Annotated in this window: 57 protein-coding genes and 3 tRNA genes (2 of these 60 cut by a window edge); 31 read left to right on the top strand and 29 right to left on the bottom strand. The window is 35.0% G+C overall.

What is annotated here, in order from left to right; all coding sequences use genetic code 11:
* The 3 genes from lgt to tsaD form a co-directional block, all read right to left on the bottom strand.
* Positions 1–609 carry the 5' portion of a prolipoprotein diacylglyceryl transferase gene (gene lgt, locus AVL50_RS15605; RefSeq protein WP_062617402.1) on the bottom strand. Its footprint begins 255 nt before the window's first position, so the window shows 609 of its 864 coding nt (coding positions 1–609); its start codon is at positions 607–609; its stop codon lies off the left edge, out of view.
* A 126-nt stretch (positions 610–735) separates the two neighbouring features.
* The gene (locus tag AVL50_RS15600) at positions 736–1,092 is read right to left on the bottom strand and encodes a hypothetical protein (protein WP_062617401.1); all 357 of its coding nucleotides are present in this window, start codon (positions 1,090–1,092) and stop codon (positions 736–738) included.
* A gap of 6 nt (positions 1,093–1,098) precedes the next feature.
* A complete protein-coding gene (gene tsaD / locus AVL50_RS15595) occupies positions 1,099–2,115 on the bottom strand; it encodes a tRNA (adenosine(37)-N6)-threonylcarbamoyltransferase complex transferase subunit TsaD (RefSeq protein WP_062617400.1) in 1,017 nt (338 codons plus the stop codon).
* A gap of 104 nt (positions 2,116–2,219) precedes the next feature.
* Here tsaD and AVL50_RS15590 point away from each other — a divergent pair, with 104 nt between their 5' ends.
* A complete protein-coding gene (locus AVL50_RS15590) occupies positions 2,220–2,669 on the top strand; it encodes a hypothetical protein (RefSeq protein ID WP_063850720.1) in 450 nt (149 codons plus the stop codon).
* Between the two features lie 58 nt (positions 2,670–2,727).
* On the opposite strand, the gene AVL50_RS15585 is transcribed toward AVL50_RS15590, so the two are convergent.
* The 7 genes from AVL50_RS15585 to AVL50_RS15555 form a co-directional block, all read right to left on the bottom strand.
* Positions 2,728–4,908 (bottom strand): S46 family peptidase, encoded by a 2,181-nt coding sequence (locus AVL50_RS15585; RefSeq protein WP_062617398.1) that lies wholly within the window; start codon positions 4,906–4,908, stop codon positions 2,728–2,730.
* A gap of 268 nt (positions 4,909–5,176) precedes the next feature.
* Complete coding sequence (lepB, locus tag AVL50_RS15580; protein WP_062617397.1) at positions 5,177–6,280, bottom strand: signal peptidase I; 1,104 nt, start codon at positions 6,278–6,280, stop codon at positions 5,177–5,179.
* Positions 6,281–6,303: 23 nt separating this feature from the next.
* Positions 6,304–7,029, bottom strand: a complete 726-nt coding sequence (gene dapB / locus AVL50_RS15575) for a 4-hydroxy-tetrahydrodipicolinate reductase (RefSeq protein ID WP_062617396.1) — start codon at positions 7,027–7,029, stop codon at positions 6,304–6,306.
* 8 nt (positions 7,030–7,037) lie between these two features.
* Positions 7,038–7,751, bottom strand: a complete 714-nt coding sequence (locus AVL50_RS15570) for a DUF5683 domain-containing protein (RefSeq protein WP_062617395.1) — start codon at positions 7,749–7,751, stop codon at positions 7,038–7,040.
* Positions 7,751–8,701, bottom strand: coding sequence for a ParB/RepB/Spo0J family partition protein (locus tag AVL50_RS15565; RefSeq protein ID WP_062617394.1), 951 nt, complete (start codon positions 8,699–8,701; stop codon positions 7,751–7,753). Before AVL50_RS15565 ends, AVL50_RS15570 begins: the two co-directional genes overlap by 1 nt.
* 50 nt (positions 8,702–8,751) lie before the next feature.
* Positions 8,752–9,531, bottom strand: a complete 780-nt coding sequence (locus AVL50_RS15560; RefSeq protein ID WP_044201265.1) for a ParA family protein — start codon at positions 9,529–9,531, stop codon at positions 8,752–8,754.
* A gap of 78 nt (positions 9,532–9,609) precedes the next feature.
* The gene (locus tag AVL50_RS15555) at positions 9,610–10,251 is read right to left on the bottom strand and encodes a polysaccharide deacetylase family protein (protein WP_062617393.1); all 642 of its coding nucleotides are present in this window, start codon (positions 10,249–10,251) and stop codon (positions 9,610–9,612) included.
* A 441-nt stretch (positions 10,252–10,692) separates the two neighbouring features.
* On the opposite strand from AVL50_RS15555, the gene AVL50_RS15550 reads away from it, so the two are divergent.
* From AVL50_RS15550 to AVL50_RS15515, 8 genes are all read left to right on the top strand, one after another.
* Positions 10,693–11,589, top strand: coding sequence for a branched-chain amino acid transaminase (locus tag AVL50_RS15550; RefSeq protein WP_062617392.1), 897 nt, complete (start codon positions 10,693–10,695; stop codon positions 11,587–11,589).
* Between the two features lie 41 nt (positions 11,590–11,630).
* A complete protein-coding gene (gene ilvD / locus AVL50_RS15545) occupies positions 11,631–13,313 on the top strand; it encodes a dihydroxy-acid dehydratase (RefSeq protein ID WP_082795844.1) in 1,683 nt (560 codons plus the stop codon).
* Between the two features lie 33 nt (positions 13,314–13,346).
* Complete coding sequence (ilvB, locus tag AVL50_RS15540; protein ID WP_216639049.1) at positions 13,347–15,089, top strand: biosynthetic-type acetolactate synthase large subunit; 1,743 nt, start codon at positions 13,347–13,349, stop codon at positions 15,087–15,089.
* Between the two features lie 12 nt (positions 15,090–15,101).
* Complete coding sequence (gene ilvN, locus AVL50_RS15535) at positions 15,102–15,644, top strand: acetolactate synthase small subunit (protein ID WP_062617391.1); 543 nt, start codon at positions 15,102–15,104, stop codon at positions 15,642–15,644.
* A 271-nt stretch (positions 15,645–15,915) separates the two neighbouring features.
* Positions 15,916–17,184, top strand: a complete 1,269-nt coding sequence (gene ilvA / locus AVL50_RS15530; RefSeq protein WP_062617390.1) for a threonine ammonia-lyase — start codon at positions 15,916–15,918, stop codon at positions 17,182–17,184.
* Positions 17,185–17,335: 151 nt separating this feature from the next.
* Positions 17,336–17,412: transfer RNA gene (locus AVL50_RS15525), tRNA-Asp, on the top strand.
* Positions 17,413–17,447: 35 nt separating this feature from the next.
* Positions 17,448–17,524, top strand: a tRNA-Asp gene (locus tag AVL50_RS15520).
* Positions 17,525–17,559: 35 nt separating this feature from the next.
* Positions 17,560–17,636, top strand: a tRNA-Asp gene (locus tag AVL50_RS15515).
* Between the two features lie 49 nt (positions 17,637–17,685).
* Here AVL50_RS15515 and AVL50_RS15510 read toward each other — a convergent pair.
* Positions 17,686–18,633, bottom strand: coding sequence for an RluA family pseudouridine synthase (locus tag AVL50_RS15510; RefSeq protein ID WP_062617481.1), 948 nt, complete (start codon positions 18,631–18,633; stop codon positions 17,686–17,688).
* Between the two features lie 67 nt (positions 18,634–18,700).
* Between AVL50_RS15510 and AVL50_RS15505 the strand changes: the two genes are divergently transcribed.
* Entirely contained in the window at positions 18,701–19,891 is a 1,191-nt protein-coding gene (locus AVL50_RS15505; RefSeq protein WP_253764290.1) for a site-2 protease family protein, read from the top strand.
* Here AVL50_RS15505 and cas6 read toward each other — a convergent pair.
* From cas6 to AVL50_RS15485, 4 genes are all read right to left on the bottom strand, one after another.
* On the bottom strand, positions 19,878–20,597 hold the full coding sequence (cas6, locus tag AVL50_RS15500) for a CRISPR-associated endoribonuclease Cas6 (RefSeq protein WP_062617389.1): 720 nt from the start codon (positions 20,595–20,597) through the stop codon (positions 19,878–19,880). The genes AVL50_RS15505 and cas6 overlap by 14 nt on opposite strands.
* 241 nt (positions 20,598–20,838) lie before the next feature.
* Entirely contained in the window at positions 20,839–22,743 is a 1,905-nt protein-coding gene (gene asnB, locus AVL50_RS15495; protein WP_062617388.1) for an asparagine synthase (glutamine-hydrolyzing), read from the bottom strand.
* A gap of 150 nt (positions 22,744–22,893) precedes the next feature.
* Entirely contained in the window at positions 22,894–24,006 is a 1,113-nt protein-coding gene (gene chrA, locus AVL50_RS15490; protein WP_062617387.1) for a chromate efflux transporter, read from the bottom strand.
* A 332-nt stretch (positions 24,007–24,338) separates the two neighbouring features.
* A complete protein-coding gene (locus AVL50_RS15485; protein WP_062617386.1) occupies positions 24,339–24,842 on the bottom strand; it encodes a metallophosphoesterase in 504 nt (167 codons plus the stop codon).
* A gap of 142 nt (positions 24,843–24,984) precedes the next feature.
* Between AVL50_RS15485 and AVL50_RS15480 the strand changes: the two genes are divergently transcribed.
* Entirely contained in the window at positions 24,985–25,596 is a 612-nt protein-coding gene (locus AVL50_RS15480; RefSeq protein WP_062617385.1) for a DUF4251 domain-containing protein, read from the top strand.
* 279 nt (positions 25,597–25,875) lie between these two features.
* A complete protein-coding gene (locus tag AVL50_RS15475; protein WP_062617384.1) occupies positions 25,876–26,382 on the top strand; it encodes a ferritin-like domain-containing protein in 507 nt (168 codons plus the stop codon).
* An 11-nt stretch (positions 26,383–26,393) separates the two neighbouring features.
* Here the strand turns inward: AVL50_RS15475 and AVL50_RS15470 are convergent, their stop codons facing one another.
* On the bottom strand, positions 26,394–27,668 hold the full coding sequence (locus AVL50_RS15470; RefSeq protein ID WP_062617383.1) for an N-acetylmuramoyl-L-alanine amidase: 1,275 nt from the start codon (positions 27,666–27,668) through the stop codon (positions 26,394–26,396).
* 211 nt (positions 27,669–27,879) lie between these two features.
* Here AVL50_RS15470 and tatC point away from each other — a divergent pair, with 211 nt between their 5' ends.
* Positions 27,880–28,713 carry a twin-arginine translocase subunit TatC gene (tatC, locus tag AVL50_RS15465; protein ID WP_062617382.1) on the top strand — a complete coding sequence of 278 codons (834 nt, stop codon included), beginning with the start codon at positions 27,880–27,882 and terminating at the stop codon, positions 28,711–28,713.
* Positions 28,714–28,783: 70 nt separating this feature from the next.
* On the opposite strand, the gene recR is transcribed toward tatC, so the two are convergent.
* Positions 28,784–29,389 carry a recombination mediator RecR gene (gene recR / locus AVL50_RS15460; RefSeq protein ID WP_062617479.1) on the bottom strand — a complete coding sequence of 202 codons (606 nt, stop codon included), beginning with the start codon at positions 29,387–29,389 and terminating at the stop codon, positions 28,784–28,786.
* Positions 29,390–29,414: 25 nt separating this feature from the next.
* A complete protein-coding gene (locus AVL50_RS15455; protein WP_062617381.1) occupies positions 29,415–29,705 on the bottom strand; it encodes an ATP-dependent Clp protease adaptor ClpS in 291 nt (96 codons plus the stop codon).
* 132 nt (positions 29,706–29,837) lie between these two features.
* Here AVL50_RS15455 and AVL50_RS15450 point away from each other — a divergent pair, with 132 nt between their 5' ends.
* The 3 genes from AVL50_RS15450 to AVL50_RS15440 all read left to right on the top strand — a co-directional run bounded on the left by AVL50_RS15450 (position 29,838) and on the right by AVL50_RS15440 (position 32,583).
* Positions 29,838–30,740: an SDR family oxidoreductase gene (locus AVL50_RS15450; protein WP_062617380.1), complete on the top strand. Its 903-nt coding sequence runs from the start codon at positions 29,838–29,840 to the stop codon at positions 30,738–30,740.
* Between the two features lie 249 nt (positions 30,741–30,989).
* Positions 30,990–31,763 carry a DUF6089 family protein gene (locus tag AVL50_RS15445; protein ID WP_062617379.1) on the top strand — a complete coding sequence of 258 codons (774 nt, stop codon included), beginning with the start codon at positions 30,990–30,992 and terminating at the stop codon, positions 31,761–31,763.
* 100 nt (positions 31,764–31,863) lie between these two features.
* Positions 31,864–32,583: a DUF6089 family protein gene (locus AVL50_RS15440; RefSeq protein WP_062617378.1), complete on the top strand. Its 720-nt coding sequence runs from the start codon at positions 31,864–31,866 to the stop codon at positions 32,581–32,583.
* Positions 32,584–32,654: 71 nt separating this feature from the next.
* Here AVL50_RS15440 and AVL50_RS15435 read toward each other — a convergent pair whose 3' ends face one another.
* Entirely contained in the window at positions 32,655–33,236 is a 582-nt protein-coding gene (locus AVL50_RS15435) for an outer membrane beta-barrel protein (RefSeq protein WP_062617377.1), read from the bottom strand.
* A 172-nt stretch (positions 33,237–33,408) separates the two neighbouring features.
* Between AVL50_RS15435 and AVL50_RS15430 the strand changes: the two genes are divergently transcribed.
* The 3 genes from AVL50_RS15430 to AVL50_RS15420 all read left to right on the top strand — a co-directional run bounded on the left by AVL50_RS15430 (position 33,409) and on the right by AVL50_RS15420 (position 36,132).
* Entirely contained in the window at positions 33,409–34,197 is a 789-nt protein-coding gene (locus AVL50_RS15430) for a S1/P1 nuclease (protein WP_062617376.1), read from the top strand.
* A 73-nt stretch (positions 34,198–34,270) separates the two neighbouring features.
* Positions 34,271–35,452, top strand: a complete 1,182-nt coding sequence (locus tag AVL50_RS15425; RefSeq protein ID WP_062617375.1) for an MFS transporter — start codon at positions 34,271–34,273, stop codon at positions 35,450–35,452.
* A complete protein-coding gene (locus AVL50_RS15420; RefSeq protein ID WP_062617374.1) occupies positions 35,452–36,132 on the top strand; it encodes an HAD family phosphatase in 681 nt (226 codons plus the stop codon). Before AVL50_RS15425 ends, AVL50_RS15420 begins: the two co-directional genes overlap by 1 nt.
* A gap of 3 nt (positions 36,133–36,135) precedes the next feature.
* On the opposite strand, the gene AVL50_RS15415 is transcribed toward AVL50_RS15420, so the two are convergent.
* Complete coding sequence (locus tag AVL50_RS15415) at positions 36,136–36,777, bottom strand: histidine phosphatase family protein (protein WP_062617373.1); 642 nt, start codon at positions 36,775–36,777, stop codon at positions 36,136–36,138.
* 148 nt (positions 36,778–36,925) lie between these two features.
* Between AVL50_RS15415 and AVL50_RS15410 the strand changes: the two genes are divergently transcribed.
* From AVL50_RS15410 to AVL50_RS15390, 5 genes are all read left to right on the top strand, one after another.
* Positions 36,926–37,354, top strand: coding sequence for a hotdog fold thioesterase (locus tag AVL50_RS15410; RefSeq protein ID WP_062617372.1), 429 nt, complete (start codon positions 36,926–36,928; stop codon positions 37,352–37,354).
* Between the two features lie 129 nt (positions 37,355–37,483).
* Positions 37,484–37,996 carry a hypothetical protein gene (locus AVL50_RS15405; RefSeq protein ID WP_062617371.1) on the top strand — a complete coding sequence of 171 codons (513 nt, stop codon included), beginning with the start codon at positions 37,484–37,486 and terminating at the stop codon, positions 37,994–37,996.
* Between the two features lie 23 nt (positions 37,997–38,019).
* On the top strand, positions 38,020–39,210 hold the full coding sequence (locus AVL50_RS15400) for a PAS domain-containing sensor histidine kinase (protein ID WP_062617370.1): 1,191 nt from the start codon (positions 38,020–38,022) through the stop codon (positions 39,208–39,210).
* Positions 39,211–39,602: 392 nt separating this feature from the next.
* On the top strand, positions 39,603–40,460 hold the full coding sequence (gene nadC / locus AVL50_RS15395; RefSeq protein WP_062617369.1) for a carboxylating nicotinate-nucleotide diphosphorylase: 858 nt from the start codon (positions 39,603–39,605) through the stop codon (positions 40,458–40,460).
* Positions 40,461–40,468: 8 nt separating this feature from the next.
* On the top strand, positions 40,469–41,014 hold the full coding sequence (locus AVL50_RS15390) for a hypothetical protein (RefSeq protein ID WP_063850717.1): 546 nt from the start codon (positions 40,469–40,471) through the stop codon (positions 41,012–41,014).
* Between the two features lie 35 nt (positions 41,015–41,049).
* Here AVL50_RS15390 and AVL50_RS15385 read toward each other — a convergent pair whose 3' ends face one another.
* On the bottom strand, positions 41,050–41,853 hold the full coding sequence (locus tag AVL50_RS15385; RefSeq protein ID WP_062617367.1) for an alpha/beta fold hydrolase: 804 nt from the start codon (positions 41,851–41,853) through the stop codon (positions 41,050–41,052).
* Between the two features lie 52 nt (positions 41,854–41,905).
* On the opposite strand from AVL50_RS15385, the gene AVL50_RS15380 reads away from it, so the two are divergent.
* A complete protein-coding gene (locus AVL50_RS15380) occupies positions 41,906–42,820 on the top strand; it encodes a MerR family transcriptional regulator (RefSeq protein ID WP_062617366.1) in 915 nt (304 codons plus the stop codon).
* Here the strand turns inward: AVL50_RS15380 and folB are convergent.
* From folB to AVL50_RS15355, 5 genes are read right to left on the bottom strand one after another with little or no spacing between them, the layout of a single operon-like run.
* A complete protein-coding gene (gene folB, locus AVL50_RS15375; RefSeq protein ID WP_062617365.1) occupies positions 42,797–43,153 on the bottom strand; it encodes a dihydroneopterin aldolase in 357 nt (118 codons plus the stop codon). The genes AVL50_RS15380 and folB overlap by 24 nt on opposite strands.
* Positions 43,154–43,159: 6 nt before the next feature.
* Positions 43,160–43,804, bottom strand: a complete 645-nt coding sequence (locus tag AVL50_RS15370) for a DivIVA domain-containing protein (protein WP_062617364.1) — start codon at positions 43,802–43,804, stop codon at positions 43,160–43,162.
* A gap of 45 nt (positions 43,805–43,849) precedes the next feature.
* Complete coding sequence (locus AVL50_RS15365; protein ID WP_062617363.1) at positions 43,850–44,071, bottom strand: hypothetical protein; 222 nt, start codon at positions 44,069–44,071, stop codon at positions 43,850–43,852.
* 3 nt (positions 44,072–44,074) lie between these two features.
* Positions 44,075–44,575, bottom strand: coding sequence for a hypothetical protein (locus tag AVL50_RS15360; protein ID WP_062617362.1), 501 nt, complete (start codon positions 44,573–44,575; stop codon positions 44,075–44,077).
* Complete coding sequence (locus tag AVL50_RS15355) at positions 44,572–46,017, bottom strand: hypothetical protein (RefSeq protein ID WP_157491349.1); 1,446 nt, start codon at positions 46,015–46,017, stop codon at positions 44,572–44,574. Before AVL50_RS15355 ends, AVL50_RS15360 begins: the two co-directional genes overlap by 4 nt.
* 263 nt (positions 46,018–46,280) lie before the next feature.
* On the opposite strand from AVL50_RS15355, the gene AVL50_RS15350 reads away from it, so the two are divergent.
* Together AVL50_RS15350 and AVL50_RS15345 are read left to right on the top strand one after the other, a co-directional pair.
* Complete coding sequence (locus AVL50_RS15350; protein ID WP_157491348.1) at positions 46,281–47,126, top strand: hypothetical protein; 846 nt, start codon at positions 46,281–46,283, stop codon at positions 47,124–47,126.
* 3 nt (positions 47,127–47,129) lie between these two features.
* Positions 47,130–48,242, top strand: coding sequence for a S41 family peptidase (locus AVL50_RS15345; RefSeq protein WP_062617359.1), 1,113 nt, complete (start codon positions 47,130–47,132; stop codon positions 48,240–48,242).
* A gap of 315 nt (positions 48,243–48,557) precedes the next feature.
* Here AVL50_RS15345 and AVL50_RS15340 read toward each other — a convergent pair whose 3' ends face one another.
* Positions 48,558–50,222 (bottom strand): 2-oxo acid dehydrogenase subunit E2, encoded by a 1,665-nt coding sequence (locus AVL50_RS15340; protein WP_062617358.1) that lies wholly within the window; start codon positions 50,220–50,222, stop codon positions 48,558–48,560.
* 333 nt (positions 50,223–50,555) lie between these two features.
* Here AVL50_RS15340 and AVL50_RS15335 point away from each other — a divergent pair, with 333 nt between their 5' ends.
* The gene (locus tag AVL50_RS15335) at positions 50,556–54,134 is read left to right on the top strand and encodes a PD40 domain-containing protein (RefSeq protein WP_062617357.1); all 3,579 of its coding nucleotides are present in this window, start codon (positions 50,556–50,558) and stop codon (positions 54,132–54,134) included.
* Between the two features lie 18 nt (positions 54,135–54,152).
* Positions 54,153–54,581 (top strand): hypothetical protein, encoded by a 429-nt coding sequence (locus AVL50_RS15330; protein ID WP_062617356.1) that lies wholly within the window; start codon positions 54,153–54,155, stop codon positions 54,579–54,581.
* An 85-nt stretch (positions 54,582–54,666) separates the two neighbouring features.
* On the opposite strand, the gene AVL50_RS15325 is transcribed toward AVL50_RS15330, so the two are convergent.
* On the bottom strand, positions 54,667–55,740 hold the full coding sequence (locus AVL50_RS15325) for a M42 family metallopeptidase (protein WP_062617355.1): 1,074 nt from the start codon (positions 55,738–55,740) through the stop codon (positions 54,667–54,669).
* A 144-nt stretch (positions 55,741–55,884) separates the two neighbouring features.
* On the opposite strand from AVL50_RS15325, the gene pncA reads away from it, so the two are divergent.
* Positions 55,885–56,496, top strand: coding sequence for a bifunctional nicotinamidase/pyrazinamidase (gene pncA / locus AVL50_RS15320; protein WP_062617354.1), 612 nt, complete (start codon positions 55,885–55,887; stop codon positions 56,494–56,496).
* 74 nt (positions 56,497–56,570) lie between these two features.
* On the opposite strand, the gene AVL50_RS15315 is transcribed toward pncA, so the two are convergent.
* Positions 56,571–57,125, bottom strand: coding sequence for a ferritin (locus AVL50_RS15315; protein ID WP_062617353.1), 555 nt, complete (start codon positions 57,123–57,125; stop codon positions 56,571–56,573).
* A 285-nt stretch (positions 57,126–57,410) separates the two neighbouring features.
* Here AVL50_RS15315 and AVL50_RS15310 point away from each other — a divergent pair, with 285 nt between their 5' ends.
* A protein-coding gene (locus tag AVL50_RS15310; protein ID WP_062617352.1) for an electron transfer flavoprotein subunit beta/FixA family protein crosses the window boundary here: on the top strand, positions 57,411–57,671 show its start. Its footprint extends 471 nt past the window's final position; 261 of the gene's 732 nt are visible here — the first part of the coding sequence; it begins with the start codon at positions 57,411–57,413; its stop codon lies off the right edge, out of view.

The following is a 57,671-nucleotide window of genomic DNA, read 5'->3' as shown; positions in this document are numbered from 1 at the left end:
AAACTTCTCTCTTTTGTAAATTGCACCTAGAATGAAAAAGATAATCAGGTAAGTGATAGATTCATATAGCTGTGCTGGATGTCTTGGCGTTTCAGGATCAATAACATGAGCACGCTCGAAAATAAAGGCCCAAGGCAAATCAGAAGGTCTACCAATGATCTCTGAGTTCATTAAGTTACCTAAACGGATAAAACAGCCTGCCAAGGCAACTGGGATAACGACACGGTCCAAAATCCATAACCAAGGCTGATCTGGTCTTTTCTTACTATATAAGTAAAGTGCTATAATAATACCTATGGCACCACCATGACTTGCCAGTCCACCTTTCCAAATTTGAATGATTTCAACTGGGTTTCTTAAATAATAATCAGGTTGATAAAAAAAGACATGACCAAGACGGGCTCCAATAATTGTTGCAATCACTACATAAATAAGTAGTGCATCGGCATCGGATTCAGGTCTATTTTCAACCACAAAAATTTTAGCGATTAGCCATGTGCCTATAAAGAAACCAAGCGAGAATAAAAGTCCGTACCAACGTACGGGTAAAATGCCTGGTAAGATTTCTGGGTTAATGTCCCAGTGAATGAATGTTAGTATTGCTTCCATAGCACAAATATGTAAAATGAAGTCGTAACAAAAAAAAGCATCTAATAAATTTAGATGAATGTTTATGTAAACTTAAGGACTATGACAAAATTAGTTGACCACTAGTATGTCTTAAGTACTCAGAATTTATTTTTTAAGTCGATTTTGATGCTTATCAGAGATCAGTGAAGTGTCTGTTAATGTATATTTTTCAGCACCATTTTCATCCACACTGAGGTAGAGTAAACCTTGTTCCCTTAAAGCTTCCATCTTGTTTTTTACTTCCACTGCCGAAGCATTAGAAGCAAGACAAACTGCTGCTACACTGATACCATTTTTATGTTCAGATGCCAATGCAATAATAGCGGCATCATTTAAGGCTGTTGTATTTTTAGGAAACGAATCATTTTTAAGTTCCCCTTTTGCAGGAAACTTCTGATTGATGTATACCCCAAAACTTATTGCAGCAGTAAAAACAAGAACAGCTATTAAAATGATACTCATGCTTTATTATTTTGATCCAGTGAATTTCATTCTTGGATTTGGTGAAGTACTCAACGTTTCAAAATCACCTCCTTCAAACTGATAATGTGCTGCCATTGCAATCATTGCAGCATTGTCGGTACAGTGTTCAAATTCAGGAATAAATACATTCCATCCTAATTTTTTTCCTTCTTCCAAAAGCGTATTTCTCAAACCAGAATTAGCGGAAACACCACCTGCAATTCCAATCTCCTTAATATTCAGTTCTTTAGATGCTTTCTTTAGCTTTTTCATCAAAATATTGACGAGGGTAAACTGAATACTAGCACATAAATCAGCTTTATTTTTTTCGATAAAGTCAGGATCTTTTTGTGTTTCTTTTCTTAAGAAATTTAGAAATGCAGTCTTTATACCACTGAAAGAGAAATTGTAATCAGGGATATTGACATTTGGGAATTTGAATTTTGATGGATCACCATCTTTTGCAAATTTATCAATAAAAGGTCCACCAGGATAATCCAAACCCATGATTTTAGCTGTTTTATCAAAAGCTTCACCTACAGCGTCATCTATGGTTTCTCCAATCACTTCCATTTCTAATGGAGATTTCACAACCACCAATTGAGTGTGACCTCCACTAACCGTTAAGCATAAAAATGGAAAGTTGGGTTGAGGGTTATCGATGAAGTGAGCAAGGATGTGTGCTTGCATATGATTTACACCTATCAAAGGTTTTTTTAATGCCATAGCCATTCCTTTGGCAAAAGATGCACCTACCAATAATGCTCCTAATAGTCCAGGTCCTTTTGTAAAGGCTATTGCATCTAAGTCAGATTTCTTTATATTGGCTTCTGTTAGAGCTTCATTGACTACAGGGAGAATATTTTTCTGATGAGCTCTAGAAGCAAGTTCTGGAACTACGCCGCCGTATTTTTGGTGTATTTCTTGCGTAGACACTATATTGCTAAGTACAGTACCATTTTTTACTATTGCTGCTGAGGTTTCATCACATGAAGACTCTATGGCTAATATTATTCCGCTCATTGTATATTTTCTTTGTCAATTAGATCGCAAAATTACATTACTTGAGGGGAATTACCTTAAAAAAAGGGAACCATTAACGACAATATTATATTATCAAAAAAAAGATGAGTATACATACAAATACTGAGGAACTATATACACGCTATAATTCATTGAATAATGTTGAGCTCTCAAGGGAACACTTTCAGACTTTATTTATCTATTTTCCTTGTTTATTGATTGTAGCTTCTGATGGAGTGGTGGATGACGAAGAGTGGGTTTTTGTAAAATACCTAGCCAAATTTATGGCAGAAAGTTATAAAAGTTCACTGACCAGAACTGAATTGGAGAATCTTCAAAAAGTCTACTACAACGAGTTGGAATACTTAGTCAATAATTTAGAACAATGGAAAGATCCATTCTTAGATACTTTAAAAGGCTACTTGGAGCAGAATGATGATGAGAAAGACGACATTTTAGATATCCTTCACCTTTTCGCTGACGCTTCAGATGGTGTTAGTGATGATGAGGAAGAAGCAATTGAGGAAATTTCAAAACGTCTAAATTTAGAATAAAAAATAAGGGATTGAGCTATCAAAGTTCAATCCCTTATTTATGATGAATGAAGTGAGGTTAGTTTTTCACTAAAGTCATTTCTTCAATCAATCTTGGACACTCACCATATTTATCTACGACAAATAATACATAGCGGATGTCTACAATGATATTTCTACATTTCACGGGGTCAAACATTAAATCTGACATTGTAGATTCCCAAGTTCTGTCAAAGTTGATACCGATCAGCTGACCTTCAGCATTAATAACAGGAGAGCCAGAGTTTCCCCCTGTAGTATGGTTAGATCCTGTGATACAAACCATCATTTTTCCATCTTCACCGTATTGACCGTAATCTTTATTCTTGTAAAGATCCATCAGCTTTTGAGGAACATAGAATTCATGCGTTTTAGGAACATCAGTTCTTCTTTTCTCCATCACACCTTCAAGTGTAGTATAATATTTAAATTCTACGCCATCTCTTGGTTCAGAACCTTCAATTTTACCATATGTCACTCTTAATGTACTGTTGGCATCAGACCAGTATTGCTTGCTGGCACCTTTTACATTTGCTACATATTCTCTATTAGGGAAAACTTCTTTCAATGCTTTTACATAAGTACGCATAGATAAGTCAATTTCTTCACTTAACCTTTTATATTCTGGAGCGATTTCATTGCCGTATACTTCATAAATCTCGTTGCCGATTACAAAAGCAGGATCTTTGATGATCTTTTTGTAAATTCCTTCAGGAGATCCACTAAGCAATTTCATTAACTTTTCCTCATTAGCAAAAATACTTTTCTTGTAAACAGTATTCGCTAATTTATCAAAACTACCTTTTTCCTTCGCAACTGCGAAAGATGATGGAAGGAAAGAAGGGTCAATAGCATCAGAGTACATAGATGAAGCAGAAACAAACACTTCTCTATCAGTTGCTAGGTCAAAGTTTTTATAAAAACCTTTTGCACTGCCTTTTAGCTTCATTAATGCTTGTTCAAAATCTGGAGTGTTAGGTTTTACGTCTTTTAAAGCTTTAAATCCTAATGAGAAACGAAGGATTTCAGGACCATAATACAATTCTTCAATGAAAAGGTCTCTACCTAATTGATATTTTTCCATTGCTTTGAATTCTTCTTGGAATTTATCCAGTAAAGCTTCGTATTCTTTATTTCCTTTTACTGCTTGTGCAAACATTTCTTCCTGCTCATTTTTCTTATTGATGGCGTCAAGTCTCTTTAAACCTTTGCTCTCACCAATCCATTTTTTATAAGCATTTGCAACACGTGCTTTCTTTGCTGAATATTTAATTCTAACAGCATCGTCAGCAGCCATATTCTTATCATAGATTGCAATTGTTTTTTCACGCATTGCAATTTTGATAGGGTTAGAAGTTTCAACAGTATATGAAACTCCTTCTGAAGGTAAGTATTGTTTTGTTCTTCCTGGGAAACCATAAACCATTGTGAAATCATCAGGCTTTACACCATTCAATGAAATAGGGAAGTGGTACTTTGGTGTGTAAGGAACGTTGTCTTCTGAATACTCAGCAGGTTTTCCATCTTTGTCAGCATAGATTCTAAAAATAGAAAAATCACCTGTATGACGAGGCCATACCCAGTTATCAGTGTCTCCACCGTACTTGCCAATTGAAGAAGGAGGAGCAAAAACTAAACGAATATCTTTAAATGTTTCCATGATGAACATGTAGTATTCATTTCCATAGAAAAATGGTTTAATGATATAATCGTAGTGTGTGCCATTTACAGCATCCTTACCTACTTTCTCAATGTTTGCTTTGATGATTTCTTGACGTTTTTCTTCTTCCATTCCATCTTTTACACCATCAAGAATACTTTTTGTTACATCATCAATTCGAACTACAAAACTAACAGTAAGGCCATTGTTTGGAAGTTCTTCTCCAAAAGACTGAGCTGCAAAACCGTCAGTCAATAAGTCATTTTCAACTGTAGAGTGAGATTGTATTTGTCCATAACCACAGTGATGGTTTGTTAAAATAAGGCCTTTGTTAGAAACAACTTCACCTGTACATCCTCTTCCAAACCAAACAACAGCATCTTTCATGCTGGATTTATTGACAGAATAGATGTCATCTGCTGTTAATTTAAAGCCGTTGGCTTGCATGTCTTCTTCATTAAGCTGTTGAAGTAGTGAAGGGAGCCACATTCCCTCATGTGCAAAAGAAGATAATGGAGCTAGTATACACGCAACCACAAAAATGTGTATGTATTTTTTCATTTCAATTTAGAATAAGTGTTTATAAAATATGGTATCACTATTGTCCTGCCTAAAAAAGTATTGTAGAGTACATTGGGGTAGTATATTAAGTTAATTTTTTTGTCTTGTATTGACAAGAAAGATTAATGAAAATACCCTCACTTTAGAATACTTTTAAGAGCTAGATCAGGAACTTAAAAATAGTAGTATAAAAAAGCCGAAACTGATTACTCAGTTCCGGTAAAATTGATATTTTTTAATGACTCATGAAATGAGAGGAGTCATAAAATTAGTCAATGAAGTTAAATATTCTGTTCCATCTGATCATTGAAGCATCAGGGTTTCTATCCATAGACATCCAAACCATTACAGCTTTACCAATAATGTGATCAGCAGGTACATAACCCCAATAACGAGAGTCAAGTGAATTATGTCTGTTATCACCCATCATAAAGTAGTAATCCTGCTTGATGGTATAGGAATCTTGAACTTGCCCGTCAATAGACAGTTGACCATTTTTGAATACAACATTTTCGTTGTCCTCATATTTGATGATGATATCTTTATACTGTGACCAATTGTCATTCGTAATTTTTACGACATCACCTTCTTTAGGAATATAAAGAGGTCCAAAGTTATCAATACTCCAAGTATTGTTAGGATTTTGAGGGAAAATAGAAGGATCTTTTCTAGCATAGATTTTCTCTACACTTTCAATGAAATCAAGTTTTCTTAATTCTTTTGCCGTATGCAACGGAAGCATAGCAGAGTAAGTAAACTTGCCTTCAGGTCCAGGAATATTTTTCAATTTGTAATGCCCTACATTATTATAGTCGTAAGCATAAACATTATATCTCTCTAAAGTTTTTTTGCCGATTTGAGTTTTTGAAACTACTCTATATTGTGTTTCACTATCCTCCGGAACTTCAACACGGTCTCCATTAATGAAAACTTCTTGATTTTTAATCTGAATAGTATCACCAGCTATACCAATACATCTTTTGATATAATTAAGCTTCATGTCAGAAGGGAAACCTTCCTCAGCAGGGTAGTTGAATACCACTACATCATTATTCTTGACGTCTGTAAAGCCAGGTAATCTGAATTGAGGTAATTGAATCCAGTCTAAGAAAGATGGAATCTGAGTACCCCAAATCGTTTGATGTGTTAAAGGTAACTGAAGCACCGTTTTAGGTGTTCTTGGACCATAATGAACCTTACTTACAAATAAATAATCACCTACAAGAAGTGATTTTTCCATGGAAGAAGTAGGGATAGTAAATGCCTCAAATGCAGCCCAACGGATAAGTGTTGCCGCAATAACAGCAAAAATTAAAGCATCGGTCCATTCCTGTACGACGCCTTTTTTCTTTTTATCTTTTTTATTGCTCATTGTTGATTCTAAGTCAGATTAATTTACAATGCCAGCATGTCTTGCATTCCGAAGATACCTTCTTTTTGATGCAACCACTCACCTGCTAACACAGCACCAAGTGCAAATCCTTTTCTAGTAAATGCAGTGTGTTTGATATCGATTCTATCAATTTCAGAAGTATAAGAGACCTCATGTGTACCTGGGACTTCAGGTTCTCTGACTGCTTCGATTTCAATGCCATTTTCTACTGCTTCATCCTCACCTTGAAGGGTCCACTTGTCTACGCCTTCAAAGTTCTCAATCACACCTTCCGCCAAAGTAATGGCAGTTCCAGAAGGAGCATCTAATTTTTGAGTATGGTGAATTTCAACCATTGATGATTTATACTCTGCATTAAAAGCACTCATCATTTTAGCCAATTTCTTATTTAGCTCAAAGAAAATATTTACCCCTAAACTATAGTTTGAAGCATAGAAAAATGCTGTTTTATTTTCTTTAGTAGTAGACTCAACTACTTCTTTCTGCTCCAACCATCCTGTAGTACCAGAGACGACTCTGATTCCTTTATCAAGACATTTTTTGATATTAACATATGCTGCACTTGGTTGTGTAAATTCAATGGCAACATCTACCGTAGATGGATCTATCGTATCCAAATCAGAAGCATTGTCTTTATCAATAATGCCCGCAATATTATGTCCTCTTTCTTTTAATATTTGTTCAATGGTTTGACCCATTTTGCCATATCCAATTAATAGAAAATTCATTTGTTATTTTATTTTGAACTTAACTGTAAAGATACTGTCATTCCCACTGCGGGAAGTCCACTGTAAGGATCTGCTATTGCAGCAGGTTTCAGTTTCATTGAGAGATCCTCACTGATATCATAGTATTTTAAATGTTGGTCTACTGCTGCGTCTAACGCACCTAGTAAATACCACATGCATGATAAAATAATCATAAAGTCACGATCCCTTCTGAAATTATCTCTTCTCTGACGTAAGTTCTCTTCTGATAAACCACGGTAAAGTTCAGGGATAAGATCATCGTTTGTCGGGTCTGCATCAGCTCTGTAAGCAAGCCAATGCCCACTTTCAACCATATTATTATGATTAAATTTTACGAAATAACCGAAAACGGCCATTCCACCATACAATAATGGTAATTTCCAAAGCTTACGGTTGTATACCTGCCCCAAACCGGGCACCGCAATCGTATAAAAAGAAGCTTTAGATGGTTCTGTTAGATATTTATACTGCGTTTTCTTTTTTCTTTTTCTTTCTTTTTGGTCAATATGATTAGGTATAGCAGAAATAGAACTTAAAGAATCCAATGATTTTTTATTCCGTTCTTCTGCTGATAGTCCATCACCTTCTTCCAAAGTTTCTTCCTGCTGAGGTTCTGTCTGTGCAAAACTGTTGGAAGTACTAAAGAGAATAAAAAATGAAGTGATGAATAAAAAAGCGATATGTACGCACTTGTAGAGCATTAGTGAGTTTTTAAAATATCTAATATGCGGTTGAGGTCTTCAATGGATTGATAAGGTATTTTTATTTCTCCCTTACCATCATCAGCATTTTTGATTTTAATTTGAGTACCAAAATGAGTAGAAAGATCTCTTTGTAAACGGCTGAATTCAAAATCAAGTGGTTCTTTCTTTGATTTCGCTTTACTACTAAGAGGGTCCTTTCCCTGAATGATGTCTCTAACTAGGTTTTCAGTCTTACGAACTGATAGTTCACTTTTTACAACAGTATCATATAATGCTAATTGCACTTCGATGCTGTTTACATTAACTAAAGCTCTAGCATGCCCCATTGAAATAACACCTTTTCTTAATCCGCTTTGAATTTCTGGTGGTAATTTTAATAACCTGAGATAATTGGCAACTGTAGACCTTTTTTTACCAACTCTATCTCCCAGTTCTTCTTGCTTCAATTCGCATTCAGCAATAAGACGTTGATAGGAGATTGCTACTTCAATAGGGTTTAAATCTTCCCTTTGAATGTTTTCAATCAATGCCATTTCAAGCATCTGAGTGTCATTAGCTCCTTTTATATAAGCGGGAATTTTTTCTAATCCTGCCATTTTTGAAGCTCTCCAACGACGCTCTCCAGAAATGATTTGATATTGTTGATCTGTAAGTTTTCTTACAGTAATTGGTTGAATAATACCCTGTACACGTATAGAGTCAGCAAGCTCTTTCAAAGCTTCATCTTGAAATTCTAAACGTGGTTGAAATGGATTTCTTTCAACATAGTCAATAGAAATCTCATCCAGTTTTTCTACCACTGTAATATTTGTTGTTTGGTTTTCAACTTCTTTCAGTGCGGTAGAAGAACTAGTTTCTGTTTTATTACTATCACCAAGTATGGCACCAAGCCCTTTTCCAAGTGCTTTTCTTTTTTTTAAGGTCTTTTTTTCAGAGTTGTCCGGCATATTCTATTTTCGCCAATATCAAAGGTTATAAAAATTAATCTTACCCTAGTCTAGGCTTTTACGGGTATATTGTTTTTTGTAAGTATTTCCTGCGCTAAGTTTAAGTAACAAACTGCTCCTTTGCTAACAGCATCATGAGCAATTACAGGTACGCCAAAACTTGGTGCTTCACTTAATTTAATATTTCTAGGTATAATCACATCAAAAACCAAGTCGTTTAAGTGTTTTTTAACTTCTTCAACTACCTGGTTCGATAAACGTAAACGTGTATCATACATAGTCATCAAGATACCTTCAATTAAAAGATTAGGGTTTAATCTTGATTGAATTAACTTGACAGTATTTAATAATTTGTCCAAACCTTCAAGAGCGTAGAACTCACATTGTACAGGTACAATGACAGAGTCAGCGGCAGTAAGTGCATTGACCGTAATCAGGCCTAATGAAGGTGAACAATCAATAATGATGAAGTCATAAGAGTCTTTGATTTTCTCTAACGCTTTCAACATTCTTGTTTCTCTATCTTCAATATCGATCATTTCAATTTCAGCCCCCACCAAGTCAATATGAGAAGGGATGATATCTAAATAATCATATTCTGAATTTATAATAATATCACTGACATTGATGTCTTCCACCATGCAGTTATAGATACTTTTTCTTTCTTCTTTAGGATCTAGGTTTAATCCTGAAGTTGAGTTTGCTTGTGGATCAGCGTCCACCAAAAGAGTATTGTATTCCATTGCAGCAAAACTTGCGGCAAGGTTGACTGCAGTTGTTGTTTTACCAACACCACCTTTTTGATTGGCTACAGCGATTATTTTTCCCATGGATATCTCTTTCTAAATTTTGTTTGTCTACAAATATAGTTTTAATTCATACACATTTAAAAAAAGTCACTGTTTTATTCAAAGTGTATGAAATTCATAACCTTTATTTGAAAAATATTCTAAAAATCGGGGCAAAACATACTTTAAATTCTTTTCTGCTTTAATACTGTCATGAAAAACAATGATAGAGCCATTCTCTGTATTTTTTATCGCTGCTTTTAAACAATTTTCCTTTTTATAATTCTTATTATAGTCTCTTGTCAAAACATGCCACATAATAATTTCATAGTCTTCCAATAATTGTTGCATCATTTTTTTTCCGATTTGCCCATGTGGAGGTCTGAAAAGCGGTTTTTCGGAGTCAACTTTAAAAAGAGGGTTACTTCTCATTACCTCATCACACTCTTTTACATTTTTCATATAATTAGGAAGGCTTTTCTTCCAATATTGCAAATGATTGAAAGTATGGTTTCCCACCTGATGCCCTTCTTCCAATACTTGATGATAGACACTTGGATGTTTACGAATGTTGTCTCCCACACAAAAGAAAGTAGCTTTTGCATTATATTTTCTTAATACTTCTAACACCCATGGCGTGATTTCAGGAATTGGTCCGTCATCAAATGTTAGATATAATACAGGAGAAGGAGAGGCTTCTTTTTTCCAAACTAGACTAGGGAAAATTTTATTTCTAAAAACACTACCTACTTTTTGAATCATATAACAACACTTTTATTGCATTTTTTACAAATATAATAGATATGAAAAATCATTAGGAATAATATTTATTACTTTGCTCTAATATATTAAAATCAATGTTTCATCTATGAAATAAAGAAAAAACATAGTTTAGAATTCGTAATTATTTCTAAAAACTAATCCTTCATTCGTATATATATTTGCAAAATAAAAAGTTAGATCTTTATATTTGATGTAAACAATGATCGAAAATGTTGAAGAAAACGCAAAATATCGTCCTTATTATTATTAATACTATTGTCGTCCTTCTCAAAGGAAGATAATGGCAGGATCTTATATTGCATAAATCATAATAAAGAACGGCCATTGTCAAGACAAAAATTCTGACAGTGGTTTTTTTATTGTTTAAACATTCCAAATCATCTTAAAAGTAGTTGTGTAACCAATTAATAGTCTTCTGCCATGTTGAAATATTATGACAAAAATACGGTGATTTTCCACAATGGAGAATTCGTGAAAGCTGAAGAGGCAAAGGCTGATTTATTTTCTCAGTCATTGCACTATGGTAATGGTGTTTTTGATGCTGTAAGAGCTTATGATACAGCATTGGGACCGCATATTTTTAAAGCGAAGGAACATTACACACGTTTCCTGGATGCTGCAAAAACAATGCACCTCGATTTACCTTATAGTGTTGATGAATTAGTAGGGATTACTTATCAATTACTTGAAGAAAACGGCTTTACTGATGCATATGTTAGACCTTTAGTATATGCTAGTGCCAATATGGATTTAACACCTACCAAAACGCATAACTTGTTTATTGCAGCTTGGAGATGGGATAAATTCTTAGGAAAAGACTTATTAGATATCACTATATCAAAATATACACGTCCTAGTCCTTATTCATTTAATGTAGAGGCAAAAATCTCTGGACACTATATTAATAGTATCGTTTCTATTGCAGAAGCAAAAGACAGAGGTTTTGATGATGCTTTATTATTAGATGTTGAAGGATATGTAGCGGAAGGGACAGGTGCTAATTTCTTCTTTGAAAAAGGAGGAAAGCTTTATACTTCTCAAAAAGGACATATCTACCCAGGAATTACTAGAAATGTAGTTTTCGGAATAGCTAAAAGCTTAGGTGTTGAGGTAGTGGAAGGACAATTCAAACCGGAAGATCTAAAAGATATTGACGGAGCGTTCTTCACTGGTACTGCAGCTCAGATTACTGGCATCAGCAGTATTGACCGTCAGCCAATGAAAAAGAACTGGGAAGATACAATTGGTTGCGAGGTGTTTGAGAAATACAGACAGTTTGTGACGCAGAGTGAGTATGATAACTACTCTATTATTTAATTATAGGACTAATCAGACAAACAAATAGATATTAAAAGATTATGGCAGAGATGTTAAACAAGCATAGCCGCACAATTACTCAAGACGATACACAGCCTGCAGCTCAGGCCATGTTATACGGTATTGGGTTGACGGAAGAGGATATGAACAAGCCTCAAATCGGTATTGCTAGTACTGGATATGAGGGAAACACATGTAACATGCACTTGAACGGCCTTGCTGCTGAAGTGAAAGTGGGTGTTCAAAAGTCAGACATGGTCGGCTTGATTTTCAATACTATTGGAGTAAGTGATGGTATCACAAACGGTACTATCGGTATGCGTTACTCTCTTCCTTCAAGAGATATCATTGCTGATTCAGTTGAAACAGTTACAAACGGACAATTCTACGATGGTTTAATTACTGTAGTAGGTTGTGATAAAAATATGCCAGGTGCCATGATGGCAATGTGCCGTGTCAACCGTCCAACAATCATGTTGTATGGTGGTACTATTGCATCAGGATGCTGGAAAAAGAAAAAATTGAATATTGTATCTGCTTTTGAAGCATTAGGTGAAAAAATCGCCGGTACAATTTCAGATGAAGATTACAAGGGAGTAATTAAAAATGCGATCCCAGGTGCAGGTGCTTGTGGTGGTATGTATACTGCTAACACTATGGCTTCAGCGATTGAGGCAATGGGTATGAGTTTACCTTACTCTTCATCAAACCCTGCAGTAAGTCAAAACAAAAAAGACGAGTGCCAGAACTTAGGTCCTGCGATCCGTAACCTTTTAGAGTTAGACTTAAAACCATCAGATATCTTAACGAAAGCATCTTTTGAAAACGCTTTAGCTGTAATTATGGCTTTAGGTGGATCAACAAATGCTACATTGCATATGTTGGCTATCGCGAAAGCAGCAGACATTGAGTTGACATTAGATGATATTCAAAGAGTTTCTGATAAAGTGCCATTCTTTGCAGACTTGAAGCCTTCAGGTAAATACTTGATGGAAGATGTATTTGCAGTAGGTGGTATCCCTGCAGTAATGAAAACATTATTGAACTGGGGCTTATTAGACGGTTCTTGTATGACAGTTACTGGTAAAACAATTGCTGAAAACTTAGCAGATGTTGATCCACTAGGTAGTGATCAAGACTTGATGAGACCTAAAGATAATCCAATCAAATCAACTGGTCACTTACAAATCCTTTACGGTAACCTAGCAACAGAAGGTTCTGTAGCAAAGATCACTGGTAAAGAAGGTGAGAAGTTCGTAGGTCCAGCAAAAGTATTCAACGATGAGTTTGCTGTGATTGAAGGTATTTCTAACGGAGAAGTAAGCAAAGGTGAAGTGGTTGTGATCCGTTACGAAGGTCCAAAAGGTGGTCCTGGTATGCCGGAGATGTTAAAGCCAACTTCAGCAATTATGGGTGCAGGTCTTGGTAAAGACGTAGCTTTGATTACTGATGGACGTTTCTCAGGTGGTACTCACGGTTTCGTAGTAGGACACATTACACCTGAAGCAGCAGTTGGTGGTAACTTAGCATTAGTAGAGGATGGTGATATCATCACAATTGATGCGGTTACTAACAAAATCGAAGTGGCAGTTTCTGACGAGGAATTGGCAGAAAGAAGAAAGGCGTGGGTAGCACCAGAGCCTAAGTTTAAGAAAGGAATCTTATATAAATATATAAAAACAGTTTCTTCAGCATCTGAAGGATGTGTTACTGATGAATTTTAATCAGTAATAAGAGAAGTACAAAATTGTTTCAATATGAGTACAGCGACAAAAGAAATGGCCAAGGAAGCAAAGACAGTAGGTCAAAAACCACAAAGAGTAACGGGAGCAGAGGCAGTGTTAATGGCACTAATTGAGGAAGGTGTAGATACACTCTTTGGTTACCCAGGTGGAGCGATTATGCCAGTGTATGATAAGCTCTATCATTATGAGGACAAGTTAAACCACATTCTTGTACGTCACGAGCAGGGTGCTGCTCATGCTGCACAAGGATATTCTCGAGTCAATCATAAAGTGGGTGTCTGTGTTGCAACTTCTGGTCCAGGAGCGACAAACTTGATTACAGGTCTTGCAGATGCAATGATTGATTCTACTCCTATGGTAGCTATCACAGGTCAAGTAGCTTCTCATTTGTTAGGAACTGATGCATTCCAAGAGACAGATGTTGTAGGTATTTCTACTCCAGTAACGAAGTGGAATTACCAAGTAACAAAAGCATCTGAAATTCCTGAAGCGATTGCAAAAGCGTTCTACATTGCGAAAAGTGGTCGTCCAGGTCCTGTATTAATTGATATTACAAAGGATGCTCAATTTGAAGAGGTTGACTTTGAATATAAACCTTGTACAAAAGTACGTAGTTATAAGCCAGTGCCAGTTGCTTCGGAAGAATCAATTGAAGTTGCAGCTGATTTAATCAACAAGGCGAAAAAACCATATATCTTGGTAGGTCATGGTGTAATGCTTTCTAAAGCTGAAAATGAGTTACTCGCTTTCGCTGAAAAAGCTGGAATTCCAATGGCATCAACCCTATTAGGTTTGTCAGCTGTTCCTCATGACCATCCTTTATATGTTGGTTATTTAGGAATGCATGGTAACTACGGACCGAATATCAAAACAAATGAGTGTGATCTTTTGATTGCAGTAGGTATGCGTTTTGATGATCGTGTTACAGGTGATTTGAAAAGATATGCAAAACAAGCAAAAGTAATTCACATTGAAATTGATCCTTCAGAGATTGATAAAAATGTAAAAACTGATGTAGCTGTGATCTCAGATGCAAAAGCGGCTTTAGAAAGAATTACTCCTAAGTTGAAAGAAGCGAAACATGAAGAATGGTTAGCTGAATTCCACGCTTGTGATGAAATCGAACAGAAAGAAGTAAAAGATTATGCATTAGGTTCTTCTACTGAAAAAGTGAAGATGTCTGAAGTAATCAAAATGCTTTCTGATAAAACAAAAGGTGAAGCGGTAATCGTTACTGATGTAGGACAACATCAAATGGAAGCTTCTCGCTATTATGAATTCAAACGTACAGACAGTATTGTAAGTTCTGGTGGTTTGGGAACTATGGGATTTGCATTGCCTGCTGCATTAGGAGCAGCAATGGGAGCACCTGACAGAACAGTCGTTTCTATTTCTGGAGATGGCGGTTACCAAATGACAGTACAAGAGTTAGGGACAATATTCCAATATAAAATCCCGGTAAAGATTCTAGTACTTAATAATAGTTTCCTTGGAATGGTACGTCAATGGCAAGAATTATTCTTCGATAGTCGTTACTCATTCACTGAAATGGTAAATCCAGATTTTGTAAAGTTAGCGGAGTCGTATTACATCAAAGCTGACAAAGCAGAGACAAGAGAATCTTTAAGTGATAAAATGGACGAATGGTTAAACACTGAAGGACCATGTTTCTTGGAAGTAGTTGTGGAAAAAGAATCAAACGTTTTCCCAATGATCCAAACAGGTGCCGCAGTTTCAGAAGTTCGTTTGAAGTAAAAAATTAAGATTATGGAAAAGCAAAGATTCACATTATCCATTTTTACAGAGAACGTAGTAGGCTTAACGAACCGTATCTCCATCATCTTCACAAGAAGAAAAATCAATATTGAAAGTTTAACTACTTCAGCTTCAGAAATTGAGCACGTTCACCGTTTCACGATTGTATTCTATTCAGATTGTAAAGAATCAGCGGAAAAGGTAGCGAAGCAAATTGAGAAGCAAATCGATGTAGTGCGTTGTTTCCTATATGAAGACAGCGAAACAATCTATCAGGAAGTAGCTTTATACAAAGTAGCAGTTGATAACCTTAAGGATTCAGATATGGTCGAGGAGATCGTTAGAAAGAATCATGCAAGAATATTAGCAGCAAAAGCAGATTTCCTAGTGATTGAGAAAACAGGTCACGAAGAAGAAACACACGCTTTGTATGAAGAGCTAAAACCTTATGGATTGATGCAGTTTGGTCGCTCAGGACGAATTTCATTATCAAAAGAACGTCAGGAGATCAGTAGCTTACTTGCAGAATACGATCAAGAGGATGCAATAGTGTAAGGTGAGATCACCTTTCATAAGATAAGAACTACAGATAATAATTATTATGTCAGAGTTAAATTTCGGAGGAGTAGTTGATAACGTAGTACTACGTGACGAATGTCCTTTGAAAGCAGCTCAAGAAGTTCAAAAAATCCTCTATCTATAGATACATTTAAAGGGATGGTTTCGGCTGTCCCTTTTTACTTTTTAAATGGATAATAAGTACTGGCGTTTTAAATACTTAAATCTATTTTACTAAAAACTTCCGCCCTTATCAAAGGGTAATATCATGGCAGAAACAGAAGAATTGGTAGGTTTACCGAGTGTGGAATCTATCGTAAAAGCACATAGAAAATTAAAGGATGTTGTTACTAGAACACCTTTAATGAGAAATATGAACTTGTCTGAAAGGTATCAGGCTGATATTTGGTTGAAGAGAGAAGATCTTCAGATTGTACGCTCTTACAAGTTGAGAGGCGCTTACAATAAGATTTCATCTTTATCAATTGATGAGCAGAAGAAAGGTATTGTGTGTGCGAGTGCAGGCAATCATGCTCAAGGTGTAGCTTATTCTTGTAAAGTGCTAGGTATTCATGGCGTGATTTATATGCCAGCCCCAACACCAAACCAAAAGGTAAGTCAGGTGAGAATGTGGGGAAAAGATATGGTGGAAGTAGTACTGACTGGAGATACTTTTGATGATGCGTATGCTGCAGCCATGCAACGTTGTGAGGAAGAAGGAAGAGTATTTATCCATCCTTTTGATGATCCTAAAGTAATAGAAGGTCAAGGTACGGTGGGACTAGAGATCTTAGAAGACGCTAAGGACGATATAGATTACCTTGTAATGCCAATTGGTGGTGGTGGACTGTCATCTGGTGTAGGAAGTTATTTCAAGCAAATCAGCCCTAATACAAAGCTGATAGGAGTAGAACCTGAAGGCGCTCCAGCGATGAAGGTATCTATTGACAAAGATGAAGTGGTAACATTACCTAAAATTGAGAAATTTGTGGATGGTGCCGCTGTACAAAGAGTGGGTGATAATACTTTTAAAATCGCAAAGCAGTTTTTAGAAGATGTTATTTTAGTACCTGAAGGAAAAGTATGCTCGACTATTTTGCGTCTATACAACGAGGATGCTATTGTAGTAGAGCCTGCAGGAGCTTTATCGATTTCGGCTTTGGATGCTATCAAAGATGAAATAAAAGGAAAGAGAGTAGTCTGTGTAGTAAGTGGGTCTAATAATGATATCGGACGTATGGAGGAGATCAAGGAACGTTCTCTTTTATATGAAGGTTATAAACATTATTTCATGGTGAGATTCCCTCAGAGAGCAGGTGCTTTAAGAGAATTCTTGGCTGAAGTCTTAGGTCCAAATGACGATATTGTTCACTTTGAATACACGAAAAAAGTGAACAGAGAGAAGGCTCCAGCTATTGTTGGGATTGAAGTAAAGTACCCTTCAGACTTCGATAGTTTGACAGAACGAATGACTCAAGGAGGTTATAAATTTGAGCTTCTCAACGAAAATCAAGATATGTTCAACTTTTTGATATGATTTTGTGATTTATCTTATTGTTGTAAATCAGAGTATTATGATTTTGTTAAGATAAAATTACAATTTTAATACCCGTTATAGTTTGGATTATCCAAATCAAGGGTGCATATTTGCATCGCTTTTAAGAAAAACGCCTCTTAAAAAGCGACCTGGAGCAGTAGTTCAGTTGGTTAGAATACCTGCCTGTCACGCAGGGGGTCGCGGGTTCGAGTCCCGTCTGTTCCGCCAACAAGTCTTCATCAGACTTTCAAACACCGATGACTGGAGCAGTAGTTCAGATGGTTAGAATACCTGCCTGTCACGCAGGGGGGCGCGGGTTCGAGTCCCGTCTGTTCCGCCAACAAGTCTTCATCAAACTTTCAAAAACCGATGACTGGAGCAGTAGTTCAGTTGGTTAGAATACCTGCCTGTCACGCAGGGGGTCGCGGGTTCGAGTCCCGTCTGTTCCGCCAACCAATTCAAGAGAAAGACAAGTTCGTTATGGGCTTGTCTTTTTTTATTTTATACACTTTTTATCAGTGCCGTAATATCTGAAGGCAATGCGGAGTCAAATTCCAGTACGGTATTTTGATCAAGGGGAGAGATAAAATGTAAAGTTTTAGCATGTAGACAATGACGCCCGATCTGATTCTGAACTTTTTGGTCTAGTATTAAATAGGAAACCTCATAACGTTGATCACCAACGAGGGGATGACCAAGGAATTGCATGTGAACTCTGATCTGATGCGTTCTACCTGTTTCCAACCTGCATTCAACCAAAGTGAACTTAGAATAACGCTGTAGTATCTTATAATGCGTTACAGCCTCTTTGCCAAAAGACTTATCCACGGAAACTTCAATACTTCTTTCATTTTCCGGATGCCTCCCAATATGTTGATGAATCGTTCCCTGATCCTCTTTTACATTTCCCCACACCAAAGCATTATAAATTCTGTGAGGTTTCATTTTCTTAAACTGCTGACTTAAAAATTGTCTAGCACGTTCAGTTTTCGCTAAAACCAATACTCCACTTGTATCTTTATCCAAACGCTGAACAATACAGTCTTTTAAGAGTACCTCTTTCTGATCCGTTTTTCTATAATAAGTTTTTAATGCGTTCTGAACAGTATTGCCATAATTCCCTAGCCCAGGGTGCATAGGCATCAGAGCAGGCTTGTTGATTACAATGCACTCACTGTCTTCATGGAGTACTTCTAAGGGATAATCATACTCTAGCAATTCTGTAAGTTTATTAAAAGGTTCATACCAACGAATGACGTCATCCGGTTTAACCAGGTAACTTGCCTTTGACTTTTTATCATTGACAGTCACCATTTCAGTTTTAATTTTCTTCTGAATGATGTTTCTACTTTTATTAGGAAGGTTTAAAGATAGAAAATGATCCAAACGTACCTGTTTTCCTGCTTTAGGTACTGTAAATTCTTCATGAAGATGCTTCTTTTCTATCATTTTCTTTTTTTGTTGTATGATCCAAGCTACAAAGTTAACTTGCAAGACTTATTGATGGAATTAAAATATGGAAGAAAATAAAGAGACGAAGCAAGAAATAGACCTTTCAAAGTTTAAAATCCCCGAAAAAAAGGATGAAAAAGTAGGAATGGTATGGTGGAAACACTTGCTGTTATTCGTAGTAACATTAATGGCGACTACCTTTGCAGGGCTTGAATGGGTCTATGTAAAACGTGTTATTGTTGATCCTATTACACTAGAACAATGGTTAGGAGCTCTTTCTTATTCAGTATCATTTCTTGGGATATTAACTGTACATGAATTCGGACATTATTTTACTGCCAAATACCACAAACTAAAAGTTACCTTACCTTATTTCCTTCCAGTTTGGTTTTTTAATCTTTTACCATCTATTGGAACCTTTGGAGCATTCATCAAAATCAAAAGCATGATCAAGTCAAGAAATGCGTTTTTTGATGTAGGTGTATCAGGTCCTTTAGCAGGTTTTGTGGCCGCTTTGTTTGTTTTATTTTATGGCTTTACACATTTGCCTCCTCAAGAATATATTTTTCAGATTCACCCCGAATATCAGGAGTATGGTTTAGATTATGCGAATCATGTATATGATAATTTGGGAGAGGGCGAAGATATGATGTTTGGTACTAACTTGTTATTTGAGTTTTTCAAAAATTTTGTTGCTCCAGATCCATCATTAGTACCGAATCCACATGAAATGATGCATTATCCTTATTTGTTTGCAGGTTTCTTGGCTTGTTTTTTTACAGCATTAAATCTTTTGCCTTTTGGACAATTGGATGGAGGACATGCATTATATAGTATTATAGGATATAAACGATTTCATCAGCTTCTACCTTTTACATTTGCTGCATTTTTATATTGGGGAGGATTAGGTTTATTTTCAGCCAATGACAGTCATGAATATCTTCTTTCTTATGCTCCGCTATATCTTCTTTATTTATATTTTGTATCCATGAAACTGTTTAAAGAGAAAGTCACAATTGCTCTTTATGCAATGGGCATTTTTACAGCTCAATTTGTAACGGTGACATTTTATCCGGCGGCAACGGGTTATACAGGTTGGTTGGTCTTTGGTCTTCTTCTTTCAAGGTTTATTGGATTACATCACCCGCCTTCCTTATACAAAGAAGGTGTTGACACCAAACGTAAAGTTGTTGGCGTCATCACCTTGATTGTTTTTATATTATGTTTTACGCCTAAGCTACTTATTCTGAACTAGAATTTTCTTCACCGACGATGTAAGGTTTCTTTTCTGGATTGAAATACGGAATGTCTAGCATACCAAATCCATGGGCTGTCAACTCACCAAATCCATTGTGATAGATAAACTCTTGTACTTCTGGAGCTGCTAAAATTTCAAATGGGAGGGTATAACCTCTTGCTTCCTTGATTTCTCCATTCTTAATTACAGAATAGATACGGGCAAACTTTTTATCCATCCTATTGATTCTTGCTAAATAGTCTTGATCAGGAATAACTTGGAACCTGAAAAAAGACGCAATTTGCTCCTGAGTATACAAACCTGAGTTTTCCATTCTGAACATTGTAGAATCATACAACATATCAGAGAAGTCATCACTCATAGGATTGACAAACATCTTATTATTCAGCCCTTGAATGTCGTGGAAAGGGACAATGGGAGAAATACAAAGGTATTTCATAGATTCACTGAACTGAGGAACTTCTTCTACCTCAACACTGTCAGCTTGTAACATCAAATTACCTAGAAGAATATGAGATTCTCTAAATAACCCATTCACTATACTATCAACGAATTCTTTATTTGGGCTAGTTAATACTATGGTTGCTTTTTTTGAAAAATAATGTAGACCTTCTCGGCCAACTTTCGTCTGTCCTTTAAGTCCAGAAAAAGTGAAATTGGCGTTGTCGAATAAGTCATTATCAGCACAAGCTATTTTTAGCATGTTCTGAACAAGTTTTTGGTGGTGGAAGGGTAAAATTGCACCCTTGTTACGGAGATTGAAGATTATTCTTATGCGCACCTTCTAAAAAATTTGTAGTTGGTAACTTCCAATAGGATAAATCCTAGATAGATAAAAAAATTAATAAAGTGTATATACACTCGTAAAATACCCCAATGAGGCAGATTACTTAATATCATTAATTTATCCGAATTAAAGTAATTTTTTTGACAAAATTATATTTTTAAGCCTTATTTAACGAAGGATTATATTTTTTCCACCAATTCTGCAATACTAAAATTGACCATACCTGATTCTGATCATAATTGGAAGAATTAAAGATTGTATTTTTCAAGCTTTCTGTATAGTTGACATCAAAGACTCCTTGATTTGCAACAAAGTCTTTATCTAGCATCTCATTTACCCAACTTCTCAGTGCAGTTTTGTATCCATTCATCAATGGAACTTCAAAGCCATGCTTAGGTCGTTTATATAATTCTTCAGGGAGTAAAGGTTTGAACGCGTCTTGTAGAATTCTCTTCTTCATATTACCATGAATTTTGTACTCAGAAGGCAGTCTCATGGCAAACTCAACTACTCTATGATCCAAGAATGGAACACGTACTTCAAGACTATTCAGCATACTCATAGAATCTACCTTATGAAGCATATCGTTGACTAATAAACCATCAAGGTCTGAGAATAGAACATCATTGATTCCTTCTCCGTTGATGTGCTGTGTTAGCTGTGCTTTTCTTTGTAAAAACGCGGATTCATCTATTTGTTTTTTAAAGTCTAGAGAAAGCAAGCTTCTTGTCGTTTCCGTGTCCCTCCAACAGCATTGGAACCAATATCTTTCTTGTGGGGAAAGTTTAAGGCCTTCTCCAAATTTAATTGCTTGTCTGAATTTATTCCCTAAAGCAGAATTTCTACTTTGAGGAAGTTGTTTTAATAGAGGAAGTCCTGCTTTGATTACTTTAGCCAAAATACCTTGATTTCTGGATTTCCATTCACCCAAGTGTTTATTGTACCCAGCGAACATTTCATCTGCACCATCTCCTGATAAAGCTACAGTAACTTTCTTTTTTGTTTCTCTACACAAAATATTTACAGCCAAAGCAGATGCATCTGCAAATGGTTCTGCATAACTGTCCAGCATCCCAAATAAGTGATTGTAAAAATCGTCGGGAGTCAGCTTGAAAGCAGTGTGATCTGTATTGTACTTTTTGGCGACTAATTCAGCATAATGTGTTTCGTCAAAAAGAGGTTCATCTTTATATCCAATAGAGAAAGTTTGAAGCTGTTCGGTATGTTTTGACGCCATGGCAACAACAGCTGAAGAGTCAATTCCGCCGCTTAGGAAAGCGCCTAAAGGTACATCCGAAACCATTCTTTCTTTGATAGAAGCATCCATCACTTTTAGAAGTTCTTCCTGTGCTTCTTCATATGTAAGGTTTAAGGGAGATATACATTGTTTTTTAAGTTGATAGTAAGGTTCAATGCTGACTTCTTTACCTTTAATAAACATGTAATGACCCTGTGGCAATTTCTTGATGTTCTTGAAGACAGAATCAGGAGTGGGAATATATGTAAGCTGAAGCAGTTGGAAAATTGAAGTAGGGTCTACTTCTTTCTCAATTCCAAATTGTAATAAAGAGATCATCTCACTACCAAAAACAACCTTATCCTCATCAATGGAATAAAGTAATGGCTTGATACCCATTCTGTCTCTTGCTATAAACAGACTGTTGTCTTCATTGTCATAAATAGCAAAGCCAAAGAAACCATGAAATAAGTTGATGCATTCTTTACCATAATGAATATATGCGTAAAGCAATACTTCTGTATCTGAACTTGTGACAAAGTTGACTCCTTTGTTCTTTAGTTGTTCTTTTATCTCCTGGTAATTATAAATTTCACCATTAAAGACAATGGTATAACGACCTGAAGCATCATGCATGGGTTGATTAGCACCTTCTGATAAATCAATAATGGAAAGGCGTCTATGGCCTAAGTGAACGAAATGACTACTATAAACATCAGAAGCATTAGGTCCTCTATGGGCAATAACTTCTGTTGCCTTATGCATATGAATAGCTTGCATTCGTCCGATTTCATTGAAGGCAAATAAACCTGTAATTCCGCACATGATCTTCTATAGGAGTTTAAAAAAATGGTAATTAAAGAACTTTAAGCAACGAAATTAGAAAAAATATCAGTAACAAAAATCAAAAAGCCAATGAATTAAAACCATTGACTTAGATAATGATAAGAAAATGCAATTATGACCTTATACTAACTACAAAAGATACCCCAATAAACTTCCTCCTAAAATAATCCACATACTGTTCACTTTTTTGAATTTAAAGGTGATAATACCACTCAGAGCAGCAATAAAAACACTTGGCCAGTCATGGAGTGAAGTATGGGCCATTTCAAATAATACTTTGATCATTATTACCACTGACGCTATGTTTACAGCATCAAGAAAATAACCAACATTTTTAGAGGCCCTTAGTTTTGGAATAAGAGGGTTTAACAAAAGGACTAGGATAAATGAGGGAAGAAAAATTCCTAAAGTGGCCATGATAGCTCCACATACTCCTCCAAGTTGAAAACCTACAAAAGTAGCTGTAGATAAAACGGGACCGGGAGTAAACTGCCCAATGGCAATTGCATCCATTAATTCTTGTCTTGTAAGCCAACCATTTTTTACTAATTCTGCATCAAGATAGGCAAAAAGGACATAACCGCTTCCGTATAATACAGCTCCAACTTTTAGAAAGGTGAAGAAAATTTTGGAAGTAGTAATGCTTTTTATCGGCACAGAAGTGAAAAGCAAAGGCAAAAAAGCTTTCTTATTTGAATGATGGTCATTTTTGAGGTTAAAATAAAGGATACCTAAAACTCCAGTGCTTAATAAAGCAATTATTTCATTGACTCCTAACAATGAAGCAATAAGAGTTATCAGACCTAATATGCCTACCTCGACGCCTTTTAATGCTTTTTTACCAAGTTTAAAAATTGCACTCATTATTATGGCCAAAACCGCAGGTTTTATACCTATTATAAATGGTGCAACATTGGGGAGTTCTCCATATTCGGTGTAAAACCAACCTAAAATGCCAGTAATTACAACGGCAGGAAAGATAAATGCAACTCCTCCAAGAACAAGTCCAGGAAAACCAGCTCTTTCATGCCCAACGTGCATTGTCATTTCAGTAGAATTAGGACCAGGAATTAAGTTTGTAGTTCCTATTAAGTCAAGAAAATGTTCACTGCTCATCCATTTTCTTTTGTCTACAATTTCTTTTTCAAGCATGGCAATATGAGCGGCAGGTCCTCCGAAAGCAATACATCCCAGTCGGAACATGACGATAACAACTTCAAGTAGCTTTGATGAATTATTCATTTAATAAAATTGTGTTTGAAAATATAGAATTAGGTTTGTCTTCTATTTGATTGATTAATACATCAAAGTAAGTACACTTGAATAGCAGTTTTATGGTCTATTTGAAAAAATAAAAGAAAAAATAGGCATCGAGCACTTAAATCGCCCGATGCCTATCTGTGTCACGCTTTAGAAACTGATTTTTATTGTTAAAAATATTTTCAGTTTGCTAGCATTATCTCATCTCATAACTTTCAATAACAAATTAAGCGTATTTTGAACACATACAGTGGTGATGTAGATGTTAATAAAAGTTGATTGTTGTCATTGTTTTCAGTTAATTAACTGGTATTCTATATTTTAGATCTTAACCCTAACTCAATAACTTTTAGATCTTTTGGTTTCCCTTGGTCGATTCTTAGACGAATTAAAGTTCTCATTCTATGAAAACCATGTCTTCCTGCTGCTCCGGGGTTGATATGAAGCAATTTTCTGTCTTGATCAGGAATTACTTTTAGAATATGAGAGTGCCCACATATAAATAAGTCAGGTTTCAATTCACTCAAACGTTTTTTTAATTTAGTTGTATACCTTGGAGGATAGCCACCAATATGAATCATGTACACTTTCACGCCTTCTATCTCAAAAATAGCTTCCTCAGGATATTCTACTCTAAGATTTCCATCATCAATATTTCCATAAACGGCTTTTGTAGGTGCTACCTTTTTCAATTCATCCATAACATATTGATCTCCAATGTCACCAGCATGCCATATTTCATCACAACCTTCTAAATGCTCTACTATTTTATCATCAATATAACTATGTGTATCAGAGATGATTCCTATTTCTTTCATGATTATCTATTTTTTATATAGTTCAATCCTTATTTCATATTGTCTCATTGTTAACAAGATTTAATCATTTTAACCTTGAAAACTATTCAATCGTTCAATCAATTGTAAAAAATAATTTGAAAACTGAAAAGCTTAAAATACTATGAAGAACTTAATTAAAATATTTATCGTTACAATTTCTCTATTTATTACTTCTAATGTTTTTGCTCAAGAAATTAAAGAAGATAAACCGTTGACCAAACAAGAGTTGAGAGCTCAGAAAAGGTTAGAAAAGAAAAAAGAAAGAGAAGAGAAAAGATTAATTGCAAAGCAATTGGAAATGATCATTCATGAACAAGCAGTGCAAGGGATTGATAGTGGAACATTTGTTTTGGAAGCTACACAGGTTTACGATAGATATGGAAATATTGAGAATGTGAACAGCACTATCAACTTTGTAAAAGTGGTAGGTAATAATGCCATTTTTCAATTAGGTTTTGATGGAATTGTGGGATTGAATGGGGTAGGAGGTATTACTATGGAAGGTAAAATCTCGAACTACGAAGTGGAGAAGATGGAAAATGGTAGAGTGAATGTGAGCTTTAATGTTCAAGGCCCAATTATGATGGCCAGTATGAGTTTCACAATGGATGGTGAAGGAAATTTTGCCAATGTAAAGGTAAGAGCTCAGACAGAGAACATTGAATTAAGTTTCAGAGGGCAGATTCAGCCATTGAATAATTCAAATGTTTACGAAGGCATGAAACTATTTTAGGGAAGTATTATAAAGTTTTAGATAATGATGAAAATAAAAAAAGAGCAGTTTCTGTGAATCTGCTCTTTTTCGCTTCATTTCATTTCATTTCTTTTGTATAACAAATATAGGATATAGTTTAAATATGTCATGATGATAAGGAAATTTTTTCTAGTGATTTTTGTCATTGAAACTGATTTTTAATGGCGTTATTTTAGGTGTGTGAATTACACTTATAGTGTAATTCAGATGAGGTTGTGTATAAAAAATATATTGTCAATCATCTAAAACTAGATCATTATGAAACAATTTGAAGATTTAAGAGATTTATTTATTCATCAAATGAAAGATAGATATGATTCTGAAACACAGCAAATTGGTGTGTATCATGAATTGGGAATGCGTGTGAAATCTGTTGGATTAAAAAGAGTTTTGGCTATTTGTGAAAAAAGTGCTCAAAAACATATAGATTTTTTGGATGAATTATTTACAGACCTTCACGAGAATCAAGTAGGAGATATCTGTGAATGTAGCTTAGGTATGATCAAGGAAATGAATATGATACTTGAGAACACATCAAATCATAATATCACTGATATTGCAATTTTATCTACAATAAGACAATTGCACTCCAATGATCTTACAGGGTATCAAAATATATTAATGTATGCCGATCAAGTTCATGATGATGCTATCCTTGATGTTTTAAAACAAATGTTGAAAAACGAAAAAGACCTAGATCAGCTTCTTGATGAAACGATGTTGAATTTAATTCAAAAAGAATATGTACTGGAAGCGAAAGTTTGAAATTTAATACGCTACGGTAATAATTGTTTATGGGGTTTCCTTGCTTGGTTTTCTAACACAGTAACTATAAAAGCATCAGGAAACCCTTTTTGTCTTACTGACGCGAGGATTTTTTGTGCTTCTTCTTTGGAATAGGTTTTTCCTACTAGCACCTGATATTTATAAGCATTTTTCGATTCTTCATCATAAAATAGAAAAACAGGGTAGCCTAATACTTTGAATTCTCTTTTATTTAGATCCACATCATCTACACTTGACATAATTTGGATTCTGTAGAAGTGCAGGTCAGCGAGTTTATCATTCTGTTTGCTTGAATTAGTAGTATCTTTTGTAGCAGTGGTATTAACAACTGCAACCTTTGCTTCTTTCACTGCAGGTACCTCAACTTTTTTTGGTGTCACAGGTTTTGGCTTTGGAGCATCAAACTTTCTAACATAAGCGTCTTTAAATCCCTTTTTTCTAATTGTTTTAGCAAGTTGGTCTGCCACTTTTTTCTCATATTCTCTGCCCACCAAAAGAGAATATACTTTTCCTTCTTTTTGTGGATCAACTTTCATTTTCAAGTTTTTGATTTTCTTTGATTTTAGATCAGCAGTGGGATTGGTGGTAGATCCAATTTGTACTCTATAATATGGATACCTTCTATCTGCTTGTGGACGTGGCCTCTTGTTTTCGAAATCGCGAATTGCCCTGAACAATGCAGATGCTATATAAGTTTGTCCTTTTCCTGAGTTCAAATAAGCTTCCTCTTTTGCATTGCTCATAAAGCCACACTCTACCAAAACACCTGGCATTTCAGTATATTGAATGACTTGCAAGTTATGCCCTCTATCGCTTCTCTCCCTAATACCTCTACTTTTTCGACCTGCTCTAATAAAGTCCTGATCTATTTGTTTGGCCAAAGCATAAGAGGTTTGAAACTTCTTACTTTGAATATGGACTTGAGTACCATGGTAGCTTTTATTTGAAAGAGAATTACAATGAATACTTATAAAATAGTCAGCTTTTACACTATTGGCATAATTGACTCTTTCCTCAAGAGAAACGGTTCTATCTGTTTTGCGGGTGTATTTTACCTCAACATTTTTGACTCTTTCTTCCAAATAACCACCTAGCCTAAAAGCAATATCTAAATTAAGGTCAGATTCATGTTTATAATAACTTTTACTTCTTGGTTTTCCAACGTCTGAACCACCATGTCCTGGATCAATAACAATTACAACCTTGCGGTCAAAACTGTATTGTTTATAGGAATCACTTTGTCCAAAAGCTGTAATGCTGAACAAAAGGAAAATGGAGACTAAGTTTAAAAAAAGATATTTAAGACGATTGGATAACATAAAAATTCTCTCCGGATATTATTAATTGAATATACGAAATTACTCAGAATGCTTTAGTATTTACAAGTATTCTTATTTAGTTCTTTTAATTATTATGCCATTTCAATCAAAATGTCGAACTTTGAGCCCGAAATTAAATAAGAACTCATACAAACGAATGGCAGATAATAACGAACAGCAGGAAATGTCATTCTTAGATCATTTAGAAGAACTAAGATGGCACGTGTTGAGAGGAGTAGCTTCAATTTTTATTTTCTCAGTAATAGCATTTATAGCAAAGTCTTTTGTTTTTAACGTAATTATACTTGGACCTTCACGTTTAGATTTTCCAACTTATCAATGGCTTTGTGAGTTATCGCATCAGATGGATACCGAGGCGCTTTGTATTAAAAGCTTACCGTTCACTATTCAAAGTAGAACAATGACAGGTCAGTTTGCAATGCATATTATGTCATCAATTGTAATTGGGTTGATTTTCGCATTCCCTTACACTTTCTGGGAGATATGGCGTTTTGTGAAGCCCGGTTTATATCAAAATGAGCAAAGTGCAACCACTGGAGCTACATTTTTTGTGAGCCTTCTATTTATGATAGGGGTATTATTTGGGTATTATATTGTTTCTCCTTTAGCCATTAATTTCTTATCAAATTATCAAATTGATGAGAGCGTACTAAATGAATTTGATATTTCATCCTATATCTCCACCTTGGCAATGATTGTACTTTCAGGCGGCGTAATGTTCCAATTACCAATGGTAGTTTACTTCTTGTCACAGTCTGACTTAGTAACACCTGATAGTATGAAGGAATATAGAAGACATGCTATTGTAATCATTTTGATTATTTCAGCAATCATTACTCCTCCAGATCCAATCACTCAGATCTTAATTGCAGGACCGATTGTTCTCCTATATGAAATCAGTATTTATATTTCAGCAAGAGTACTGAAACGAAAGCAGAAAAAAGCTAAAAAAGAACTTAGAAAGGTATAATTCTTTTCTTTGATGAAATAGGAGGAAGCTGGATATTTTGAAAAAGATATCCAGTTTTTTTAGGATAAATTTAAAGTGATGTTCTTTCAGAGATTGATCTTCCAAGTGTGAGCTCATCTGCAAACTCAAGAGCTCCACCTACAGGTATACCTCTTGCAATGTTGGTCACTTTCAAAGAAGGAATATTCTCTAATTGTTGTCTTATAAAGAAAGCAGTTGTATCACCATCTAGGCTTGCATTTAAAGCAAAAATGATCTCATTGATATCTTCTGAATGAACACGTTCAATAAGGTGTTCAATAGTTAAATCATTAGGTGTAATTCCTTGTAATGGCGAAATTACTCCATTGAGAACATGATATACACCTTTGAAAGCACCTGTAGATTCAATAGCCAAAACATCCGACATATTTTCTACAATACATAACGTAGAAAAATCTCTTGAGGGGTTGGCACAGATACTACAAAGCTCATCATCAGAAATATTATGGCATTTTTTGCAATACTTTACATTCAATTTCAATGATGCTATGGAAGTTGCTAGGTCTTTAGCGAACAGCTCATCTTCTTTAAGTATAAAAAGCGCCATTCTTAAAGCCGTCTTTTTCCCAATGCCTGGTAGTTTAGAAATTTCTTCAACGGCTTTTTCTAAAGATTTTGAAGGTAAGTTAGACACAGCTATCAATATTGAAATGTAAAATTTATAAAATTTCGCAAGAAATTCCTCTGTCACACAATGCAGTTCGCATAGGTGTTAGTTCTTCGAAAGTACCACTTTTTACGGCACACTTTCCATTGTAATGTATAATCCAAGTACACTGTTCTGCTTGATGCGATGTATGTTTGCAAACTTGAATCAAAGCATCAATTACAGTATCAAATGTATTTACATCGTCGTTAAAAACGACTAATTCTCTGTTAAGTTCAGAATCAACTAGGGTTTCCTCCAGCTCTTGAACTTCAGTATCACTTTGTGTTGAAAACTTAATCATATGAAAGTAAAAAGATTTGATACACAAAAATAGTAATCCTATTATTAATTAACTAATTGCCTCTCTAATAACATTCATTCTTTCAAATTAGTTTACGTAATTAGTGCAAATTCAACTAAAATTTATACAAAAATGAGAAAAACAGTTTTGATAACTGGAGCAAACGGGTTACTTGGCCAGCATCTGACTGAAATTTTAACACAGCATAAATCTTACAATGTTGTTGCTACGGGAAGAGGAGAGGACCGTTTTAAAGGTGAAGGTTATCAATATCATACTATGGATGTAACTGATAGTCAGCAGGTAAAAGAAGTTTTTCAAGTGGTAAAACCTTCAATTGTTTTTCATTGTGCCGCAATTTCAAAGGTAGAGCACTGTGAAGATGACCATGATGAGGCTATCCGTCAAAATGTAACGGCAACAGCAATGTTACTTGAGTTGGGGAAGGAAAATGATCTAGAACATTTTATTTATTTGTCCACAGATTTTGTTTTTGATGGAGAGAAAGGAATGTATGAGGAAGACGATCATCGAAATCCACCCAACTTCTATGGGAAAACGAAGATGATGTCTGAAGATTTATTGTTAAAAGAGAAAGAGGTAAAAGTAGCTATTGTAAGAACTTGTTTAGTTTATGGACAAGTAAAAGATATGAGCAGATCAAATATCATGCTTTGGGTAAAAAATAAATTGATGAATGGAGAGTCAATTAAAGTGGTGAATGATCAATTCAGAACACCAACTTACGCTGGAGATTTGGCCAAAGGATGTGTTCTAATAGCTGATAAGAAAGAGGTAGGAATCTTTCATATTTCAGGGAGAGATTATCTTTCTCCTTATGAAATATCACTTAAAGTTGCTACGTATTTAAATCTCTCAATTTCAAATATTTCCCCTGTAAATGCCTCTACTTTTATAGAGCATGGAAGGCGTCCGTTGAAGACTGGTTTTACCAATAAAAAGGCCTATGATATACTAAATTATCAACCAATTTCGTTTAATGAGGGTATGAAAAAGGTTTTGGCTGAGCGTTAAAGGAGTTAAAAAAGCCTTAAAAAAAAGCGCTTGAAATAATTTAATAATTGACACAAAGCCGTATATTTGCTATTGTGTAAACTACTATGCCTAACGTTTTTATACATTAATCCAGACAAATTACTCTTCTTTAATTAGTGTGAACTAACTGTTTGGCATAAAACATGTAATAACTAATAAGGTTGAAGAGTATTTCAACAACTTAAATTGAAAAAGTACTCCACCTGAGTCGTAAAAATATTTTTTAGAATGAAATTAAAAACTTCACTTCAAGCTGTTTTATTTTTGATGCTTCTTTGCTTTGCTTATTCAGAGTGTAGTGCTCAGGGAATTAAAGGTAGAGCTAGATTTACAACAAAAAAGAGATACGTAAGTTTCGGTGGTATGATCACTACTGCAAATTTTATGGGTGATTTATCTCCTGTTAATCAGGCGGGTAGTATAGATTGGGGGCATACAAAATTCCAGTTTGGAGGCTTTATTCAAAAAAGAATGATGCCTAGAGTTACAGCTCGATTATCATTAAATAATAATATATTTTCTGGTAGTGATAAGGATGCTGGACTTAATGCTGATAGAGGGCTTGAGTTTTCAACTTATGCCGTTCAGTTAAACGCAATGGGTATTGTGGATTTATTTCCTAACTCAGGAGTATTTTATAGAAGACCAAAAATTCCAATTCCTTATTTAGGTCTTGGTATAGGTTTCTTGTTTTCAACTGCTAAAGTAAGCCAGAACCCTGCAGCTGATTACCAAGGTACAATCATTACAGGTACTCAAACGGTCAATTCTACCGCTTATGTGATTCCTGTAGCCTTGGGAGTTCGCTATAAGCTGACGTCTCATTTGGATATTGCATTTGAAGCAACAGCAAATTACACTGGATCAGATAAGATTGATGGTATCGATCGTGAAATTAATTCTAACCCTAGTCAATCGAAGGTTAATGATGCCTTTTTAACACTAGGCTTTCAGTTGAATTATATTATCGGAGGGTCTATCAAGATGCCTAAGTTCCGTTAAAGAAAAAATAAATAAATTGAAAGTCCGTCAGGAAACTGAACGGACTTTTTTTATAAACCTAATCTTATGCTTGATTTTCTAAATTAACAATTAACAAAGTATGAATAAGGAATTTAAATGTTTTTTGATCTCATGCTTCTTAATAACTATCACTTTCTTGAATAATCATGAAGCAAATGCTCAATATTGGGTTTTAAGTGGTGGTGTTGGAACAGCTTTTTATTCTGGAGACGTGTCTCCAATACCTCATCCTGCAGATTATAGAATAGGAGGTAAATTTTCCGCTAAATATAAAGTCAAGAACCACTTTTTGTGGAGAACGAGTTTAGATTTAGGCTGGTATACAGGAAATGATTCTAACTATGATAAGCCATTTCATCAAGGAAGGGATGCTAGTTTTGAGAATGTGATGATCAATGTCGCAACAGGCTTTGAATACAATTTTCTGAAGTTTAGAGAACATAAAAGGAAAATTGATAATTTCACACCTTACTTTTTTATGCAATTAGGTGCAGGAGTATTTCCAATTTTGAAGACAACTACTACAAGGGCAGATAATATCTATTATTCAGTAACCCTTCCTTTGGGAGTAGGCTTTAAGAAAAGAATTTCTCATAGCCTTGATTTTGGGATGGAGTTTAGTATTGTGAAACCATTATGGAATGATAATACTGATTCAATATTCAGAGGTGATGAAACTGCTCCAGGAAGAGAGCAGACAGTGATTTCAACTTGGAGAGATAATTATTATTTTCTAGGGTTTACGATCAATTATCATATTTTTAATGTTAACTGTCCACAATATAAGAGCAGAAGATAAAGAAAAAAGAAGCAAAAAATAAAGGCTATCAATAACGATAGCCTTTACTTTTTATATGAAAAGTAGTTGGATTATCCACCGAAGAAGTAACCAACACTTAAGATCCACTGTGTAGATTTGATTGAAGGAACACCTGCTTGCTCTTCAATTAAATTTGATCCAGACTCATATTTAAGATCTACTGTTAACTTTTTGATGTCTGCGCCAATACCTGCTTGCCATCCCCAAGTAAAGTTTTTAGTATCTAAACCATCTGTGTTTTCAGGGAAATTAGACTGTGCTACAGCTCCACCAAATGCACGGCCACTGATACCTAATAAACCGAATTTCAAACCAACAACGATAGGTACATCGAATCTGTTAATATACTCACTTTCCGAAGTTTGACCTTGGATGTTGATTGTACCACCTACTCTAGAATATAAAGCTTCGATTTGAGCATAGATCGGTAAAACAGGAATGTTTGTTCTAAACATACCACCTACATGCCATGAAGCAGTTCCTTCTGTTGACCATCCTGAAGGAGCACCTTCTAAGTTATAAGATGATGCACCGATACCACCTTTAACACCTAGGCTGAATAATCCGTCTTGTGCTTGAGCAGTAGCTCCAATGAGTAATAGACCAATGATTAGAGTTAAAATTCTTTTCATAATAAAAAATGATAGAGTTATTATTAAATGTTCTTATGGTTTAGACAATTGACATTAAATATTTGTCAATTTAAATGATAAAATATGAACATCAATTAAAACACTTTGTTTGATATGATGTACCCTTTATCTTGCGTTCCAATTAGAACAAAAATTTAACCAATCATATCAAATGCGTCGAAATCATTACACTTTAACCTTTTTACCGTTAATCTTCTTTTTTTTAATAAATGTTTCTGAAGTATGGGCTTGGGGACAAACAGGTCATAGAGCTGTAGCTCAAGTTGCAGAGAATCATCTATCAAAGAAAGCGAAAAAGGAGCTGGAAAATATTTTAGGAGATTCATCTTATCTTCCAATGGTTTCTACTTGGATGGATGATATCAAATCTGATAAAAAATATAGCTTTATGTACTCTTGGCATTATATCAATATAGATGAAGGTGAAACTTTTGAAACTATTGAAAGAAGCCCAAAAGGTGATATTGTTAAAGCAGTTGACGAGATGATTGCTATTTTAGAAGACGAAAATGCTTCTAAAAAGAAAAAGGGAATGGCAATAAAAGTTTTAACTCATTTGATTGGAGATTTACATCAACCTTTTCATGTAGGACGTAAGTCAGATTTAGGAGGTAACAAGGTAAAAGTTACATGGTTTGGAAAACCTTCTAACATACATAAAGTTTGGGATTCTGAAATGTTGAAGTCAAAAGAATTATCATATACAGAAGTTGCGTTGTATGTTGACAGAACAACAGAGGATGAAGTGAAAAGATTACAAAGTGCATCAACGATAGAAATGATGAATGAATCATCTGAGTTGGCAAATAAATATTACTCTAATATTGGCGATGGAAAACTAGGTTATAGATATCTCTATGATCATTACGGAGTATTAGAAGAACGTATCAAGATAGCGGGCATTCGTTTAGCAGGAATACTAAACAAAGCTTTCGCTTAAGAAACAAACAAAAAATAGTTTGGGTACATTCTTTTAAATAATAGAATGTACCCTTTTTTAATGACAAACTTTTATGGAACAAAATACTCAAAACCCTAAAATATATACTCTTAATTTCTGGTTGCTTTGTAGTAGTTCTCTACTCTTTTTTACCAGTTTCAATATGATTATTCCTGAGCTTCCTGATTATTTGACATCATTGGGAGGGGAGGAATATAAAGGTTATATCATTTCAATTTTTACATTATCAGCGGGATTATCTCGTCCGTTCAGTGGAAAGTTAACAGACCGTGTGGGACGAGTACCTGTGATGGTAGTGGGTGTTGTAGTGAGCTGTGTCTGTACTTTATTTTATCCGCTCATTGGTAGTGTAGCAGCATTTCTTTTGATTCGTTTTTTTCATGGCTTCAGTACAGGGTTTAAGCCAACAGGTACTTCTGCTTATTTAGCAGATATTGTTCCTTTTGAAAGAAGAGGAGAGGCATTAGGCATATTAGGGTTTTGTTCAAGTACCGGTATAGGCTTGGGGCCTATTGTAGGGAGCTGGCTGGCATTAGAAACAGACCTTAATACCATGTTCTATTGTGCCTCAGGTATTTCTTTATTATCTATTTTGATTCTTTCAGGGTTGAAAGAAACACTTGAGAATCCAGAGAAATTAAGGTTAGAGCATTTTAATATTAAGAGGAATGAGATTTTAGATAAAAATGCATTATCCCCATCTATTGTAATGCTTTTATGTACAACTTCTTATGGAGTCATTTTAACACTGATTCCTGATTACAGCAAATCATTAGGAATAGAAAATAAAGGAATGTTCTTTATGTTTTTTACGGGAGCATCCATGTTAGTGAGGGTTTTCGCAGGAAGGCTTTCAGATCGTTATGGCCGATTGCCTGTATTGAAGTTCTCTACATTGATGCTTATGATTTCATTACTATGGATTGGTTTTGTGTCTTCTGAGTTGGAATTGTATTTAGGAGCTATTGTACTTGGATTAGGAATTGGAACAAATTCACCAACATTATATGCTTGGACTATTGATAGAAGTAACCCGATGCATAGAGGAAGAGCAATTGCAACAATGTACATTGCCTTAGAAATAGGAATAGGGTTAGGAGCATTAGGTTCGGGATATATTTACGCAAATGAAATTTCACAAATAGGATGGTCGTTTATCTTGTCTGGAATCTTTTGTCTATTGGCCTTTTTATATGTTACATTTGCACCTTTAAGAGAAAAAAGATTAAACTAATGAGATTTGAATATTTATTTTCTGATTGTGATGGCGTAATCATAGATAGTGAGATTGTAGCCGCAAGAGTAATGGTAAAATATATTAATTCATTTGGAGTTCCGATAACTGTAGAAGAATATCTAAACAGTTTTGCAGGGCAAACGTTCAGCGGAATTATGACTAAACTTTCGAAAGAGCATGGTTTTAGTCTCCCAAATGATTTTATTACTCAAATAACAGATCAATATAAAGAAGCGGCTAAAACAGAAGATAAGCCAATACATGGAACAAAGGACGCCTATGAGGCTATCGACCTGCCTAAAGCAATTATTTCCAATAGCTATAAAGAACAGATTAACCATGCTGTAGATTTTACAGGATTGAGAGAGCAATTTGAGGATAGAGTTTATTCAGGGGTAGAAAGTGTCGTTAATCCTAAGCCAGCTCCTGATGTGTATTTACATGCGGCAAAAGATTTGGGTGTAGATCCAAGTAAAGTGGTTGTGATTGAAGACAGTGTGAGTGGAGTGAAGTCAGGGTTAGCAGCAGGTATGTATGTTATTGGTTTTATTGGGGCATCTCATTTGAAAAGTGATCATGAGCATACCCTGAAAACATTAGGTGTTGAAAATGTTATTCAGGATATGTCTGATTTGCCTGCATTAATAGAAAGGTTAAATGCAGAAGTAGAGAAATAAGAATTAGCTAACATGAATTTTTGTTTGGATTTTTTCTAAATGTCTGATGTCATTGGCCTGAACTATTCTAAAAAGGCCATTTTTATAAACTAAATGATACAACGCAAGATTTGAATGTTCGTATTGATCCATTTTACTTAAAGGCTCGTCCATTAAGTGAGAAACCAATATTTTCATTGCACGTCCATGCGTACAGATAAGAACATTTTTTTCATCCGTTTTTGATAAAATTTGCTCCATTACTTCCTTTTGACGTTTCACAACATCATTAGGTGATTCAGCATCTTCTAGTTTGTAATCATAATTGCCACTTTGCCATTCATATAATAGCTTCATGTGGTTCTTATCATCTTGTTCTGTCAGTTTACGGCCTTCTTTTTCTCCCCAGCTGATTTCATTCAGACCTTGGTGAGATTCTACCGGAATTCCAGTAGTACTAAAAGGTAAAACTGTTTGATGCGTTCTTTTTAAATTAGAAGTATAAATCTTATCAAAGGCAACGTGGTTGTATTTCTTAAAAAAAGCTTCTGATTGAAGCGTTCCTAATTCATTTAGATTGGAATCTATACTACTTCCTTGTACATATCCCTTTTTGTTAAAATCAGTCTCGCCATGCCTGATAATATAGATGTGTTTTGCATTCATAACTTAATTTAGATTTTTCTAATAAAATCATCTGATTAATGATTTAATGGTAAAACATATTTTTAAATTGTCCCTTCAAAGAAAGGACCTCTTTCTTATTTTACGTAAAAAATGTTAGTTAAGTATAAAAAAAAATTAACCTTCATGTATGTTTAACAGTAAATTTACAATAAAAAATCTTAATAACTTGAGAGACAACATGCTTGGTCACCTTGATATTGAATTTATTCAAGTAGAAAATGGATTAATCAGTGCTAAAATGCCTGTTGACCAAAGAACCAAGCAGCCAATGGGATTATTACATGGAGGTGCGTCTTTAGTGTTAGCAGAAACACTTGGTAGTGTTGGAGCTCTAACTCATATAGATGATACCGAATTTGTACCTGTTGGTCAAGAAATCAATGCCAATCATATAAAAAGTACAAGAAGTGGTCATGTTGTAGGAACGGCAAAACCATTGCACCTTGGAAAGAATTCTCACGTCTGGGAAATCGATATAAAAGATGAAGAAGGCGATTTGGTTTGTATTTCAAGAATGACCGTGGCCATATTGAGAAAAAAGAAAAAAAAGGTTTAGCTTGATTAGTGAAATCAATGTAATATTTAAACCAAAAAAAAGTGCAAATTTTGAACTATAATAACACTTTTAGAGTTCTTCTTTGTTTTACGAAATTTGTTTTTTATCACTTATTGAAGATTTAGTTTTATGGGAAATACCAAGATATGGATTGTAATACTTTTTATATTTATCTCTTTGGGGATAGTCGGAATACAATCAGGTTGGTTTGTAGATATTAAAGTACAGGAAAAGAAGAATGAAGGATGGGTTTTGTCGGGTTTGGAATATAATGGTAAACTGGATAGTAAATCTTTTACTCAACTTTATGATTCAATTTCAAATGACGTGAAAGCAGGAAAACTGAAGGGAGAGTTGGCAGCCTTATTTTTTGACAATCCTAATACTGATAAAAAAGTAAAAGTAATTGTAGGTGTGATTGGGAAATCGAGACAATCTGATGGTTATACTTATTTTGATCAAAAACCTTACAAGGAAATATATTCTGAAATTGCATTAGGAGAGCTTTTAACACCTAATCCTCAAAATGTAATTGAAGTACTTTCAGAAAAAGCAACAACAGATTATCCCTCCTCTCAACGATTGTATTTAGAATATTATCCTAGTCAAACAAGCGTCGTTCAATCTATTATTTTACAATAGTTTAAACCTAATTCAACCAAAGAGTGAAAGCACAGATTTATTCAAATAGAGTAACATTAAAAGTATTAGTCATTTCCATTGGTCTGATTATAGGGCTGACCTCTTTGGTGTATACGGAGCTGTTAGTAGATGAATTAAGATTGAGAGAATATGATCAAATAGATTTTTTTGCTAAGGTTCAGGCAAAGTTAGCTTCAATGGGGGCAGAAGATAATGCTGATGTGACCTTTTTATTAATGGAAGTGATCAAAGGAAACGATCTGATTCCTGTTATACTTGCAGATGAGAATGGTATACCAATTTCTTCAAAAAACATTACTATTCCTAAAGGTATTAATGTTGCAGAACAACAAGATTTTCTAATGCAGAAAATCGAGGATATGAAGCAAGATTATGAGCCGATTCGAATCGATTTTTCTAATGGGGAGATCCAATATATCTTTTATGCAGATTCAAACTTGGTCAGTAATTTACGATTTGCTCCTATTATTCAGCTTTCAGTTTTAGGTATTCTTGCTTTAACAGCTTATTTGGTATTCTCTACTTCAAGAAGAGCAGAACAAAACCAAGTTTGGGCAGGGTTGGCTAAAGAAACGGCGCATCAGTTGGGGACACCTATTTCATCTTTGGTTGCATGGATAGAGTATTTCAAGACCGATGAGGATTTTGATCAGTCTATCATTGAAGAGTTACAGAAAGATGTAACTCGCTTGGAAATGATTACACAGCGTTTTTCTAATATTGGCTCTGAACCTGTATTGAAACCTGTCAATTTAGAACCCTCTGTGAGAGGTGCTTTGGAATATATGTCCAAAAGAATCTCCAGCAAGGTGAAGCTAGATGTGCATTATGAGATTGACAGTCCTGTAGAGATCAATGTCAGTCTCCCATTATTTGAATGGGTGATTGAGAACCTTTGCAGAAATGCTGTAGATGCTATGAATGGTGTAGGTGAACTGAATGTTATTATTCGACTTACTCAGCATAAAACAGCTGTAGAGATTGATGTGAAAGATACAGGGAAAGGAATACCGAAAAATAAAATAAGTAAAGTGTTCAATCCTGGTTATACTACCAAGAAGAGAGGGTGGGGATTAGGTCTGACGCTCGTGAAGAGAATCATAGAAGAGTATCATGGAGGTAGAATCTATATTTTAGAATCAGTTCCAGGTGTAGGTACAACATTTAGAATAGTAATGCCAATTGTTGTCTGATATCTCTTTATTATGACTGTTAATAATAGAATTTATGTTGTGAATTATCCTATAATTTATGACATTTGTATCGGGTCGGTCACATATTGGATTTTTCAACGTGAACTCATATAAGGTGTACTGATTTTTGAAGAGCAGGCCTCAACTTTACTTCGGTAAAGTCATTCTTAGAATGTTAACAGTGGAAGGTCGACATAGTTCAGGAAGCCTAATCTTGTTATAAAAGGAAGAATTCCAACCGGCCCTTTTTTAATTACGAAGCGATGCAATGCATGGCTTTTTTTATTGTTCTAAACTAATAAACGATCAAGTGCTTCAAAGAAATCCTATTTTTCTTTTGTAAGGTGAATTATATCGTTGAACAATAAATTCAATTGATTACTTTTGTGTCCGTGAAACCGAAATATTTAACAGAAGAAGCCATTAATGCCTTTATAACAGCGGCATTAAATGAGGATATAGGAGACGGAGATCACTCCACGCTTTCAGCAGTGCCGGCAGATGCCGTAGAGTCTGCGCAAATGATCTTTAAGGACAACGGCGTAATTGCGGGAATAGAAATTTCTAAGCGAATTTTTCTTCATTTAGATCCCACAATGGAAATTGAAACTTTTGTTGAGGAGGGAGACCTACTGAGCAAAGGTGATATTGTAATGAAAATAAAAGGTAATGCTCGTGCCATCTTAATGGGTGAGCGTTTAGCCTTAAACTGTGCACAACGCATGAGTGGTATCGCTACACATGCTCAGAGAGTTGTGAACTTAATAAAGGACTCTTCCACTAAAATTCTTGATACAAGAAAGACTACTCCAAATTTCAGATTAATGGAAAAGTGGGCAGTGTTTATTGGCGGAGGACAAAATCATAGATTTGGTTTGTATGACATGGTAATGCTGAAAGACAATCATATTGATTATGCAGGAAGCATTGCCAAAGCAGTAAGTGAAACAAAAGCATACTTAAAGGCGAATAACAAAGATTTAAGAATAGAGGTTGAAACTCGTAATCTTGATGAAGTACGCCAAGCTGTAGAAGCGGATGTGGATGTGATTATGCTGGATAATATGGATATTCCAACAATGAAGGAAGCCGTGGGTATTATCAATGGAAAATCAGATACTGAAGCATCAGGAGGTGTTACTGAAGAAAAAGTAGCTGAAATTGCAGCTACAGGTGTTGACTTTATATCGTTAGGAGCGTTGACACACTCAAGTTTAAGTAAAGATATCAGCCTTAAAGCTGTAAAATAAAGCATATTATGACAATTAAGACAAAAAAATACCAACTAGAATCGAGTACTTATGTTAAGTTGGGCCTAATGGGAGTGATGAAAGAATTATGGTGGTTTTGGATCATCCCAGTGGCTATCATCGTTATTCCATCATTGATCTGGCCATCATCTGTTTGGTGGATGGTAGGCTTATCTGTATTCATCTCTGTTTTATATATCTTATTCTGGTGGGCTCAGTTTATGGGAGCTACTCAGATGGAGCAAAGTAAAATGTTCTTTGAGAAGTTATCTTATGAAATTGACAGCCGTTTCATTATGATGAAGCGTAATGCTAAAGAAGGTATGCCAGTAAAATGGGAAATGGTGAAGAGTGTGAAAGTGACTGATGAAGCTTTTGTTTTGATGTTGGGTAATGATAATATTGAGGCAAACAAAGTACAACGTTTCTTTGCAAAACGTTTGGGTATGCCTTTATACTTACCTTTCTCAATCTTCCCAACTGAGGTTGCCAAAGGATTTATGTTTAAATTATTAGAACGTAAAGGATTAATTGAAGCTCCTTCAGCGGAATAATTATTCTTTATCAATTGAAAAGACCTCATAGAGTATTAATTCTGTGAGGTCTTTTTGTCTGAAATCCATTGAATACTTTCAATAAGTACTTGGTAATGATTGGCATCAAAATATATGGTTTGATGCGGTGGAAGTTCTCTTGCTACTTTGTTGACTTTTCTTACAGTAATGATTTTATCATGATTACCGGCTAACAAAAACAGTTTCGTATTGTTGGAAGATACAATTGTGAGCAACTTTTTGTTTTTCAATTGAGTGTCTCTTAATGAAATCCAAGTGTTGGCAACTTTTCGGCTCTCTTGTGGAGAACTTAAGCTTTTTGAGGCAAAATGGAATTGATTCTTTGTGATGAGGTTTAAATTTCTTAAATAGGATAATGCTTTGTGAATAACTTTTTGATTTTCCATTACAAACTTAAATATTGGAGCAACAAAAGTGTGAGTAACTACTGGAAATAATAGATTTTTAGCAATTCCATCAGGGGCTATTAAGTAAACTTCTTGAAATAAATGCGGGGCTTTCTGGTAGAAATAAACAGCCAGTCTGGAACCAATTGAGTATCCAATGAGGTTTATTTCTTGAAATACTTTCTTTTCTAAGTAAGTCTTGAGATCCTCCCAAAGGTGGTTTATATCTTTGTTGGAATTGTCACTTCCATGATAGGGTAAATCAATACTCAAAACGGCATATTGTGGCAGTTTGTTGGCTAGAATTTTGAATATTTCTGCACGCTGACCAAATCCGTGGAGGCAGACAAGTAACTTTCCTTCATGCTTATCAATATTATAATAGTGAAAAGCAGCTTTTTCACTGAAATGATCTTCCAAAAGTTGAAACAATTTTAATGACAAAATGTTATTGGAGTACTAATTTAGAATTTGTAGAGTAATTATGAGTACTTATACGATAAAAGATTTAGAACACCTTACTGGAATAAAGGCACACACTTTAAGAATTTGGGAACAACGCTATAAAATTATAATTCCAAAAAGATCGGATACCAACATTCGTTACTACAATGATGATGACCTGAAATTGATGCTGAATGTATCACTGCTGAATTCACATGGTATTAAGATTTCTAAAATTGCGAAATTGACACAGGAGCAAATACGCGAAGAAGTTTTTAATGTGTTGAATACGAGTGATAATTATTCAGATCAAATCACACAGCTGACAACTTCAATGCTTAATTTCGATGAATTTCAATTTGAGAAAATCATCTCTTCATCCATATTGAAATATAGTTTTGAGGAAAGTATGATCAACATCATTCTTCCATTTTTGACAAGGATTGGTTTTTTATGGCAGATTGGTGCAATTTCACCAGCACAAGAACATTTTATCTCTCATTTGGTTCGCCAAAAAATTATTGTGGCCTTGGATGCAATTGTGTTGAGGGATGATAAAGATAAGCCTAGATTCACACTCTTTTTACCTGAAGGTGAGTTGCATGAAATTACATTACTTTTTGCTTCTTATATTATTAAATCAAGAGGTTTTAAAGTAACCTATCTAGGGCAGTCACTACCTATGCAGGAATTGAAAGAAGTTTACAAAACGACTCCTAGCGAATACATGTTGACGGTTTCTACTTCACTTTTGAAAATTGGAAATCTTCAGGATTATATTTTACAATTAGGTAAAGAGTTTCCTGATACTAAAATTCTTCTAACAGGTAGACAGGTGATCGGGATGGATTATGAACTGACAGAAAATGCAGAACTTCTTCCAAGCTTGCCAGGTTTTATTCAAATGATAGAAGGGTTGGCACAAAAGTATCTATTGAGTGATACTAATGCTTGATGCATAGCAAATTCCCCCAATCGGTGGATTATACTTTTTGATTTTAATGGTTACTTGAAAAGCTGTTTTAGGCCATTTTTGATAGATTTTGTCTACAATTTTTTGCCCCAAATGCTCCAAAAGCTTGCTTGAAACACTCATTTCTTCTTTCACAATCTCATAAAGATCCATGTAATTTATTGTACCTTCAAGATTATCTGTTTGTGCTGCATCATCAAAATTTGTATCCACAAACAGATCTACACCATATTTATTGCCAATTTTTTGCTCTTCTTCAAAAAAGCCATGATAAGCAAAGAATTCAAGGCCTTCAAGTGCGATAGTATGTTTCATTATGGATTAATCGAGATTTAGATCTTCAAAAAAGTTAGTATCTAAAGAATTGTCTACAGCAACATTATTCTGCATTTTTTTAGAATGCTCTTTTTGCACTTTAATGGCTTCTTGATCACTGTACGCTAATTTCTTGATAGCTTTTAATCTTCTTGCTTCACCAAGCGTTTTTTCAGCCATTTCACTCAATGCCTCTAAAAGTTTATCAGAATAGTTGTCTATTGCCTGATAATCTCTCTTAATCATTTTCGTGTTCTTACGAAGGGTATCCATTTCATGCTGATACCTTTTTTGCACTTCCTCCATGGCTTTTTGTGCTCTATCTTCCGCTTCTTGGATAATAAGCTGTGCACGTTGCTGAGCAGTAGCAAGCATAGCATTTGTTTGAGATTTCGTATCATCAATTGCTTTCTTACGCGCATTCTCAGCATTATTAATGCTATCGATCATTTTGTTTTCCAGCTCTTCAAATTTTCGAAGTCTCTTTTTATTTTCTTCCAGTTGTTGAAGCATTACATCATTCTGAGATTTCAGATCCTCTACTTCCTTGGCCACTTTATGTAAAATTCGACTTACATCTTTAGTGTCATATCCTCCAAAAATCTTTTTCTTGATATTGCTATTGATGATGTCGTTTGGTTCAATACTCATAATGATAGAACAATTCCGTGCACTTTTTTATTTGTTTCCCTTAAATTAGTCTTCATCGAGACATTTTTCCAAATTTTTCTCAATATCTTCCCAATAAGAAGTATTAGTTTCTGGAACAGGAATAGGCTCTTCACCTGTTTGTACTCTCCAGTAATTGGAATTATAAAGGCACTTTTTCTGATATTCAGATAATTGGTTGAATTTGGCGTAATTTGTACTCCTTCCTTTTTGAGCTAATAACTTTTGATATATTTCTTTACTTTTCATTTTCTAAAAACCTTTATTTTTCAATTGTAACGCTTCATAACCTACTTCAAATATACCCTCTTCTATCCAAAAGCCAATAGCAGTACTTTCATCCACAAAACAGTAAATAACTTCTCCGCTATATTGATTGTCTTGATCTTTATAGCTGAAATGAATGTTGAGGAAATTGTGATGTAAAAAACCATTGCCTGATTGTATCTGACTACTTATACCAAGGTCCCATTTTGAAAACCACTTACCGTCTTTGGTTGGTGATAAATTTAAATTTCCAGAATATATACTGTCTTTCGCCCAAGTATTATGACCATCCACAGCATAATTTCCTTCTATTGTTGTGATCTTCTGTTGTACTTTGGGTAAATCTATTGTACCGTGTAAAGAACAGTAAGCGTGATATAATTCATGAAAACGCTCTTCTATATTTTCTGTTGAAATTGGATTCTCCCAATAGTGTATAGATGTCTGAGGTCTAATGATATTTTTGATCCAACTTATAAGTTTCATTCTGAAGGCTGTCCAATGTTGTAGGTGAATCCAAGGAATAAGCTTAAGGTGTTTTGACGTATTCCCATGGAGTAATCTCTTTCTCCTTGCAAAACTAGGCGATCTTCAGAAGAAAATTCAACAGGATCAGAAAAATTAGCAACTTGTTTTAAATTATTACCTCTAGAAAAGGAATATTGTAAACCTGCGATAATGTCTGTTTTAAATATTTTAAACTGAGCACCACCCGTCACGTGGTATTGATCAAGAGAAAAAGTGGTGATTTCGGCTGGATATTTATTATCTCCACCTCCGGAATAAGGAGTATAAGTGAAATCTGTTCTGAAACCGCCAATTAATTCAATATTTTCATTGAGACTTCCTCTCATACCAATGGCCACATTGGTAACTCCTCTATGCTGTTCTTTATAATCCAGCCAATTTTCTGTTTTAAAACCAATGACATTATTAGTTACAAAAGCAGCGGGAAGCATATCGGTTATAAGGTTATACCTTTCTATCGGAGCAAAATATTCGGCCGTAAAATAGATTGAGTTTTTATTTCTGAAGTAAGTTGCACCAAAGGAAATACTGAGAGGTTCTTTGAACCGGGTAACTAATTCATCTTGCTGTTCTGTTGCTAACATATTTGGAAGAGGTTGTCCTTGTTCATTATTGATATTTTGAACACTCACTTCTCTGTATACTTTTGAAGTTCCGGCGTAGGCTAGGGTTGGAGTTGTGATATTGAGCCCCAGTTGAAGGTCATTGATAGTATATTTAAAACCTAGTTTAAATAGAAACCTTGATGTATACCCTTTTATGTTTTGGACATTTTTGAATCTAGCAATATAAAAATCCTCAGTCATTCCATTTCCAGGTTGCTCAATATTGTATGCTTTGGTTTCAATGTTATAGTCATAATTAATAACGGTGTATGAATGAAAAGCACTGATACCAAAACTGAATTTGTCAGAATATTTTTTTGCCAGACCTATACCAAGCCAATAATCTTCATATTCCATTCTATAATAAAAATCACCAATGTATTCTTCCATTCCAGGCAGTGACTTTATGATATCGATTTGCTGAGTAGCTCGATTTCTAATTTCAGAATATACATTATCTCTTGTAAAACTGGCCAATTCAATACTTGTATTCTCCCAGTTTTTAGGACGAAGTAAAAAGGCAACAAACCTTGGTTGTATTTTAAAATCCCAATCTGCATAATCCTGACCTCCACCAAGAGCATCATCATACCTATAAATATAGGTGCTGAAAATATTAGCTGAAATGGAAAATTTCTTGTAATCAATATCTGCAATTTGAGAGGGATTATAAAAAATAGCTGCAATTCCACTACCGCCACCAACTACAGCACCTGAAAGTAAACTCGCATCAGTATTGAAACTATTACTCCAGTACCTGCCAGTTTGACCAAAGAGAGCAGACGAAAAAAGCATAATAGTTAAGGTTGTCAGCAGCTTATAATATTTTATTGGCGTCATAAAAAATGAATGCTTTGAAATGTAGATTGTTCAAGGAGAAACTATATGTTTTACAAAATAAAATTAAGTATAAATGATGAATATTTTCCTTTTTAAATATGAAAAAGGTTCATTAACTTCATAAGCAATAAATCTTATCAGTAAGAGCTTTTTCTATATATTCATCTAAATCAATCAAAATGAGTACCACTTGGAGCTTACGAATACTCAGTATCTTTTTGCTCTCATATTTTACATTTTCAAATGCTTATGGTCAATCTGATACATTAAGTAATACTCAAAAATATAGAGAACAATTTATTTTCTTTGGCACTAATCTTAATGTCTCTTCAAAGTCCAGAGACGCCGCTTTTTCCCCTTTATTATTTGAAGGTCCTGGAATTGGAGGCGGTGGAGGTTTTGTCACCCGAAATGAGAAGTTTGAATTTCTTATCGATGGAAGTTTCACTTTAGGTTTGATGAGTACCAAACTAGCAGGAACAACAGATACAGGAGGCAATATTTTCTATACTGTTCCAGCTCATGCTCATGCTTTATGGACGATTAATCCTGTTTTTAAAAGTACCCCTAATGCCTTTTTAAGATTGGGTGGAGCATTTGATTTCAGTGGTAACTTCAGAGGGAATTTTTCTTATACCAATTCTGCTTTGAATTTTGATTACATATCTGGTATTGGTCCAGGTGCTCAAGTAGGTTGGGATGTTCATATAAACAAAACGGGAAAGTTTTTTAGAAAAAGGGATAGAGATTTGACTTTTCTGTGGACGGTTTCCATTCCAATAATGGGTACTTATATGAGACCGAGTTATAATACAATCAGCGATTTTACAACAGGAGCAAATTTTATTTCTGGAGGAGGAGAACAGCATTTTGCTTTAATAGGAAATCTAGTGCAACTGAATTCCAGATTGGATATGTATTACAGGTTGCATAATAAAAATGCTTTCAGGTTTTTCTATGAATGGAAATATTATGCGGTAAATGAAGGAAGTAGTGGAAACTCTCAGGGTGCTTATCATCAATTAGGGTTTGCCTTTATGTTTAATGTCACAGGAAAGAAATAGAAAATGAGAACAAATCAATTTAAAACAGCAGTCTTAAGTGTTTTTGTAGCCGTTTTTTTATTTGGCTGTGAAAACTTATTTATAGAAAAAGATCCAGGAAGTAACCATAGAGAATCATTTGAGTACCTGTGGAAAAAAGTAGATGAACAATATTCTTACTTTGAATTGAAAAAGATTAACTGGGATAGTGTATATCAAGAGTACAGCTTATTGGTGGAAGATGATATGCGACAAGAGGAGTTTTTTAGTTTAATGTTTGATATGCTGAAAATACTGGAAGATGGACATGTGAATTTATATTCCCCTTTTAGTGTTTCAAGGTATCCAGAACTAGCAGTTCCAGACTCAAATTATAGTACACGAATTGTAAGAAGTACTTATTTGAGTGAACAGTATTTAATCACTGGCCCTCTGCAGCATGATTTTATTCATAGAATTGATGATAATGGCCAAAAAGTAATTGATACTTTGCATGTGAATGGAAATCCAAATGACCCAAGGGGTATTGGATATGTAAGGTATAGCAGTTTTGTTTCATTGATCTCTAATTATGATATAGATTATGTTATATCAAGATATGGAGCCTCAACAGCAGGTTTAATTATTGATGTGAGAAGTAACGGAGGAGGTTCACCACTCAATATTTTCCAATTATGTGAACGTTTTATTCCTGCTGATGCTGGTGAAACAATACTTTATTACAGTAGAAATAAAGTAGGTCCAGGAAAAGATGACTTTGATGAGTGGATTCCTGCAAATATATCTCCTTCAGGGCTTTATTATCCTGGTAGGATCGTCATCTTGACCGATAGAAGTTGCTACAGTGCCACTTCTTACTTTGCAACAGCAATGAAAGCAGTACAGAAGTTGAGAGATGTAAAAATTATTGGTGTCCCAACAGGCGGAGGTCTTGGAGCTCCAAGAGGAGGGCAGTTGCCTAATGGGTGGTATTATAGAATGTCGGTCACACAAACAAGATCTGTTGATGGTGATTTGGATTTTGAATTAGGAGTGCCACCAGATATTTATGTGACTCAGAAACCATCTGATTATCAAAAGAATATCGATACGATTTTAGAGGTTGCAATTGATGAAATTAAGAATGGACAGTGGTGATTTTATTGCAATTTGTTATACAGAATTAATCTTTTTTGTAAAAAATAAAATAAATATCATTTTTTCTGTAACTTTTTTGTTCACATTCCGTTCATATAATTGCGAATAATACTAAAGATAAGCTGTCTAACGACAGAGGACGATTAATCCAATCACAAGAAAAGCACAACATGTTCCAGTATGTTGTGCTTTTTTGTATTTAAGTACTAAGACAAAATTAGTTATCAATTATTTTTTAGAGTTGTACTTGAAGCAATAAAAAAAAGCGACTCTACCGAAGTAAAGTCGCTTTTGAATTTATTTTTGAGATCTTAATTATACTAAGATTCTAACTGGATCTTCTAATAAACCTTTCAACGTATGTAAGAAGGCTGCACCAATAGCACCATCAACAGATCTGTGATCACAAGTAAGTGTAATTTTCATTACGTTACCTGGTACTACTTGTCCGTTTTTCACTACAGGAACTTGCTTAATACCACCTACTGCTAAGATACAAGAAGCAGGAGCATTGATGATTGAAGTGAACTGCTCAATACCAAACATACCTAAGTTTGAGATAGTGAACGTAGCACCAGACATTTCATCTAAAGAAAGTTTCTTGTCTTTTGCTTTACCTGCCATTTCTTTCACAGTGCTAGAAATCTGAGATAATGACATCAAGTCAGTATTTCTGATTACTGGAACTACTAAACCGTCAGGAATTGCAACTGCTACACCTACGTTTACGTGGCTAGCTACTTTGATTGAATCACCTTCAACTAAAGAGTTTACCATAGGGTGTTGCTTCAATGAAGCTGCAACAGCTTTCACTACGATATCGTTGAAAGATACTTTTACGTCAGGAAGCTCGTTCATAGACTTTCTAGCTTTCATAGCATTGTCCATGTCGATATCCATTGTCAAGTAGAAGTGAGGAGCACCAAATTGAGAAGCAGTAAGGTTTCTTGAGATAGCCTTACGCATGCTGTTCATTGGCTGATCATCAAAGCTTTCTACACCAACTGGCGCTGCTACTGCCGCAGGAGCTGCAGGTGCAGTTGTTGGAGCAGGAACGTAAGCTTCAACGTCTCTCTTAATTACTCTACCGTGCTCGCCAGAACCAGGAATCATAGCGATGTTGAAACCTTTGTCTTCTGCCATTTTCTTCGCTAATGGAGAAGCAAAAACTCTTTTGCCATCATGCTCAGGAGCTGGAGCTGCATCACGAGATTGAGGAGTTGTTGCTGCAGGAGCTGCTTTAGGAGCCGGAGCTGCCGCTTTAGGAGCAGGTGCCGCTGCAGGAGCCGGAGCTGCTGTTTCAGCCGCAGGAGCAGGTGCCGGAGCTGCCGAATTAGCTTCTTCAGCTTTCAATAAAGTTTCATAGTCAGCTCCTTCTTCACCGATGATAGCAATTACACCATCAACAGGAACAGAACCGCCGTCTTCAACAGCTACATATAATAACTTACCTTCATCGTAAGATTCTAATTCCATTGTAGCCTTGTCTGTTTGTACTTCAGCAAGGATATCGCCAGCTTCAACGTCGTCACCCACTTTCATTAACCATTGTGAAATGGTACCGTCAGTCATGGTATCAGACATTTTTGGCATTTTAACTACAACGGCATTAATACCTGAAGTATCAATTGCCTCTGCAGCAGGAGCAGGAGCTGCAGCTGGTGCTTCAGTAGGAGCTGGAGCTTCCGCAGCAGGTGCAGGAGCAGCATTGCCACCATCAAGAAGAGATTGGAAATCTTCTCCTTCTTCACCAACAATAGCAATAATTCCGTCTACAGGAACTGCTTCTTTTTCTTGAACTGCAATATAAAGTAGAGTACCATCTTCATAGTTTTCCAACTCCATAGTTGCTTTATCAGTTTCAACCTCTGCGATCACATCGCCTGAAGCGATTTCATCGCCTACTTTTACTAACCAAGATGCTATTACGCCTTCTGTCATCGTATCTGACATCTTAGGCATTCTGATTACTTCTGCCATAATCTAATTAAGACTGTATTTTTTATTGTCTTTTACCAATTTTTCGTTTTCAAGCCAAAAATAAACAGATTATTTGAGAATATCAGAAAAATATTAGGTTTAAGTCACCAATAAAAAATGATCAAAAGCAGAAAATGGTGATCTTTTGTATTTTTTAGTAAACATTCATCAATTTTTTTTATTAAATTAATTGTAATCAATCTCAAAAAATATCTTAATTTCGGAACAGCCGAGAGTGAGCTATTATTTATTAACTCTTTTTGTGATGTGCGGGATTAATTTAAATCGTGTGCAGCATTATCTATCTATTTAAATATCTGACTGCTCTTTAAAATGGGCAACCTTTATAATATGAACCGACACTGCAAATTATTTATTTCAATATTCATATTGTTCTTCTTAGTTGGAAGTGTAAATGCACAACATTTCTTTCGATTAGAAAAATTTGGAAAAAACAGAGTCCAATATGAAATTTTTGATTGGAGTTACATTGAAACTGAACATTTCGAACTCTATTATTATGGGTATGGTATTACGATTGCCAAAATAGCAGGTGAAATTGCTGAAAGGGAATACCAAAATATTACTGAGACCGTAGGTTACGCTCCTTATTATAAAACAAAGATTTTAGTATACAACTCTGTACAGGATCTTCGTCAAAGTAATATAGGTATTAATCAACAGGGCTATGCAATTACTGGTCAAACAAGTTTTATCCGTTCAGAAGTAGAAGTAGCTTTTAGTGGAGCAAAATATCTTTTTGAAGAAGATGTCAAAAGGAGTATTGCAGATGCACTCATTTTTGAAATGATGTATGGCGGTTCTTTGAAAGATATGATCAAATCGAGTTATTTAATGAATCTGCCCAATTGGTTCATAGTGGGGGCTTCAGATTATATAGCAAGGGGTTGGTCAAGAGATATGGATGATAAAGTCAGAGATTTCTTCTCAAGACATCCTAAAAAATTCCCTAACATTCGATATTTAGAAGGCGAAAATGCAAAAATTGTTGGTCAGTCTATCTGGAACTATCTTGTAGAGAAATATGGTAAAAGTAATATGGCTTCTATTCTTAACCTTACAAGGATTGTAAGAGATGAAAAAGTGGCTATTCAAAATACTTTGGGAATTTCATATGAGGAATTTATAGAAGGTTGGAAGAAATTCTATTTAGATGAACACGAATCTTTAGAGCAGAACTATGTAGACATTAATGAAAAAGAGTCTATTAATAGGAATAGAAAATCAAGAATATATAATAAGATAAACATCAGCCCTGATGGTACTCGATTGGCTTATACTGAAAATGAAAGAGGAAAGTATAAGATTAATGTATATGACCTTAATAAGAAAAAAATCAGAACAATATTTAAGAGTGGTTATAAAGTAGTCAATCAGCAGATCGATTACGATGTACCTCTTGTGGATTGGGTTAGTAAAGATGAACTGATTATTTTTTCTCAGAAAAAAGGGCAAAACTATATGTTTATTTACAACCTGTCGAAGGGTGGCTTTAATACTTTCTTCAGATACTTAAAAAGGGAAATTGAATTTAAATTTGATCATATTAATGATATATCAGTTTCTCCAAATGGCAAAAAAGTAGCCATGAGTGCTGAAAGAAGAGGACAGACTGATATTTATGAGCATAATATTGCAAGACGTAGAACAAGACAGATTACAAAAGATTATTTTGATGATATTACACCATCCTACTTGCCAAATGGTTCTGACATTGTTTTTAGTTCGAACAGATCTGTAGATTCTACAAAAACAAAAACGGGCGATCTAGAAGATATTAATGGTACCTTTAATCTGTTTGTCTATTCAAAATCCAATCCTCAAAAATTAGAAAGAATCACAAATAACTTAGGGAAAGATTTCAAGCCGTCAATCTTAGATGATGAACATTTATTGTTTTTGAGTGATAGAAAAGGAATCACGAATTTCTTTGTATATGATATAAAAGATTCTTTAGCAAGACAGGTTTCCAATTTTAAGTATAGTATTAAAGATTATACTACATATCAAGGAGACATTGCTTATGTGGCTTACAGTAACGAAAAAGAGCATATATACACAGGAAATGTTGACGTGAGTAATACAATTTTCACCCCTAAAACGAAGAGACAGCAAATTATGGATCTTCGTGAATTGAGGGAAATTAAAAAGAAAAAAGAATTACAAGCTAAACGTAAACGTGAGGCTGAGGCTAGAATGGCTCTTTTCAGAGAACAGCAGAGACAAAAAGAACTACAGAGAATTCAAGATTCTATTTTCCAAGCTAAGCAGGAAGAGGAACAGCTTAGAAAAATATTGGCAGACACAGCTGATACAGCTTATGAAGGTGATGATATTGTTTGGAGCGATACTATTGAAGTAGAAGATAAAACACAGGCCATTGCTCTTCAAGACACAGTGAAGAAAGTGGAAGAACCTTCGGAAGTTGTTAAGATAGAAGAGTTAAAACCAGAGAAGAAAGAAGATCCGTTTGATGAGGAAATAGATTTTGAAGATTATTCTTTTGTGACAACTAATGGGGCATCAGGAAATAATGGACCTGATATTGGAAAATTACCTCAAAAACCGACTTACACGGAAAATGAGGAAGAAGATAAAGCCAACACTGATAACTATAAGTTCTTCTCTTATAGTAAAAATAAAAGAGATGCCTTTTGGAGTAAATACAATAATAGATTGAAGGCAAAACAAGAGGCATCAGCTAAAAAGTCAATGTTCTCCAAATCGAAAGATTATGAGACTCGTTTTTCTGTAGACGGTTTTAATACCAACATGCGTTTTGATCCATTAATGGGTTCAGGTTTGCAATTTGAAGTAATGATGACTGATGCCATGGAAAATCATAAGATCAATGCAGGTCTATTTGGTACTTTCTCATTGAACAACGGTAACTTCTTTGCTGAATACCTTTATTTGAAGCACCGCTTGGATTACAGTGTTAGATATGAAAGACAGTCGTTAGAAGTTGATCAGCTTTTCCATCGTTATAGTAAAAACTATTATGAAGTAGGAGTTTCACTTCCTGTTAGTATCCGTAGTAGAATTGAGGTTTTACCATTCTTAACCAACACACGTTTTACAGATACGTCCATCAACCCTGGTTTGAATGTAGATGATGTAAACCGTTATTGGACTGGCTTTAACGTTGAATATGTATTTGATAACAGTTTGGAGAGAGGGAAAAATATGTTGATTGGTACAAGAGCAAAAATCAGATATGAGAATTATGTAGGACTCAACGATATTTCACTGAACTTTCAAAATATCTCTTTTGATATAAGACATTATCAGAAAGTATTAAGATCTATGACTTTAGCTCTGAGAGGTTCGGCAGGGGCATTCTTTGGACAAAGTCCTAAAACTTACCGTTTAGGTGGTATGGAAAACTGGGCTTTTGGTAGTATGGACAATGATCCTAGAGGTGTTCAGATCGAAAATGTAAATGATATTCCAGATTTAACGGACTTGATGTTTACTAAATTTACGACTCCTCTAAGAGGTTTTAATTGGAACAAATGGGAAGGAGAGAACTATATGGTTTTCAATGCAGAATTGAGAATGCCAGTGATGAAGTTCCTGACAAAGCGACCAGTTAAATCAAAATTATTGAGAGATTTACAATTTACTGTTTTCTTTGATATTGGATCTGCTTGGACCGGAGTCAATCCATTTGAAGAAGATAATGGTTTGAATACTGAAGAAATAGGCCCTGTAGGTTCATTTGATGCTACAGTGAAAAACTTTAGATACCCATTCTTAATGGGACATGGAGTAGGTGGTCGTACAACATTATTAGGATATTATCTAAAATTAGATGTTGCATGGGGAATTGAAGATGGTTTTAGACAATCAAACCCAAAGTATTATGTAACTTTAGGGCATGATTTTTAAATTCTAATTTATCTTTTTATGAAAACGACGAACTTACTATCATTTTTATCTGGGGTTATTTTATTAATTGCGACTACTAGCTTTAATGCACCCTCAAAGGAAGAAAACCCTTTCGCTTTAATTGGTCTTCAAGTGACTGTCTTAACTGAAAAAGGAAATGTTGTAAAAGGAGCAGACGTAGTACTTTACGCTAGTGAAGATGATGCTTTTGATGAAGTGAATGGAATCAAAGCCAAAACAAAGACGAATGAAAATGGTAGAGTGAAATTTACTAAAGGTCTTAAAGAGATCTCTTACTATGTAGTAGCAACAAAAGGAGATATGAGAAGCGAGGATGATTTGAAATCATCGAAACTGAAAAAGAATAAAATGAATAAGATTAATGTAATCGTCTCAAAGAATCATGGAATGTCAATTCCTAAAGTATCAGGTGGCAAAAAACAATAAGCTTTTTCTTTTTACATAAAAAATCCTCTTGGTTTAACAACAGTAACTAAGAGGATTTTTTTGTGCTTAAAATAGCAATGTGAGTTTATTTGATATATCTGAAATCATGCTCATTTGGCAATTGTTTCAAGAATTCTGTCATTAACTTGATTGTATTCTCGATGTCATCTGCATGTGCAGTTTCTACTGTAGTATGCATATATTTCAAAGGTAATGAAATCAATGCTGAAGGAACACCGCCATTAGAATAAGCAAAAGCATCAGTATCTGTACCTGTAACTCTTGATGAAGCAGCACGTTGGAATGGAATTTCTTTTTTCTTTGCAGTGTTAACCAACATCTTGAAAAGGTTATTCTGAACCGCTGGAGCTACTGTAAGTACAGGACCGTCTCCGCCTTTAGTATCACCTTCCTGTTGCTTGTTATACATAGGCGCAGATGAATCATGGCAGACATCCGTCACAATTGCAACATTAGGTTTAATGGTTTGAGTGATCATCTCAGCACCTCTTAATCCTACTTCTTCTTGTACAGCATTGACAACATAAAGACCGAAAGGAACTTCATGTTTTTCTTCATTAAGTCTTCTCGCCACCTCAGCAATCATAAAACCGCCAATTCTGTTGTCCAAAGCTCTACCAGAAAAATATCTACCTTTATTAAGTTCACGAAGTTCATCTTCATAAGTAATTACAGTTCCTACTACAATACCCATTTCTTCTACCTCTTCTTTTGAAGCTGCTCCAACATCAATGAAAATATTGTCTAAAGAAGGTACAGCCTCTTTTCCTGGTTTACGTGTGTGGATAGCAGGCCATCCAAAAACACCTTCAACGATTCCATTCTCACCGTGTAATAAGACCCTTTTTGAAGGGGCAATTTGATGATCTGAACCACCATTTCTGATCACATAAATATAGCCTTCTGGCGTGATGTAGTTGACGTACCAGCTGATCTCATCAGCATGTGCTTCGATCACTACTTTATAAGGAGCATCAGGGTTGACAACTGCTACCGCTGTGCCGTAATTATCAACATATGAAGAGTCTACAAATGGTTTTATATAATCCAGCCAGATTTTTTGCCCTTCGGCTTCATGTCCAGTTGGTGATGGGTTATTTAAATATTTATATAAAAAGTCTTTACTTTTTTTATCCATTTTTCGAAAAAATTAATGGTGTATAATAGAATCAATTACGTTAAGTTACATAGATACATTTATTCTAATAGCAACTTTATGTATTTTTTTAAATGTTATTGTAAATTGTCTTATTATTTAAAAATAAAATATTGAAACTTACGTATGCGTGCATTGTTAATTGTTGATGTACAAAATGATTTTGTTGCAGGAGGGGCTTTAGAAGTACCCGAAGGAAATCAAATCATACCAACAATAAATAAAATATCATCTAAATTTGACCTTGTTGTTGCCACAAAAGACTGGCATCCTCAGGAGCATTTGAGCTTTGCTGACAATCATGAAGGCAAAGAATTGGGGCAAATCATCGACTTAAACGGACTTCCACAGATTTTGTGGCCTATACATTGTGTACAACACTCAGAAGGCTCAGAATTTGTTTCTTCTCTTGATACTACAAATATTGATGCTGTTTATAAAAAGGGTACTGATATAAGTATTGATAGCTATAGTGCCTTTTTTGATAACGGAAAAAGAAAAGATACAGGTTTAAATGATTACCTGAAAAATAAAGGAGTCACTGAGGTTTATATTACAGGGCTAGCCACTGACTATTGTGTGAAGTTTACCGCATTGGATGCAATATCCTGTGGTTTTAAAACATTCTTGATTGAAGATGCAACAAAGGGTGTCAACCTGAAACCTAATGATGTTCAAAATGCAATCACTGATATGAAGGTTTCCGGTATCAGAGTCATACATAGTGAAGAAGTTTAAAACCTTTCACTTCAAAGAGAAAATAAAATAGGTTGCTTCCATAATAAAATGGATTGCAACCTATTTTTTGCATATTACGCTTCTGCAGATGGATCTTCTTCTGCTTGCTGACCAATACGGCCAATCTCTTGGTCAATTAACCATAAACCTTGAGGGCTATCTTCACCTATTAGATCAAAAGCATCTAAAATAGTACGAGCAGTTTCTTCTTCCTCACGCTGTTCTGCCACAAACCATTGTAAAAACTGGAATGTAGAGAAGTCCTTTGCTTGGAAACAACAATCAACAATTTCATTAATTGCTTTAGTAACTTTTACTTCATGCTCAAGTACCATTTCAAAAATCTGACGAAGAGATTCAAATTCATGTGGTACTGTAGTAATTTCTGCGGCTAAAGCATGTCCTCCTACAGCATTTATATATTTAAAAAACTTCAACATATGCTGACGTTCTTCTTCTGCATGATCGTATAAAAACTCTGCTGACTTAACGTACCCCTCACGTTCACACCAAGAGGCAAAGGAAAGATAAAATTGAGAAGATTGATCTTCAAGCTGAACTTGTTGGTTCAACATTTTTTCAACATTCCCATCTAACGCGGTTTGTAATCTTTTTTTTGCAATTCCCATTTTGAAAATTTTTTTTGAGTGTAAATGTTATTCTTCTTAATTTCTCGTACAGAAATTAAATAGTGCTATGTTTATACTGATATTGGTGTTAATATAATTTTTTGTCTTTGAAAATGTTTAATACTATACCGAGAAACCACTTTTATGACAATCTTTTATATTTATTCTAAATAAAACTTGCAATTTATTATGCTTGCATACTATTTTAGCTCTACCAATAAAAGAAATTTAAGATAATTATTGCTTTCTACCATAGAAAGTGATCACCAATTAATAACACAACACATGAAAATTTTAGTTTGCATTAGTCACGTACCTGACACCACTACTAAAATCAAGTTTGCAGATAATAAGCTTGACACTAACGGAGTTCAATTTATCATCGGACCTTATGATGATTTTGCATTGGCGAGAGCTGTTGAGATCAAAGAAGCTACTGGAGGAACAGTAACTGTTCTTAATGTTGGAGAAGCTGATACAGAACCTTCGATCAGAAAAGCGTTGGCCATTGGAGCAGACAATGCTGTAAGGGTAAATGCGGTACCA

The organism is Flammeovirga sp. SJP92 (assembly GCF_001583495.1).
GTDB lineage: Bacteria > Bacteroidota > Bacteroidia > Cytophagales > Flammeovirgaceae > Flammeovirga.
Note: the sequence above shows the minus strand (reverse complement) of the source record. Positions and strands in the feature narration are given on the sequence as shown.

Excerpts from the sequence above, each read along its gene's own strand:
- AVL50_RS15600 (WP_062617401.1), bottom strand. The coding sequence starts at position 1,092 with ATGAGTATCATTTTAATAGCTGTTCTTGTTTTTACTGCTGCAATAAGT.
- tsaD (WP_062617400.1), bottom strand. The coding sequence starts at position 2,115 with ATGAGCGGAATAATATTAGCCATAGAGTCTTCATGTGATGAAACCTCA.
- AVL50_RS15590 (WP_063850720.1), top strand. The coding sequence starts at position 2,220 with ATGAGTATACATACAAATACTGAGGAACTATATACACGCTATAATTCA.
- AVL50_RS15585 (WP_062617398.1), bottom strand. The coding sequence starts at position 4,908 with ATGAAAAAATACATACACATTTTTGTGGTTGCGTGTATACTAGCTCCA.
- lepB (WP_062617397.1), bottom strand. The coding sequence starts at position 6,280 with ATGAGCAATAAAAAAGATAAAAAGAAAAAAGGCGTCGTACAGGAATGG.
- dapB (WP_062617396.1), bottom strand. The coding sequence starts at position 7,029 with ATGAATTTTCTATTAATTGGATATGGCAAAATGGGTCAAACCATTGAA.
- AVL50_RS15570 (WP_062617395.1), bottom strand. The coding sequence starts at position 7,751 with ATGCTCTACAAGTGCGTACATATCGCTTTTTTATTCATCACTTCATTT.
- AVL50_RS15565 (WP_062617394.1), bottom strand. The coding sequence starts at position 8,701 with ATGCCGGACAACTCTGAAAAAAAGACCTTAAAAAAAAGAAAAGCACTT.
- AVL50_RS15560 (WP_044201265.1), bottom strand. The coding sequence starts at position 9,531 with ATGGGAAAAATAATCGCTGTAGCCAATCAAAAAGGTGGTGTTGGTAAA.
- AVL50_RS15555 (WP_062617393.1), bottom strand. The coding sequence starts at position 10,251 with ATGATTCAAAAAGTAGGTAGTGTTTTTAGAAATAAAATTTTCCCTAGT.
- AVL50_RS15550 (WP_062617392.1), top strand. The coding sequence starts at position 10,693 with ATGTTGAAATATTATGACAAAAATACGGTGATTTTCCACAATGGAGAA.
- ilvD (WP_082795844.1), top strand. The coding sequence starts at position 11,631 with ATGGCAGAGATGTTAAACAAGCATAGCCGCACAATTACTCAAGACGAT.
- ilvB (WP_216639049.1), top strand. The coding sequence starts at position 13,347 with ATGAGTACAGCGACAAAAGAAATGGCCAAGGAAGCAAAGACAGTAGGT.
- ilvN (WP_062617391.1), top strand. The coding sequence starts at position 15,102 with ATGGAAAAGCAAAGATTCACATTATCCATTTTTACAGAGAACGTAGTA.
- ilvA (WP_062617390.1), top strand. The coding sequence starts at position 15,916 with ATGGCAGAAACAGAAGAATTGGTAGGTTTACCGAGTGTGGAATCTATC.
- AVL50_RS15510 (WP_062617481.1), bottom strand. The coding sequence starts at position 18,633 with ATGATAGAAAAGAAGCATCTTCATGAAGAATTTACAGTACCTAAAGCA.
- AVL50_RS15505 (WP_253764290.1), top strand. The coding sequence starts at position 18,701 with ATGGAAGAAAATAAAGAGACGAAGCAAGAAATAGACCTTTCAAAGTTT.
- cas6 (WP_062617389.1), bottom strand. The coding sequence starts at position 20,597 with ATGCTAAAAATAGCTTGTGCTGATAATGACTTATTCGACAACGCCAAT.
- asnB (WP_062617388.1), bottom strand. The coding sequence starts at position 22,743 with ATGTGCGGAATTACAGGTTTATTTGCCTTCAATGAAATCGGACGAATG.
- chrA (WP_062617387.1), bottom strand. The coding sequence starts at position 24,006 with ATGAATAATTCATCAAAGCTACTTGAAGTTGTTATCGTCATGTTCCGA.
- AVL50_RS15485 (WP_062617386.1), bottom strand. The coding sequence starts at position 24,842 with ATGAAAGAAATAGGAATCATCTCTGATACACATAGTTATATTGATGAT.
- AVL50_RS15480 (WP_062617385.1), top strand. The coding sequence starts at position 24,985 with ATGAAGAACTTAATTAAAATATTTATCGTTACAATTTCTCTATTTATT.
- AVL50_RS15475 (WP_062617384.1), top strand. The coding sequence starts at position 25,876 with ATGAAACAATTTGAAGATTTAAGAGATTTATTTATTCATCAAATGAAA.
- tatC (WP_062617382.1), top strand. The coding sequence starts at position 27,880 with ATGGCAGATAATAACGAACAGCAGGAAATGTCATTCTTAGATCATTTA.
- AVL50_RS15455 (WP_062617381.1), bottom strand. The coding sequence starts at position 29,705 with ATGATTAAGTTTTCAACACAAAGTGATACTGAAGTTCAAGAGCTGGAG.
- AVL50_RS15450 (WP_062617380.1), top strand. The coding sequence starts at position 29,838 with ATGAGAAAAACAGTTTTGATAACTGGAGCAAACGGGTTACTTGGCCAG.
- AVL50_RS15445 (WP_062617379.1), top strand. The coding sequence starts at position 30,990 with ATGAAATTAAAAACTTCACTTCAAGCTGTTTTATTTTTGATGCTTCTT.
- AVL50_RS15440 (WP_062617378.1), top strand. The coding sequence starts at position 31,864 with ATGAATAAGGAATTTAAATGTTTTTTGATCTCATGCTTCTTAATAACT.
- AVL50_RS15435 (WP_062617377.1), bottom strand. The coding sequence starts at position 33,236 with ATGAAAAGAATTTTAACTCTAATCATTGGTCTATTACTCATTGGAGCT.
- AVL50_RS15430 (WP_062617376.1), top strand. The coding sequence starts at position 33,409 with ATGCGTCGAAATCATTACACTTTAACCTTTTTACCGTTAATCTTCTTT.
- AVL50_RS15425 (WP_062617375.1), top strand. The coding sequence starts at position 34,271 with ATGGAACAAAATACTCAAAACCCTAAAATATATACTCTTAATTTCTGG.
- AVL50_RS15420 (WP_062617374.1), top strand. The coding sequence starts at position 35,452 with ATGAGATTTGAATATTTATTTTCTGATTGTGATGGCGTAATCATAGAT.
- AVL50_RS15415 (WP_062617373.1), bottom strand. The coding sequence starts at position 36,777 with ATGAATGCAAAACACATCTATATTATCAGGCATGGCGAGACTGATTTT.
- AVL50_RS15410 (WP_062617372.1), top strand. The coding sequence starts at position 36,926 with ATGTTTAACAGTAAATTTACAATAAAAAATCTTAATAACTTGAGAGAC.
- AVL50_RS15405 (WP_062617371.1), top strand. The coding sequence starts at position 37,484 with ATGGGAAATACCAAGATATGGATTGTAATACTTTTTATATTTATCTCT.
- AVL50_RS15390 (WP_063850717.1), top strand. The coding sequence starts at position 40,469 with ATGACAATTAAGACAAAAAAATACCAACTAGAATCGAGTACTTATGTT.
- AVL50_RS15380 (WP_062617366.1), top strand. The coding sequence starts at position 41,906 with ATGAGTACTTATACGATAAAAGATTTAGAACACCTTACTGGAATAAAG.
- folB (WP_062617365.1), bottom strand. The coding sequence starts at position 43,153 with ATGAAACATACTATCGCACTTGAAGGCCTTGAATTCTTTGCTTATCAT.
- AVL50_RS15370 (WP_062617364.1), bottom strand. The coding sequence starts at position 43,804 with ATGAGTATTGAACCAAACGACATCATCAATAGCAATATCAAGAAAAAG.
- AVL50_RS15365 (WP_062617363.1), bottom strand. The coding sequence starts at position 44,071 with ATGAAAAGTAAAGAAATATATCAAAAGTTATTAGCTCAAAAAGGAAGG.
- AVL50_RS15360 (WP_062617362.1), bottom strand. The coding sequence starts at position 44,575 with ATGAAACTTATAAGTTGGATCAAAAATATCATTAGACCTCAGACATCT.
- AVL50_RS15355 (WP_157491349.1), bottom strand. The coding sequence starts at position 46,017 with ATGCTTTTTTCGTCTGCTCTCTTTGGTCAAACTGGCAGGTACTGGAGT.
- AVL50_RS15345 (WP_062617359.1), top strand. The coding sequence starts at position 47,130 with ATGAGAACAAATCAATTTAAAACAGCAGTCTTAAGTGTTTTTGTAGCC.
- AVL50_RS15340 (WP_062617358.1), bottom strand. The coding sequence starts at position 50,222 with ATGGCAGAAGTAATCAGAATGCCTAAGATGTCAGATACGATGACAGAA.
- AVL50_RS15335 (WP_062617357.1), top strand. The coding sequence starts at position 50,556 with ATGGGCAACCTTTATAATATGAACCGACACTGCAAATTATTTATTTCA.
- AVL50_RS15330 (WP_062617356.1), top strand. The coding sequence starts at position 54,153 with ATGAAAACGACGAACTTACTATCATTTTTATCTGGGGTTATTTTATTA.
- AVL50_RS15325 (WP_062617355.1), bottom strand. The coding sequence starts at position 55,740 with ATGGATAAAAAAAGTAAAGACTTTTTATATAAATATTTAAATAACCCA.
- pncA (WP_062617354.1), top strand. The coding sequence starts at position 55,885 with ATGCGTGCATTGTTAATTGTTGATGTACAAAATGATTTTGTTGCAGGA.
- AVL50_RS15315 (WP_062617353.1), bottom strand. The coding sequence starts at position 57,125 with ATGGGAATTGCAAAAAAAAGATTACAAACCGCGTTAGATGGGAATGTT.